General features: G+C 45.7%; 61 protein-coding genes and 1 pseudogene (1 of these 62 running past the window's edge). 12 read left to right on the forward strand and 50 right to left on the reverse strand.

Going from position 1 to position 57671, the window contains the following annotated elements; all coding sequences use genetic code 11:
- The first annotated feature begins 134 nt into the window (after positions 1–134).
- The 6 genes from MUB35_RS23415 to MUB35_RS23440 all read left to right on the forward strand — a co-directional run bounded on the left by MUB35_RS23415 (position 135) and on the right by MUB35_RS23440 (position 4444).
- Positions 135–311 carry a DUF6440 family protein gene (locus MUB35_RS23415; RefSeq protein WP_197064078.1) on the forward strand — a complete coding sequence of 59 codons (177 nt, stop codon included), beginning with the start codon at positions 135–137 and terminating at the stop codon, positions 309–311.
- A gap of 210 nt (positions 312–521) precedes the next feature.
- A complete protein-coding gene (locus tag MUB35_RS23420) occupies positions 522–1346 on the forward strand; it encodes a nitroreductase family protein (RefSeq protein ID WP_033139788.1) in 825 nt (274 codons plus the stop codon).
- 303 nt (positions 1347–1649) lie between these two features.
- A complete protein-coding gene (locus tag MUB35_RS23425; RefSeq protein WP_033139789.1) occupies positions 1650–2144 on the forward strand; it encodes a hypothetical protein in 495 nt (164 codons plus the stop codon).
- Positions 2145–2191: 47 nt separating this feature from the next.
- Positions 2192–2614, forward strand: coding sequence for a class I SAM-dependent methyltransferase (locus MUB35_RS23430; protein WP_081960135.1), 423 nt, complete (start codon positions 2192–2194; stop codon positions 2612–2614).
- An 881-nt stretch (positions 2615–3495) separates the two neighbouring features.
- Positions 3496–3954 (forward strand): YbhB/YbcL family Raf kinase inhibitor-like protein, encoded by a 459-nt coding sequence (locus MUB35_RS23435; RefSeq protein WP_033139790.1) that lies wholly within the window; start codon positions 3496–3498, stop codon positions 3952–3954.
- A 28-nt stretch (positions 3955–3982) separates the two neighbouring features.
- The gene (locus tag MUB35_RS23440) at positions 3983–4444 is read left to right on the forward strand and encodes a hypothetical protein (protein WP_033139791.1); all 462 of its coding nucleotides are present in this window, start codon (positions 3983–3985) and stop codon (positions 4442–4444) included.
- 121 nt (positions 4445–4565) lie between these two features.
- Here the strand turns inward: MUB35_RS23440 and MUB35_RS23445 are convergent, their stop codons facing one another.
- The 12 genes from MUB35_RS23445 to MUB35_RS23500 form a co-directional block, all read right to left on the reverse strand.
- Positions 4566–4787: a hypothetical protein gene (locus tag MUB35_RS23445; protein WP_081960136.1), complete on the reverse strand. Its 222-nt coding sequence runs from the start codon at positions 4785–4787 to the stop codon at positions 4566–4568.
- Positions 4775–5104, reverse strand: coding sequence for a hypothetical protein (locus MUB35_RS23450; RefSeq protein ID WP_033139792.1), 330 nt, complete (start codon positions 5102–5104; stop codon positions 4775–4777). The genes MUB35_RS23445 and MUB35_RS23450 overlap by 13 nt, the downstream gene beginning before the upstream one ends.
- Positions 5101–5691 carry a P-loop NTPase fold protein gene (locus MUB35_RS23455; RefSeq protein WP_242849954.1) on the reverse strand — a complete coding sequence of 197 codons (591 nt, stop codon included), beginning with the start codon at positions 5689–5691 and terminating at the stop codon, positions 5101–5103. Before MUB35_RS23455 ends, MUB35_RS23450 begins: the two co-directional genes overlap by 4 nt.
- A 101-nt stretch (positions 5692–5792) precedes the next feature.
- Positions 5793–6551: a carboxymuconolactone decarboxylase family protein gene (locus MUB35_RS23460; protein WP_033139793.1), complete on the reverse strand. Its 759-nt coding sequence runs from the start codon at positions 6549–6551 to the stop codon at positions 5793–5795.
- Between the two features lie 51 nt (positions 6552–6602).
- The gene (locus MUB35_RS23465) at positions 6603–7232 is read right to left on the reverse strand and encodes a TetR family transcriptional regulator (protein WP_033139794.1); all 630 of its coding nucleotides are present in this window, start codon (positions 7230–7232) and stop codon (positions 6603–6605) included.
- 157 nt (positions 7233–7389) lie between these two features.
- Entirely contained in the window at positions 7390–7599 is a 210-nt protein-coding gene (locus MUB35_RS23470) for a tautomerase family protein (RefSeq protein WP_033139795.1), read from the reverse strand.
- A 28-nt stretch (positions 7600–7627) separates the two neighbouring features.
- A complete protein-coding gene (locus tag MUB35_RS23475; RefSeq protein ID WP_033139796.1) occupies positions 7628–8662 on the reverse strand; it encodes an aldo/keto reductase in 1035 nt (344 codons plus the stop codon).
- A gap of 94 nt (positions 8663–8756) precedes the next feature.
- Positions 8757–9344 (reverse strand): sugar O-acetyltransferase, encoded by a 588-nt coding sequence (locus tag MUB35_RS23480; protein WP_033139797.1) that lies wholly within the window; start codon positions 9342–9344, stop codon positions 8757–8759.
- 182 nt (positions 9345–9526) lie between these two features.
- The gene (locus MUB35_RS23485; RefSeq protein WP_033139798.1) at positions 9527–10411 is read right to left on the reverse strand and encodes a LysR family transcriptional regulator; all 885 of its coding nucleotides are present in this window, start codon (positions 10409–10411) and stop codon (positions 9527–9529) included.
- 149 nt (positions 10412–10560) lie between these two features.
- Complete coding sequence (locus MUB35_RS23490) at positions 10561–11133, reverse strand: DUF305 domain-containing protein (protein WP_244806931.1); 573 nt, start codon at positions 11131–11133, stop codon at positions 10561–10563.
- Positions 11134–11246: 113 nt separating this feature from the next.
- Complete coding sequence (locus MUB35_RS23495; protein ID WP_244806932.1) at positions 11247–12068, reverse strand: GGDEF domain-containing protein; 822 nt, start codon at positions 12066–12068, stop codon at positions 11247–11249.
- Entirely contained in the window at positions 12020–12526 is a 507-nt protein-coding gene (locus MUB35_RS23500) for a PDC sensor domain-containing protein (protein WP_244806933.1), read from the reverse strand. Before MUB35_RS23500 ends, MUB35_RS23495 begins: the two co-directional genes overlap by 49 nt.
- A gap of 29 nt (positions 12527–12555) precedes the next feature.
- On the opposite strand from MUB35_RS23500, the gene MUB35_RS23505 reads away from it, so the two are divergent.
- Positions 12556–13086, forward strand: coding sequence for a hypothetical protein (locus tag MUB35_RS23505; RefSeq protein WP_244806934.1), 531 nt, complete (start codon positions 12556–12558; stop codon positions 13084–13086).
- Between the two features lie 4 nt (positions 13087–13090).
- Here MUB35_RS23505 and MUB35_RS23510 read toward each other — a convergent pair whose 3' ends face one another.
- The 7 genes from MUB35_RS23510 to MUB35_RS23540 form a co-directional block, all read right to left on the reverse strand.
- Positions 13091–13495: an ACT domain-containing protein gene (locus tag MUB35_RS23510; protein WP_033139802.1), complete on the reverse strand. Its 405-nt coding sequence runs from the start codon at positions 13493–13495 to the stop codon at positions 13091–13093.
- Positions 13496–13737: 242 nt separating this feature from the next.
- Positions 13738–14973 (reverse strand): sporulation protein YqfD, encoded by a 1236-nt coding sequence (locus MUB35_RS23515; RefSeq protein WP_227210923.1) that lies wholly within the window; start codon positions 14971–14973, stop codon positions 13738–13740.
- A 20-nt stretch (positions 14974–14993) separates the two neighbouring features.
- Positions 14994–15269 (reverse strand): YabP/YqfC family sporulation protein, encoded by a 276-nt coding sequence (locus MUB35_RS23520; RefSeq protein ID WP_033143400.1) that lies wholly within the window; start codon positions 15267–15269, stop codon positions 14994–14996.
- A 125-nt stretch (positions 15270–15394) separates the two neighbouring features.
- Entirely contained in the window at positions 15395–15931 is a 537-nt protein-coding gene (locus tag MUB35_RS23525; RefSeq protein ID WP_244806935.1) for a DUF2284 domain-containing protein, read from the reverse strand.
- 107 nt (positions 15932–16038) lie between these two features.
- Positions 16039–17694 carry a dihydroxy-acid dehydratase gene (ilvD, locus tag MUB35_RS23530; protein WP_244806936.1) on the reverse strand — a complete coding sequence of 552 codons (1656 nt, stop codon included), beginning with the start codon at positions 17692–17694 and terminating at the stop codon, positions 16039–16041.
- Between the two features lie 140 nt (positions 17695–17834).
- A complete protein-coding gene (locus tag MUB35_RS23535; RefSeq protein ID WP_244806937.1) occupies positions 17835–20546 on the reverse strand; it encodes a hypothetical protein in 2712 nt (903 codons plus the stop codon).
- On the reverse strand, positions 20543–22660 hold the full coding sequence (locus MUB35_RS23540) for an efflux RND transporter permease subunit (protein ID WP_186971210.1): 2118 nt from the start codon (positions 22658–22660) through the stop codon (positions 20543–20545). The genes MUB35_RS23535 and MUB35_RS23540 overlap by 4 nt, the downstream gene beginning before the upstream one ends.
- Positions 22661–22901: 241 nt before the next feature.
- Between MUB35_RS23540 and MUB35_RS23545 the strand changes: the two genes are divergently transcribed.
- Positions 22902–23504, forward strand: a complete 603-nt coding sequence (locus MUB35_RS23545) for a TetR/AcrR family transcriptional regulator (RefSeq protein ID WP_033143403.1) — start codon at positions 22902–22904, stop codon at positions 23502–23504.
- A gap of 67 nt (positions 23505–23571) precedes the next feature.
- Here MUB35_RS23545 and MUB35_RS23550 read toward each other — a convergent pair whose 3' ends face one another.
- The 9 genes from MUB35_RS23550 to MUB35_RS23590 form a co-directional block, all read right to left on the reverse strand.
- Positions 23572–24351 carry a GNAT family N-acetyltransferase gene (locus MUB35_RS23550; RefSeq protein ID WP_244806938.1) on the reverse strand — a complete coding sequence of 260 codons (780 nt, stop codon included), beginning with the start codon at positions 24349–24351 and terminating at the stop codon, positions 23572–23574.
- A 20-nt stretch (positions 24352–24371) separates the two neighbouring features.
- The gene (locus tag MUB35_RS23555; protein WP_033143404.1) at positions 24372–25076 is read right to left on the reverse strand and encodes a 3'-5' exonuclease; all 705 of its coding nucleotides are present in this window, start codon (positions 25074–25076) and stop codon (positions 24372–24374) included.
- A gap of 53 nt (positions 25077–25129) precedes the next feature.
- Complete coding sequence (locus MUB35_RS23560; protein WP_054353632.1) at positions 25130–25600, reverse strand: hypothetical protein; 471 nt, start codon at positions 25598–25600, stop codon at positions 25130–25132.
- Between the two features lie 42 nt (positions 25601–25642).
- Complete coding sequence (locus MUB35_RS23565; protein ID WP_244806939.1) at positions 25643–26239, reverse strand: sce7726 family protein; 597 nt, start codon at positions 26237–26239, stop codon at positions 25643–25645.
- Positions 26240–26241: 2 nt separating this feature from the next.
- The gene (locus MUB35_RS23570) at positions 26242–27231 is read right to left on the reverse strand and encodes a DUF4003 family protein (RefSeq protein ID WP_033143407.1); all 990 of its coding nucleotides are present in this window, start codon (positions 27229–27231) and stop codon (positions 26242–26244) included.
- Entirely contained in the window at positions 27228–28130 is a 903-nt protein-coding gene (locus MUB35_RS23575; protein ID WP_225305326.1) for a damage-control phosphatase ARMT1 family protein, read from the reverse strand. The genes MUB35_RS23570 and MUB35_RS23575 overlap by 4 nt, the downstream gene beginning before the upstream one ends.
- A gap of 379 nt (positions 28131–28509) precedes the next feature.
- The gene (locus MUB35_RS23580; protein WP_244806940.1) at positions 28510–29235 is read right to left on the reverse strand and encodes an alpha/beta fold hydrolase; all 726 of its coding nucleotides are present in this window, start codon (positions 29233–29235) and stop codon (positions 28510–28512) included.
- A gap of 43 nt (positions 29236–29278) precedes the next feature.
- A complete protein-coding gene (locus MUB35_RS23585; protein WP_244806941.1) occupies positions 29279–31291 on the reverse strand; it encodes a M56 family metallopeptidase in 2013 nt (670 codons plus the stop codon).
- Positions 31292–31294: 3 nt separating this feature from the next.
- The gene (locus MUB35_RS23590; protein ID WP_033140284.1) at positions 31295–31684 is read right to left on the reverse strand and encodes a BlaI/MecI/CopY family transcriptional regulator; all 390 of its coding nucleotides are present in this window, start codon (positions 31682–31684) and stop codon (positions 31295–31297) included.
- A gap of 536 nt (positions 31685–32220) precedes the next feature.
- On the opposite strand from MUB35_RS23590, the gene MUB35_RS23595 reads away from it, so the two are divergent.
- Positions 32221–33588, forward strand: a complete 1368-nt coding sequence (locus tag MUB35_RS23595; RefSeq protein ID WP_244806942.1) for an MATE family efflux transporter — start codon at positions 32221–32223, stop codon at positions 33586–33588.
- 145 nt (positions 33589–33733) lie between these two features.
- Here the strand turns inward: MUB35_RS23595 and MUB35_RS23600 are convergent, their stop codons facing one another.
- The 4 genes and pseudogenes from MUB35_RS23600 to MUB35_RS23615 all read right to left on the reverse strand — a co-directional run bounded on the left by MUB35_RS23600 (position 33734) and on the right by MUB35_RS23615 (position 36182).
- Entirely contained in the window at positions 33734–34375 is a 642-nt protein-coding gene (locus MUB35_RS23600) for a diphthine--ammonia ligase (RefSeq protein WP_244806943.1), read from the reverse strand.
- Between the two features lie 331 nt (positions 34376–34706).
- Positions 34707–34907: pseudogene (locus MUB35_RS23605) on the reverse strand (helix-turn-helix domain-containing protein); the annotation flags it as partial.
- An 11-nt stretch (positions 34908–34918) separates the two neighbouring features.
- On the reverse strand, positions 34919–35398 hold the full coding sequence (locus tag MUB35_RS23610; protein ID WP_033140286.1) for a hypothetical protein: 480 nt from the start codon (positions 35396–35398) through the stop codon (positions 34919–34921).
- A 259-nt stretch (positions 35399–35657) separates the two neighbouring features.
- Positions 35658–36182 (reverse strand): DUF3877 family protein, encoded by a 525-nt coding sequence (locus MUB35_RS23615; protein ID WP_033140287.1) that lies wholly within the window; start codon positions 36180–36182, stop codon positions 35658–35660.
- Between the two features lie 331 nt (positions 36183–36513).
- Between MUB35_RS23615 and dapA the strand changes: the two genes are divergently transcribed.
- The 3 genes from dapA (at position 36514) to MUB35_RS23630 (ending at position 39237) form a co-directional block, all read left to right on the forward strand.
- Positions 36514–37476 carry a 4-hydroxy-tetrahydrodipicolinate synthase gene (dapA, locus tag MUB35_RS23620; RefSeq protein WP_054353624.1) on the forward strand — a complete coding sequence of 321 codons (963 nt, stop codon included), beginning with the start codon at positions 36514–36516 and terminating at the stop codon, positions 37474–37476.
- A gap of 29 nt (positions 37477–37505) precedes the next feature.
- Positions 37506–37784 carry a hypothetical protein gene (locus MUB35_RS23625; protein WP_033140289.1) on the forward strand — a complete coding sequence of 93 codons (279 nt, stop codon included), beginning with the start codon at positions 37506–37508 and terminating at the stop codon, positions 37782–37784.
- Between the two features lie 334 nt (positions 37785–38118).
- Positions 38119–39237, forward strand: coding sequence for a winged helix DNA-binding domain-containing protein (locus MUB35_RS23630; protein ID WP_331477620.1), 1119 nt, complete (start codon positions 38119–38121; stop codon positions 39235–39237).
- A 5-nt stretch (positions 39238–39242) separates the two neighbouring features.
- Here the strand turns inward: MUB35_RS23630 and MUB35_RS23635 are convergent, their stop codons facing one another.
- The 18 genes from MUB35_RS23635 to MUB35_RS23720 all read right to left on the reverse strand — a co-directional run.
- Positions 39243–39923 (reverse strand): YjjG family noncanonical pyrimidine nucleotidase, encoded by a 681-nt coding sequence (locus MUB35_RS23635; RefSeq protein ID WP_103732860.1) that lies wholly within the window; start codon positions 39921–39923, stop codon positions 39243–39245.
- Between the two features lie 30 nt (positions 39924–39953).
- On the reverse strand, positions 39954–40832 hold the full coding sequence (locus MUB35_RS23640; RefSeq protein ID WP_244806945.1) for a carbon-nitrogen hydrolase family protein: 879 nt from the start codon (positions 40830–40832) through the stop codon (positions 39954–39956).
- Between the two features lie 33 nt (positions 40833–40865).
- Entirely contained in the window at positions 40866–42197 is a 1332-nt protein-coding gene (locus MUB35_RS23645) for a sensor domain-containing diguanylate cyclase (RefSeq protein ID WP_244806946.1), read from the reverse strand.
- Positions 42164–42727, reverse strand: coding sequence for a GNAT family N-acetyltransferase (locus MUB35_RS23650; protein WP_033140294.1), 564 nt, complete (start codon positions 42725–42727; stop codon positions 42164–42166). Before MUB35_RS23650 ends, MUB35_RS23645 begins: the two co-directional genes overlap by 34 nt.
- A gap of 262 nt (positions 42728–42989) precedes the next feature.
- The gene (rlmH, locus tag MUB35_RS23655) at positions 42990–43469 is read right to left on the reverse strand and encodes a 23S rRNA (pseudouridine(1915)-N(3))-methyltransferase RlmH (protein ID WP_244806947.1); all 480 of its coding nucleotides are present in this window, start codon (positions 43467–43469) and stop codon (positions 42990–42992) included.
- Positions 43466–44182: a DNA alkylation repair protein gene (locus MUB35_RS23660; protein WP_244806948.1), complete on the reverse strand. Its 717-nt coding sequence runs from the start codon at positions 44180–44182 to the stop codon at positions 43466–43468. Before MUB35_RS23660 ends, rlmH begins: the two co-directional genes overlap by 4 nt.
- A gap of 61 nt (positions 44183–44243) precedes the next feature.
- Positions 44244–45638: an NADPH-dependent glutamate synthase gene (gene gltA, locus MUB35_RS23665; RefSeq protein ID WP_033140296.1), complete on the reverse strand. Its 1395-nt coding sequence runs from the start codon at positions 45636–45638 to the stop codon at positions 44244–44246.
- Positions 45638–46525: a sulfide/dihydroorotate dehydrogenase-like FAD/NAD-binding protein gene (locus MUB35_RS23670; protein WP_033140297.1), complete on the reverse strand. Its 888-nt coding sequence runs from the start codon at positions 46523–46525 to the stop codon at positions 45638–45640. Before MUB35_RS23670 ends, gltA begins: the two co-directional genes overlap by 1 nt.
- A gap of 122 nt (positions 46526–46647) precedes the next feature.
- Positions 46648–47775, reverse strand: coding sequence for a chitobiase/beta-hexosaminidase C-terminal domain-containing protein (locus tag MUB35_RS23675; RefSeq protein WP_033140298.1), 1128 nt, complete (start codon positions 47773–47775; stop codon positions 46648–46650).
- 33 nt (positions 47776–47808) lie between these two features.
- A complete protein-coding gene (locus MUB35_RS23680; protein ID WP_244806949.1) occupies positions 47809–50343 on the reverse strand; it encodes an FtsK/SpoIIIE family DNA translocase in 2535 nt (844 codons plus the stop codon).
- A gap of 36 nt (positions 50344–50379) precedes the next feature.
- The gene (locus tag MUB35_RS23685) at positions 50380–51255 is read right to left on the reverse strand and encodes an undecaprenyl-diphosphate phosphatase (protein ID WP_148391460.1); all 876 of its coding nucleotides are present in this window, start codon (positions 51253–51255) and stop codon (positions 50380–50382) included.
- Positions 51256–51402: 147 nt separating this feature from the next.
- Positions 51403–52107, reverse strand: coding sequence for a ClpP family protease (locus MUB35_RS23690; protein ID WP_033140301.1), 705 nt, complete (start codon positions 52105–52107; stop codon positions 51403–51405).
- A gap of 122 nt (positions 52108–52229) precedes the next feature.
- Positions 52230–52808: a hypothetical protein gene (locus MUB35_RS23695; protein WP_244806950.1), complete on the reverse strand. Its 579-nt coding sequence runs from the start codon at positions 52806–52808 to the stop codon at positions 52230–52232.
- Positions 52809–52840: 32 nt separating this feature from the next.
- Positions 52841–53182: a hypothetical protein gene (locus MUB35_RS23700; protein WP_033140303.1), complete on the reverse strand. Its 342-nt coding sequence runs from the start codon at positions 53180–53182 to the stop codon at positions 52841–52843.
- A gap of 153 nt (positions 53183–53335) precedes the next feature.
- Positions 53336–54064 (reverse strand): YebC/PmpR family DNA-binding transcriptional regulator, encoded by a 729-nt coding sequence (locus MUB35_RS23705; protein ID WP_244806951.1) that lies wholly within the window; start codon positions 54062–54064, stop codon positions 53336–53338.
- The gene (locus MUB35_RS23710) at positions 54034–55413 is read right to left on the reverse strand and encodes a hemolysin family protein (RefSeq protein WP_033140305.1); all 1380 of its coding nucleotides are present in this window, start codon (positions 55411–55413) and stop codon (positions 54034–54036) included. The genes MUB35_RS23705 and MUB35_RS23710 overlap by 31 nt, the downstream gene beginning before the upstream one ends.
- 117 nt (positions 55414–55530) lie before the next feature.
- Positions 55531–56763: a hypothetical protein gene (locus tag MUB35_RS23715; RefSeq protein ID WP_033140306.1), complete on the reverse strand. Its 1233-nt coding sequence runs from the start codon at positions 56761–56763 to the stop codon at positions 55531–55533.
- Between the two features lie 100 nt (positions 56764–56863).
- Positions 56864–57671, reverse strand: the 3' portion of a protein-coding gene (locus MUB35_RS23720) for a helix-turn-helix transcriptional regulator (protein ID WP_033140307.1). 410 nt of this gene lie beyond the right edge of the window; only the last 808 of its 1218 coding nucleotides appear in the window; the start codon falls outside the window, past its right edge — the gene reads right to left on this strand; its stop codon occupies positions 56864–56866.

Raw genomic sequence — 57671 nt, forward strand, 5'->3', positions numbered from 1 at the left:
CTAACACATTTATCTCCGGGCGTGGTATCCCAATTAGAAATTCCGTTAGCCAATCACCTTCAGTATAAAAGAAAAGTGAAGGCTGTTAAAACCCTCACTTATATATTACGAATTAGAATTTGGAGGTATATTAAATGAATAAAAGATTTGAGTTTACAGAAAAAGAAGGGGTTTCAGAAGGAACTAAAATCGTTGTTGATAAAGAAACGGGAGTGCAATACTTACTGGCTCATTGGACAAATGTTGGAGGGCTTACTGTACTGGTAGATAAAGACGGAAAACCATTATTAGACCCACGATATGCTAAATGATATAAATCCCGGTTTTTCTGTCTGGAAAATTTAAAATTCGGAGGGATGTATATGTATGAAAGAATGTTAGAGAAATAAAATGAGCCTACCATCGAGGAACCGCGGCACATGCAGGGAGCGGTTTGATGATATTCAAATGCTTTTATCGGTCAAATGTACATAGGCAGGTTTAGGTAACAGAGAGGCTTGGACGGAATGGAAGGAGAAATCATGGAAATATTTGAATCACCAATTTACAAGGATGATATAGGGAGACGAACCTTTCTTGAAATCCCGTTCGATGCAAGGGAGCGGTTTTGTAAACCGAAGGGTACGATCTATGTAAGCGGAACGATCAACGGCACCCCGTACCGAGGCAAATTATTATCCCGTGGCGGCGGAAAATTTCTTATGGTTTTAGATAAGGCGTTACAAAAGTCCCTTGGATTTGAAGGACAGAGCATGAACGCGCATGTCACCATGTCCTCCGAAGAGCTGGAGCCTGCTGGCAGGAAACGGGAAGAGCCTGTTGCTGTCAGCAGCGGTATGGATGTACTGGCGGCGATCAAAACGCGGCAAAGCATACGAAAGTTCGCCTCAAGGCCCGTCGGGGACGATATGGTTACGACAATACTTTGCTGTGGAATGTATGCGCCTACGGCGAAAAATAAGCACCCCTGCCATTTCATCGTTATAAGGAACAAACAGCTTCTGGCAGAACTTGCCTCACAAAACTCACAGGCCGCTATGCTTGAATCTGCCGCTGGTGCCATCGTCATTTGTGGTGATAAGAATATAGAGGGAATGAAAGAGTTTTTGTATGCAGACTGTGCTGCTGCCACGCAGAACATCCTGCTCGGTATTCATGGCCTTGGGCTGGGAGGTGTTTGGTGCGGAGTGGCGTTAAACTCTGATTGGCGGAAGCGGATGATCGCTGCGTTAGAACTTCCCGCTAAACTGGAGCCCGTCGCGGTGATCGCATTCGGCTGGCCCGAAGAGGAGAAGGAATTACGGGACCGCTGGGAACCGGAAAAGATTCATTATGACAAGTGGTAAAGGATCTGCAGGAAACACAGCCCCGGCGGGCCATCACTCAGCTATTTTGATCAATCCCAGCTTGTCGGGAAGAAAAAATCGGAATTTGTGGAGGTAATAATGGTTAAAAAAGATTGTCCGTGTAAAAAGAAAAGTTGTGAACGGCACGGTAATTGTGATGCTTGTAAAGCATATCACGCAGAGTCTAAACGAAAGCGTCCGTGTGAAAGAGAAAAGAAGGCTTTTCTTTCAATTAAGCATAGAACTGATTGAATCAACAACTTTCAGTTGTTTGAGCTGAAAAATTTGAAGAGGAGGGCGACTATGCTTTTAGTAATAGAATGTATGATTTCATGTATAATCTTTGCAGTAATTGTCTTGCCTACACAGTATAAAGACCCAGTTAAATATATTATGTCTTACCCTCCGGAGATCAGAAAAAGAGTGGAGTCCTTACCAGAATATAAAAATTCTATAAAAAGGACTGAAAAAAAGCACATATTAAAGAAACTCATTGCTGTTTTTGTATGTGTTACACTTTTGTCAGCAGTGGCCTATTTTTCAGGAGCTAAAACCTTTCAAGCGGCATTTTTACATGTATTTATCTTATTCCTTGCTATTGATCTCTTTGATGTAATTGTGCTTGATATTGGTGTGTTCTGCCATAGCAAAAAATTAAGAATAGCTGGAACTGAAGATATGGATAAAGAATACAAAAATTATTTATTCCATGTTAAAGGCGGCATAAAGGGAATTATACTGGGAGTTGTGGTTTCTCTTTTATCTGCGTGCATTATATACATTGTATCTATTATATGACTTTCAGCTTGTCGGGTAGAAAATCAGAAAATGTAAGGGAGTATTGCATGGATAGTAAAGAAATAAAAACAAAATATGAAATTAGTAAGAGTATTGAAAATACAAGAAAAGGTTTTGAAGAAGGAACCCTTTATAATAGACAGACACAAGATAAAGCTCATCTTGAACGAATACTGCACTTCCTGAATATAAACGACGGTATGAAAATTCTTGACTTAGGAACAGGGACGGGATACTTGGCATTTCCCATTACTGGACGATATCCAAAAGCAGAAATAATTGGTTTGGATATTGTTCAGCAGGCGTTGGATAAAAATCAAGACAGCGCTTTCATGTTGCTGTTAGACGAAGAAAGCAGATCCCATGTGAAATCTCTGCTGTTCCAGCCATTCCATATCTATTGTGTCAGCTATCCTATACCATGCCCTTCCCGGAATATCGTAGTAAATCTTGCATTTATCGTCGCGTAGATTTGCGTAAATTCTTTTTTGCGGTCTGCTGGCGTTTCTTTCATTACCTTCTCGCGTCAATCTCCAGTTTAAAGTTCCCCACGGTGTCAGATGAGATACCCATCTTCCGGGCACTCCTCTTCTGTCCGCTCGGCTTCCAACTGTTCTCTTGCAACTCCGGTCAGCATGACCGCTTCATCCGGCTGCTAGATATCTTTTGGAAACCGAAAATACCGATGTAATCGTCCTCTTATTGGAATACGCCGTTCCTCTGGCTGAGTTTGATTGCCGCCAGCTCAATGATCCTGCTGCTCAGCGGATTGAATTCGGCAGTCTCCAGGTCATAAAGAAAAACGCCATTAACAAAAGCCGGATAGCGTCAAACTGCTATACATTCAAATTAAAATATTGTATGATTAAACAAACGAAAACTGAGGAGGCAGGAAAACGATAACGGGATACTATTGCACAAATATTTTTTCGGAGAAAGCACAAGAACTTGTTGTATTCTATAGGGATATATTAGAAATACCTTTCATCAGGACTGATGTGGATGATTCAAATGGAGTTTATCTTGGCTTTATAAAAAACGCCCCCACTCTTTGTATATGGGATTGTAAAGCCATTCATGCGCAGCCAACTGGATATCAATCATTTGTTTTTCAAACAGAAAATCTCGATGCCACAATGGTATGTTTAAAGGAAAAAGGAGTCACACTATCTGATCCCATTAGATATGATTAGGGAACTTACGAAGTCCGTTTAAAAGATCCTGATAAAAACGAAGTAGTAATAGTTGAGTTTGCGTTATCAACAAATTGAATTTTGCGGGCTGGTTTCAATCTCCCGGTTAAGGACAACATTGAAAATAAAACGCAGTCTGTTTTAGGAAGGAATAGCAAATGAAAAAGTTAATTGTATCCTCCCCATGCTTTGAAGATGGGGGACTCATTCCTGTTAAATATACTGGACATGGAGAAGATGTATCTCCGGAGTTAGTATTGGACGATTTAAGTGAAATGGCAGAGTCTATCGCAATCATCATGGATGATATGGGGCATCCGATTCCGGCATATAATCATTGGGTAATCTGGAATATACCCGCCATATCTTTGATTCCTGAAAATATTCCGCATGGTGAGCAAGTTGATTCCTTGGGCGCTATACAGGGATGTGGATATGGCAAACATCGATATAGGGGGCCTAAGCCACCATTTAATTGGTCACATATTTATCACTTTAATGTCTTTTCGCTGGATTGTCGTCTTGATTTACCAAGCACTGCCAGAAAAAAAGATTTGCTGGCGGCTATGCAAGGCCATATTTTGCAAAAATCAGTATTGGCCGGTCACTATCGCTGAAGATTATTTATAATTGGAGGAATAAACAATGCAAGATTTTTTTGAAGCATTAACAAGTGAATGTAAAAACACAGCATTACCCGAAGAGTTTAATTATTTCGGAAAACTTATCGGTAATTGGGCGATAGACTATATAGAGAGTAACAATTCCCTTTCAATTAAAGGCGAATGGTATTTCTCATGGGTTCTTGAAGGAATGGCTATTCAAGATGTTATTATTCTGCCTGATTATGAGTACGGAACATCACTGCGTATCTATAATCCCGACACACACGCATGGGATGTCGCTTATGGTTATACCGGAAAAATAATACGACTTGAAGCAAGAGAACAAAATGACATGATAGTGCTTACCTACATCAACGATAAGAAAAGAAAGTGGATTTTCACTAGGATTGAGGATAATCGTTTTCATTGGAAAAATGTTACTGTAAAAGATGATGGTGAATGGAATATAAATGCAGAAATATTTGCTGAACGTATCAAGTAACCACAGTTCACAGTGTTACAACTTTCAGTTTGACGAACTAAAATATGGGAAGTTTGGAGGAAAGTTTATAAGTATATGGCTGCTCTATCCTGAAGTCTTTCTGTTGCCATATTCTAATCTTTTAATATCCGATCTCCCCCAGCCATTCCTGTATTTCCGCCTGAGCGCCGGGAATATCGTCACGGTATACGCCAATCACATTTTCTTCTATCTCACAGTCGTCCGGCAGTTCTGCCGTGATGTCCTGTACGCTGCTTGCCAGTCCTCCAGTTCCGTGGGAACAAAAAAGCACGATCTTCTTCCTGGCTAAATCGTGTTCGTCTATAAAGGTCAACACAGGCATAGGAAGAGAGTACCACCAGTTGGGATAATAAAATGTAGCCTATCCCTCTTATGCCTTGAATTTACTGGCTTTAGCAGAAAGCACAATTGTGTACTGTGCATTATTTCTGTGTACATAAAAAGCAAACTGAATTCTTTTATAGACTCCAGCTTGCTTTTTAATTTTTTCTCTTGTTCGTCTCTGCTTCCATCGCCTATAACTCTAAGAACAAATTGCTTATAAATTTCAATCTGAGGTAAAGTCTTTTCTACAAAATCGCTGTTGCCTTCTATAAATTTTTTCTTCTCATTTGCATCAACAATATCTAATAAAATCATACAAGGCTACTTCTATAAATAAGTTTATCTCTAAGTGATAAATGATAATACATCCCTAGCTCATCTGCAATCTTTGTTAACCAATATGTTTTTTCAGTATTAGTGTTACCACATTCAACAGTACGCTTTGAGTAACTGCTCATTTCTGGTAAATTTACATTTTCATCAAAAAATTTATTCAAATATCTAGTAGCATCAAATCCACTACCATAATAATTGGATATGGTATGTACCAATTGTTCTTTATTTACAGATACTACAAATATAATGCGGTCATCTTCAAAGTAATGTTTTATCCTTTCTAACATTTCTATGGCAAATGTCGGTTTACAGCGATCTAATTCATCAATAAAAATAATTAATTTCTGTGTTCTTTCCACAATGATATTATCAAAAACATCTTTTACCCTCTCTCGAATTTCTTCTTCCGTTTGTACAATCGATAAAATATCTGTACTTTTACCTTTTATTTTTTCAACCATGCCTACCATGTTGATGGACAGTTTCTTCGTATCTTTGATAAACTGATTGATAAAGTGCGGCGCTGCCAAACTTACTGGAACTCTGTCGTGTCCGATGATTCCCACATGGGCCACCAGTGTCCAGGTTGGATGTTCTCCATTCATAGTTCCGATCACGGTTACCGGCATCACTTTTAAAGCAATGCCGGTTTTTAGTAGTCACCAAATCATCTCAATTTTCCATACTGTTCATCATTAACCGCTTCCAGCCATTCATTTGATCCGTTTTCTGCAGGCACTTCTATGGCCAGATGGGCAAACCAGCTGTCCGGCGCCGCACCGTGCCAATGCTTCACTCCTACAGGAATATTGATACAATCACCCGGCTTCATCTCAACAGGTTCTTTCCCCCATTCCTGATAATAGCCTCGTCCGCCTACACAGATGAGGATCTGCCCTCCGCCTTTGTCCGCCTGATGGATATGCCAGTTATTACGGCATCCCGGCTCAAACGTCACATTGTAAATACCTACCTGTTCGGAAGAAACCGGGGCCAGATAACTCTGTCCGGTAAAGTACTGTGCAAACCCATCATTTGGCATTCCTACAGGGAAAAAGATGGTATTCTGGAACTTGTCTTTCTCCGTCTCTTCCTTTTCCGTCTCATTCCATACTTCTTTCGCCAGCTTAAATGCCGCCCATCCTTTTGGCCATCCTACATAAAAGGCAATGTGGGTGAGAACATCTGCGATTTCTTCCTTTGTCACTCCATGTGCTTTTGCATTCTGCAAATGATAGATCAGAGAGGAATCGGTGATCCCTGATGACACCAATGCTACCACAGTAATCATGCATCTTGTTTTCAGATCGATGGACTGGCTGTTCCATTCCTCACCAAATAAGATGTCATCATTGAAATGTGCAAATGACGGAGCAAATTCTCCTAATTGATCTTTTCCTGCAGTCTGTACGATTTTTTCTGACATTGTTATCCTCCTTGCTTGTAATTAAATTTTTCACTCAGTTTATATGTGTTTTTATTTCTTATCCGGAAGCAGCTGCATCAGGCACTGAAAGGTGATCTCATAAATGGATTGATATACATAGTTGACCCCAGCCTGTTCCATGGCCTCCTTTTGCTTTTCCGTCACTCTTGTGTACGGATAAATGCCATAGATAAAAGGGAAAAATTCGTAAATAAAATCCTGCTGCTCTTTTAGTTCCATATCCGGGAAAAACTTGCTCATGCATCTTAACATTGTTCTCATAGATTTTCCGTAAGCCTTCTTAAAATCCACCAGATTTTCCAGGCGGCTGTTTTCTTCCATGTCATACATATTCATGGACATGATTTTTAAGAGCTGCTCCCGATGCTCCAGGCTTTTTGCTATCTGGCCTGCAAAATCTTTCTTTGAAAGTGTCTCATTCCCTTCTATGATCTGCTGAAGTTCATCAATCCATAATTCATATTCCCGTTTCAGTAACTCCAGAAAAATCTCCTCTTTCGTCTGAAAATAATTATAGATTGACGTTCTGGTAAAGGATGTCACTTTTCCAATCTCTTTTAAGTTGATTTCCCGAAAACTCATGGTCTGGTATAGCTGTTCACAGGCCTTTACAATTTCTTCCTTTCTGGCGGAAGTCCGCTCCGGCGATCCTTTTGGCATTTCCTGCTCCCCCTCTCAAGTTGTTCATCTAATTTTCTGACACCGTGTCACTATAATAGTTATAGCATTGTCCTGACATTGTGTCAACATTCAGTTAGAATCTCTCCATTTTCTCCGAGGGCATGCAGATTTCTCCTGATGGCAATCCTGTTTCGTTCTACACACCGGGCTTTACATACATGATATCATCCGTTAACTTTTCCATAGACTGATTCCAGTTTTCTTTCAAAATATCTTCCACTGAAACCGATACATACTTACCATCAATCTGAAGCTCTGCAGTAATGAACTCATGTACCCTCTCCGCTAATTTCTTTTTTTCTTCTGCAGTTCTGCCCGGAATCATTGTGATTGCAATATGCGGCATATTTCTTTTCTCCTCTCTGATTGTGGATTTATATTCTCTGATCTCCTGTGGACCACACTGGTTTCTTCTGCATATTCGCCTGGTTCTGGGCCATAACGCCGGCCAGTTTATGGGGAACGTACGTCTTCTCAAGATACTTCATTTCTTCTTCTGTCAGTTGTATGTCCACAGCATGTGCAGCTCCCTCGATATGTTGAAATTTTGTGGCGCCCACCACCGGAGCCGTTACTTTGGACAGAAGCCAGGCCAATGAGATTTCTGTCATAGACACACCCCTTTTTTGTGCCAGCTCTGCTACCCTGCTTATGATAACTTCGTCCTGTTCCTTTGTCCCGTCATATTTAAGCCTTGCATAGTCATCTTCCTGCAGGCGCTTTGATGTCTCCCCCGCCTGTTTGGAAAGGCGTCCGCCAGCCAGCGCACTGTACGGTGTCAATGCAATATTTTCTTCCCGGCAATAGGGAACCATTTCCCGTTCCTCTTCCCGGAAGATAAGATTATAATGTCCCTGTACAGAGACAAACTTTGCGAATCCTTCCCGCTCCGCTAATGCGTTTGCTTTGGCAAGCTGCCAGGCGAAGCAATTGGAAATACCGATATATCTGGCTTTTCCGGCTTTTACCACACGGTTCAGCCCCTCCATGATCTCATAAAGTGGGGTCTTAAAATCCCACATGTGGTAAATATAAAGATCCACATGATCCATGCCCAGATTTTTAAGGCTCTGATTTATCATACGCTCAACATGCTGTTGTCCGGTAATTCCAGCCTTTATTTCTTCCTCTGTCCGGGGGAGGAATTTTGTGGCGATTACCACCTCATCCCTTTTGGCATAATCCCGCAGTGCTTTTCCTACATATTGTTCACTGGTTCCGCTCTGATAGGCGATGGCTGTATCGTAAAAATTCACCCCCAGCTCCAGGCCCCTTTTTATGATTTCTCTGGAATGCTCTTCATCCAATGTCCATGAATGCTGTCCCCTCTTTGCATCTCCAAATCCCATGCATCCCATACAGATGCGTGATATTTTCAAATCCGAATCACCTAATGTTGTATACTTCATAATTATTTTCCCTTCCTTTCCCGGCACATATATCAAGTTTTTTCAGCCATTTGGCTATCTTTTCCAGCAGCTCGGCGCCGCCGTCCGGTTATCATCAGATATCTGCCTCCCTCCTCTTTTTTACCTTACATGGATTCCCACAGGCTACTGCCCCGGCCGGTATGGACTCTGTTACCACGCTTCCGGCCCCGATCACTGCATGATCTCCGATGGTAACTCCCGGCAGCAGGATCGCGCCTCCGCCGATCCATACCCCATCCCCTATGCGGACAGGCTGTGTCCATGTTTTCACATATACGGCACCGTCATCTTCTTCCCAGAACCGTTCGCTTGTTTCTTTTGCATGTACAGCCGTATAGATTTTTACATCCGGTCCGATCAAAGTGTTTTTTCCTATGGTGATTTTCCCTGTATCCAGCAACGTGCAGTTCAAATTGATAAAGCTGTTGTCCCCGATGAAAATATTGCTTCCGTAATCCACATAAAATGGCTGGTTCACACGGACATTTTTTCCGGCTGCTCCCACAAGCAGATCTAAGACCCGTTTTTTCTCATTTTCGTTTGCCGCAGGAATCCTATTATACTCCCGCATCAGATCTTTAGCCCTGTACTGCAGCGAACGAAGTTCAGAGTCACGGGCATCGTATATTTTGCCGGACTGCTTCTTTTCAAACTCAGTCATCTTCCAATACCTCCTTTAGCTATAGGTCTATTATAAATTCGCAGTCCGCTTTTCGTCCAATGCTTACATTTTATCGTTTATCATACGCTGAGCGTATGATTCCGGGTATAAAATAAGGGTGTACCCAAAGCCATGAAAGACTTGAGGAACACCCTCTGTATTTTAAAAAATCGTATTTATTGTTACTCGCCCCATTTATGAGTGTGCAGCATTTGAATAAACAAGGATGCCGCCGGCTGGAACAGGTGATTCTTTTTCCAAAGCAGGACGCTCCGCGTTGTATGTTCCGGATAGACTGGGCAAAAACAAATATCCGGACTGCAATGAACAGACAATGCGCCGTCCAGACATACCGCGCAGCCGATACCTGCTTCCACCAGAAGTGCCACATTAGAAAGCAGATTGTAATTTACAGGGATGTTCAGATGGCTTTCTTCACACTGCAGCCAGTTCAGCACTTCATTTCTTGCATTTTCCCTTTTTGGCAGAATTAAGGGATATTCTCTTAGATCCTGCACATAAATCTTGTCTTTTTTTGTCAGCAGATGATCTTTGCGAAGCAGTACGCCCCAGCTCTCTTTCTGTGACAGGCGGAGAAATTCATATTTTTTGGTATCAACCGGCTCCAGCAACAGGCCCAGATCCAACAGCCCTTTTTCCAGTTTATCTTTGATATTATCAGCCATCTCGTTATATAAATCGAACCTGACATCCGGATATTTTTCCAGAAACTGCTTCATATATCTTGCCAGGACACGGCTTCCCAATGCCTCTGATGCGCCAAGTGAAATCACTCCGCTGATGGCTTCATTTTTCCCTGTAAAGGTCTGTTCTGCCTTATCCGCCAGTTCTACAATCTCCTCTGCCTGTTGTTTGAACAGCATTCCGTCATCTGTCAGAGTCAGGGAGCGTTTTCCCCTGATGAGCAAGGTAGTGCCCAATTCATTTTCAAGTTCGATGAGCTGCCTGCTGAGTGTAGGCTGCGTCACATGCAGAATATCTGCGGCTCTGGTGATATTTCCCTCATTGACTGCTGTCAGAAAATAACGAAGTACCCTTAATTCCATACGCCTGCCTCCCTCAATGTCTCTTATTGTTATCGTGGAATTTGTCTGTGTCTTAATTCATTGTAACATATTTGATATGCAATCGGCAGGATATTTTCGGGGCGCAGGCGATAAAAGGTGGGGACACTGTCTTACGGTGCCCCCTGAACTTATTTTTGCGTGATCTCCCCTAGAAGCTGCTGCATCTCCTGAACACCCTTTTCCTGGGAATCAATGATCGACTCCAAAATCGGTTTTAATTCCGGACAGATACAAAACTTAAGTGCATTTTTGGACATAAGGACAGCACCCCTGTGGTGGGGAATCATCTCACGCATGAAATTTGCGTCAATGCAGTTGTCGGTGCAGGCCGTGTGCATTTCCCTGAACATATTCCGAAGGATGCACTCATTGCTGCGCTGGTAGTAATTCAACGCCCGGGGTGTATTTCTCCGGCGGCTGCATTCGGAGCAGATGGCCTCCATACTGCAGATACTTTCTTTCTGGGAGCATATGATATTCTGGGCAATGTTCTGAAGCGGTATGCATGTCGTAAAGCGCAGCAGATTTTCCGACATTTTGATGGCTGCCCGGTGGTGCGGGATCATCTGTTTGATAAAGTTTGCGGAAATACTGTCGGTAAGGCAGACAGATGTCATGTTCTCGATCATTGTATCTAGGATGCACCGGTAACGTTTCACATAATCTATAGTGTTATTGCTCAGCTGGCATGTATTTGTCATTTTTATTTCCTCTGTGCGCCTGGTGCGCACTTAAATCAGCTCATTATACATTATGCCGGCTTATGCGTTGCGTGAATTTATCCGAAATGCGCTTCTCCCTTTCCTATCCCGGTTCAAAAGAGTCTCCAGATACCCGTAGTCGCAGAAGTTTTCAAACTGCAGCCGATATTCAGCTTTTCAATACGGTTGGCATTAAGGCGCAGGGCTTCGCTGAATTTATCCTTTGTCTCCTCAAGCAGCTCCTGAAAATAGGAAGGGATAAATAAATGACGGATGGCATCGCCGCTTAAATTGACAAAATATACTCCGTTAAAACCAGGTGCCCAAACAGACAGGAATGTATCCGCATCCTGTTTCTCCAAAAGTATCTGTTCTAACTTCTTGTTTAGAACACGTAACTGACGTTCTTTTCCGTTCATCCTGCGGAAAACTTCCGGCTTATCCTGATTCAGGCAAAAGGCTACGAATTCATCACCGCCAATGCGGTATACATATTCCGGACCAAACACCTGCCGGAGCACCTCTGCCAAATCCTTCAGCATTTGATCTCCTGCTGCATGCTCCATATGATTGTTGATCTCGTGAAGCCCGTTTGCATCCATATAAACACAGGCAAATGTCCGGTAACTTCCGGCTGCAAGCATCTCTGCATCGGAACGAAAGCAGTTTCGGTTTTTAATACCGGTGAGAGGGTCACGGTTTGCACTGATTTCCAGCCTTTCATTTTCTTTCGAGCTCTCTTTCAGACTCAATATGATCCATATAATAATTGCCGCAGTAAGCAGTAAAAATGCCGTGATACACATGCCTAAGAGAGGACCCTTTGAGATCGAGGCATATAACATGGACTGTGTCATCGAATGTATCTCTTCCCGGCGCAGCCCTGTTAACAGCACCCAGCCGGTGGAGGGGATGGTGCATAAAATAAATAGCACAATCCGTCCTCCCAGCAGTAGGTTCCCCGTCCGGATTTTCCATCCAGACCATTTCTCTCCAGTTCTATAATGGACCGTGTAACAGGGTCCTCTTTTTCCTCCAGTATTTTCTCCGCATTATACTGGCTGTCCACCCACTCCACATGTTCTCTTCTGCTGACTGCAATATCAGTGCCTTCCGCGTTGATCATATAGGACTCTCCCGAATCGACAAACTGCAGTCCCTGAATGATAGAACTGAATATGTATCCGTCTTTTTCAATGCAGAGTACCCCTGCAATGCTGCCGTTTTGATATACCGGAGCAGAATAACAGACGATATATTCATTCGCCTCATTAAAATACGGACCATAGACGAAACCCTGTCCGGCAAAAGCAGTCTTAATATCCTGCCTGTCTTTTATATCCCTTTCCCGTCCATCAGAGGCTGTCACAGAATCCGGTGATACATAAACCATCCTCAGAATCTCAGAGCGGGAAGATACATTTGGAAATACCACTTCGCTTCCGGCGGCTCTGTATCGGTTCTATGAAAAAAGGATCACCCTGCCGCCTCCAAAGACGCAGGAATCCTTTCAGTGGAGCAGTTACAAGAAAGTCTCCCAGCGCTGTTATACCCTTTGCCTGGAGATTATGGTGGGCATCAAGCGCGGCATCTACCCGGTGGGCTCCAAACTTCCGGGGCTGCATGCCTTGGCAGGAACAGCGCTGTAATCTGACCGCTTACAGCATTCTTGAACTTATAATACATCTGGCCCCCTATCACGCGGTCAGGAACGTCTATACCTCACTCTTTTATCAGCTTATGTGGGGATACCCTATCCGAAATATGCGGGGAAATCGTGAAACCTTAAGCAGATACTATCTCCCCCGCCTCACTTCCCTGCTGGATTGCCTTAACAAGGAAGATATGGAAGGGTTTGCGGCAGAGCTGAAGACTGTTTTAAGTTCTGATGTTGAATTTTCAGTCAAGAAGCTTATTGATCTGGGACTAGCAGAGGCATCTGTAATCCTTTAAACACTTACAGGACACAGTGTCCTTTGGCCTGCAGGCAGTTTTTCACCTCATTGATGCAGTCCACATGGAGGATCATGATAGGCATTCCCGAACTTCGATTGAAGGAAAGGTATAGATAGTCCACATTGATATTGCTGTCCAAAAGAGAGACCAAAAGCCTGTCCAGGGCACCGGGATTGTCATCCAGCTCCACGCCCAGAACATCCGTGTCGCGGCAGATAAAACCTTCTTTGGAAAGGGCCTCCAGCGCCCGCTGCGGATCAGAGACCACCATTCGGATGATGCCGTATTCGGCACTGTCGTTTGTGACAGAGCCCATAATATTAATATTTTCCCGTGCCAGGATACCGGTGACAGACTGCAGCATCCCTTTCTTATTTTCTGCGAATATGGATATTTGCTTTAACATATATTCCCCTCCTGTAAGTAAAAACGTTAGTAGAATCCAACACAAGTATATGTTCTCTTCCACGGTTCTGTCAATACATTTTCCCCAAGGCAGGGTGCGTGAAAATTGTCCCCGGCAGGTTTTTACATCTGTCGGGGACGGAAGGATTCTAAACGCAGCCTTTTCACAGCTGCACACAGAGCGTCTTCTTTCCTGATTCAGGCTTCCATGACCGTTCCCGCGTTCCACGGGCAGCAGTAATTTTAGTTTTCCTCTGCCTCTTCTGCATTTGGGGCAGGCTGTTCCAGAATCTCCACCGGTTGTTTTTCCGTGGATTTTTCTATGATTGTCAACTGGCCTTTTGCCACGCAGACATTGTTAAGCACCTGTATTTTTACATGGTTCTCTTTTACCTGTACTTCTTTTTCGCGCAGGGTATCAAGCAGAAGTTCAAGCTGTTCCTGCGCTTTTTTCTCAGCGCCTTCCTTTGTGTATTTGAAGGGCTTTGTGACACTCTCATAATCTGTGCTGCTTCCGTAGAAAATGGGAAGGCGGAAGTTTTCTGTCAACCGGACCTGATGCAGCTTGGTTACGGTATCAAACTGGTCAAAATGATTCTTCCCTTTCAGATTGATAAAGTAATCACCTAACTGCAGGACCGGGCCTTTCTTGGCTTCCCCGGTATAGACATTCTTCTGAAAATGTATGTCGAATTCATGGTAATACTGCATCTGGGACTGAATATAGATGTCAGCATCGGATTCTGTGTATTCATACCCCACCACTTCCTTGCTGTCGTTCATAATATCCACCCTGCCGGACACCAGAGTCTCGCCTTTTTCGCAGGTCTCTCCCACTTTTTTGCAGGGCGTGCCTTTTCTGGTGATCATGGAGACAATGGTTCCTGATTTTCCGGCAATTATGCTGCTGGGATTTTCCTCGGTCTGTTTTATTATCTTGTTTGCCGTGGCATTTTCTTTTACTTCCAATATGAGCCGGGTGCCGGATATTTTTGCGGATACCCAGGTGATGTCAGGAAATTCCCTGCGCATCTGTTCCGCTATGTAGGAGCAGTCCACATCTTTTTTTAAGATACCGTGATGGATTTGGATCTCATCCAGATAATTGAGTATGGTCTGCGTGCTGTTGTGGCGGTTTCCCTCCACATGAATGTTCCAGATATGCTGGGACAATACCATGAGCAGAAAAAATCCTGCCAGAATGCCGATAAAAAATGCCTTTCTTTTTTTGTTCCGGTAAAAAAAGAAGGGCAGTCCGTATTTTTTTATGATTTTCACACGGGAACCGGTCTTTCGGCATATGGGTTTCATCTGGTAAAACCCGGAGATACTCACATTCATTTCGTAGAACCCTTCCCGGTTCTGCAGATCCCAGACAGGGATATTATGGTGGGCACACATATTCAGGAAACGTTCCGGGCCGCCGCTTTGCAGACGGATGCGGACATAGCCTTTGCAGTAATAATTCCAAGCCTTCAACTTTGTTACCTCCCATTTTCTTATAGAAAGGAAACACGACAGATGCTTCCTGTGATTTTCATCTCTTCGTTGGTGTAGTAGTCAATGGTGAGGTGGGTTCCCTCTATTTTTATAGCATCGTGTTTGGTGAGGAGAATAATGCAGGTGTCCTCATACTGGCGGATGCATTTGTAATTTTCTATAAAAAGCTCCCTGGAGCCGGTCATGGTGAAGATGGCTTCCCGGTATGCCAGGTCTTTGGGGATTTGAAGGGAGTCGGCGATGCGGCCGGTGATGGGGGTGGATTTTTTGCGCATGGGGGTGCTCCGGGGTGATGTCTTACTATTATGAGTATGCGAAAAGTGGAGAATTGATGACAAAAGGGGGCGGGAGTTCCCGGTATGGGACGGTTCCGCCCTCCTGATCTTTGATACCTTGCAATCTATTCGATAAAAAGAATGCCGAACCAGAGAATCTGGTTTGGAGACAGGGTAAAATCCAGACTATATTTTTCAGCCAGTTCACTGACGATGATGCCGTGGCTCTCCACACAGGGATGCATTTTCTCCGGGAAACGGCAGGGGGCATCCGGATACGTGCATGTTTCACAGATGTCACAGGATTCTGTGGAGAGAGCCATACACCCGGTTCCCTGGGACTTTATGAACTGTTCGATGGCGGCTGTTATGTTTTCATGTTCCCTGCGGGTGGACAGCATCTCCTCAAAATTGATGACATCGGAGACCTCCGCTATGGTGGAGAACAGAAAGCATTCTTTGTAGGCAAGACAGCGGTGCCTGCACTCTTCCACACTTCCCACAGCCGGCGGACAGGCCCAGGTGGACTGGAAACGATCGCACTCTTTTTCGCAGATCCATCTGACGCGGTAGGAAAAATCAATTTCCTCCGGACTGAAGAAGGCATATTGATAAACCGGATACTGACAGATGAACTCTTCTATTTTTTCGTGTGATATCATTGGTAAATCCTCTTCTTTCTCTTTTCTTTCCTCTGCAATATGTCTTTTATTATACAGGAAATGCCGCATTATGGCAATGCGGCATTTCTATGGTGTACGGCAGGGCCTCAGTCCAGGACCGCCCCTCTGCTGCCGGAGGAAACACTTTTGGCATATCTTCTCAGATATCCTTTAAGCGCTTTTTCTTTTGGTTTCCAATCGACCCTTCTGGCCGCCAGTTCCTCGTCGGAGATGAGAATATTGATCCGGCAGTCTAAAATATCAATTTCAATCAGATCTCCATCCTCCACCAGCCCGATATTCCCCCCGTCTGCCGCCTCCGGGGATACATGGCCGATGGCGGCTCCTCTGGTTGCCCCGGAAAACCGTCCGTCAGTGATCAGCGCCACCTTGTCACCGAGGCCGCTTCCCATAATGGCTGAAGTCGGATTGAGCATTTCCCGCATTCCGGGGCCGCCTTTTGGGCCTTCATAGCGGATGACGACTACATCGCCTGCGTGGATCTTTCCTGCATAGATGGCAGACAGGGCCTCTTCCTCTCCGTCAAAGACGCGGGCCCTGCCTGTGTGCCGCATCATTTTCTCGTCCACGGCAGATTTTTTGACCACACAGCCTTCCGGGGCGAGGCTGCCTTTCAGCACAGCGATACCTCCCCCGGCGCTGTAGGGCCGGCTGATTGGACGGATGATGGAGGTGTCTCTTATCCCATGTCCGCTTATATTTTCTTCTACGGTTTTCCCTGTACAGGTAAGCAGCTCTGTATGCAGGAGGTTTCGCTTACTGATTTCATGCATCACGGCAGGGATGCCGCCTGCTTCTTCCAGTTCCTCTATATAGTGGTTTCCTGCGGGAGAAAGGCGGCACAGATTCGGTGTTTTCTTTGAAATTTCATTTGCCAGATCCAGGTCAATCTCTATCTCACACTCATGGGCAATGGCCGGAAGATGAAGCATGCTGTTGGTACTGCAGCCAAGGGCCATATCTATGGTCAGGGCATTTTTAAATGCCTCCCTGACCATAAGATCCCGGGGCTTCACATCCTCTTTGATAAGTTCCAGGATACGCCGCCCGGTCTCTTTTGCAAGACGCAGCCTGGCGCTGTAGACAGCCGGGATGGTTCCATTTCCGGGAAGGGCCATCCCCAGCACCTCTGTCAGGCAGTTCATACTGTTGGCAGTAAACATGCCGGAACAGGAGCCGCAGGTGGGACATGCTTTCTTCTCATAAGTACAGAGCGTTTCCCCGTCTATGCGGTTTGCCTTAAAGGAACTGACCGCCTCGGACACGGTGGAATAGCTGATGCGCTCTTTTTTGGAAATGCCGGCGAGCATAGGCCCTCCGCTCACAAAAATGGAGGGAATGTTCAGGCGCGCGGCTGCCATGAGAAGGCCGGGAACATTCTTGTCACAGTTCGGCACCATGACAAGGCCGTCAAAGGGATGAGCCATAGCCATGGCTTCTGTGGAATCTGCGATCAGCTCTCTTGTTACAAGGGAATACTTCATTCCCTCATGTCCCATGGCAATTCCATCGCACACTGCGATCGCCGGAAATACAACAGGAACGCCGCCTGCCTCAGAGACACCCTGCTTAACCGCTGCAACTATCTTATCCAGATTCATATGCCCCGGCACAATCTCGTTTTGTGAACTTACAATTCCGATCAGCGGCTTCTCCATCTCATAATCTGTCAGTCCAAGTGCATAGAGCAGTGCCCTCTGCGGCGCGGCCTCCACTCCTTTTTTGATTCTGTCACTACGCATTTTTTATACCTCCTGGTTTTTCTGTATTATATCGCAGTAGTTGTATACTGTCAATATAGTTGTATGCTCTATTTACAGATGACAGAATCAAAAAAACGGTACAGCCACAATGTGCTGTACCGCCTGATCAAAGATTTATCTTATTCTTCTGTCTCGATCGCGTCTGTTTCAATGATAAATTTCACGTTGCTGTTCATGTTGTCTGCTTTTCCGCTGAAGGTATCATAAGTGCAGTTTTCAGAATTGAGGGCTTTTAATCGGTCCAGGACATCGCCCAATTCATCTTCTATGGTGTCCTTCATCTTTTTTGTGCCTTTTTCGTCGAATTCCTTCATGCCGTCCTTCAAGGTTTTGGCGCCGTCTTTGAGCTGGGAGATGCCGTCCTGCACCTGGCCGCTGGCATCCTGCAGGGTGTTGCTGCCGGTCAGCAGTTCGCCGGTTCCTGAGGTAAGAACGGAAGCTCCTTCCCGCAGTGTGCCGCTGTTTGCGGAAAGCATGGAGGCTCCGGAAGAAAGCTCTGTGCTTAACGCGTCAAGGCCCTGGCTGAGCTCTGAGGTGCCGCCCTGTAATGTTCCCACACCCTGTACCAGTATGGGAGCCTTTTCTTTCAGCTCGGCTGCGCCGTCCAAAAGCTGCCGGTTCGCGCCTCCCAGGTTCTGGAAACCGTCCAGAAGCGCCTGAATCCCTTTGCCCGCCTCGGGAAGTACGGAGGTCTTCTGATCCAGAAGATTCACACTGCCTGAGAGCTGGCCGATGCCTCCTTTTAACTGCTGCATGCCTGTGTTGAGAGCAGATACACTCTCCTTTAATGTCTGCATGGAAGCTGTGGGAATCTGGTCCTTTACGGCTGTGATGCCTTCCAGCTTCTTCTGGATCGACGGCAGTTCGGTGCCGCAGAGTTCATTTACTGTGGATTCGACTGACTGATAAGAGCCTGCCATCTGTTCCATGGCCCCGATAATTCCGGAGGGATCAAACGCAGGAAGGTTCACCTCCACTGCAGGCGTCTGGATATGCTGCAGTTCCTCTACATTTTCTGCGGACACAGATACATTGCCGAGCTGGCCTTTTGCTGCTTCCAGAGCACTTTTAACTGCCTCATCATCTGATGCGGCGATCTGCGCGTCCAAAGCGTCTCTTGCTGCCTGGAGCTGGGCGTTGGCGGCATCCTCCGCATTTTGTGCTGCGTTTTGTGCTGAAGACTGAAGCTGGGCGTTCTTCTCATCAATACTGCCGTTTACAGAATCCGTTATCATCTGTTCTGCCTGGGCAACGGCTTTTGCCGCCTCTGTCTGGATTGTGGTCAGATAAGACTGCAGAGAGCCGAGACCTGCCTTGAGGTTTTCGCCTGCCGCCATCATTTCACCCACCGGTTTGGCAATCTTTTCCTGCATAACAGAGGAAAGGCCCTCTGCCTCCCCGATCAGTTCCTGTCCGGTGCCTGTCATCTGGTCTATCAATGCCATCATGTCATTGACCTCTGCAGTATCCAGAGTATCCTTTAACTGCTGTGTTCCTGCGGCAAGTGTATCCGCAGCAAGGCGGATGTCATCCTTGGTGCTTCCTTTTCCGTCCAGAACACTGTTCAGTTGTTCAATGGCACCCTTGATCTCCGTCAGGCCCGATACAAGGGGTCTGAGTCCCTCTGCTCCGGCTGCAAGCTGCTTTTCTCCGCCGATATAGGCCGCTGTGCCGTCTGCAAGCTTTACTGCGCCGTCTGCATACTGCTTAACGCCGTTCACCACTGTGCTGACACCATTTACATACTCTGTGACCTTGCCGGTCAGGACACCGCTGCTTCCCAGGTAAGTCTGGATCCCGTCATCCAACTGGTCTACGCCGTCGGTATAACTGCCGATTCCGTCAGCAAGCTGTGCGGCACCGCTGTCCAGTGTTTCGATTCCGCTTTTCAGGGTGTTGACACCATCATCAAATTCTTTGTATTTGTTATCCAGCGTGCCGGCCCCTTTGGAAAGCTCTGCGGAACCGTCTACCAGTTTCAGTGCGGCGTCCTCCAGATCATTTAAGGCATCCTTTAGTTTATCCATATCTGTGATGTCATCGGTTTTCAGTTCCTTCATAACATCTGTCAGCGCTATGGTAAAGGTGGGGTCCATGGAGAAATTCTTTACATCCGCGGACACTTCCAGGTTCTCCGGCAGATTTATACCTTCGCTGTCACTGTCTTTGTTCAGTTTTTTGTCAAGGCCCAGGCTTTCTTTCAGGCCGGGCATGGCAATGCCGAGTACAATGTTTCGGTTGCCGTCTGAGATTACCTTGCCGTTATCGATCACAACATTTGAAAACGTCTCCTCAGGCAGGATCAGACCTGTCAGCATCACAAAGGGACTATAGAGTGTCTCTTCTTTTCCGTCCACCTTTACGGTCTGCTTTGCATGGTTTTCGTATTTGATCCTGATCTGCAGGTGGCCGCTTTTGCCGGCCAGATCCTCCGGGTTCATTTTCTTTCCGTCCAGGTAATACGTGAAGTTCACGGTTACGGGAAGGTCCTTTCCTGTTTTGCCCTGATAATAGATATCCTGCCCTTCGGTATTCCATGTGACAGAATTTCCGCTTTCGGTATAAGTCTCATCGCCCTTTACGTTTTTTATGTCTTTCAGATCCGTCCGGTCCTTTAATGTCTTCTTTGTACCTGCATTTTTCAGCCAGTTAGACACGGTCACGTTCTTTTCTTTCCCTGCAGCATCCGCGTTTACATAGACGGTTTCTTCCTTGGATACTTCTTTCTCATTTTCCCCAGCTGCGTAGACCGGCATGGCACCCATAACAGCAGCCATGCTCACGGCAAGTCCTGTCATCATCTTATTCTTCAGCTTTCTGTTCCTGTTCATTCCAATACTTCCTTTCCTGATGAGCACTGTTTTTTTGTCTTCTTTCCCAGAAATCCTATGGATGTCTTACAAATCACTTTGTCAAATATCATAAACATGGCCGGAAGGACCATGATAACTACTGCCATACTGATAAGAGCGCCTCTTGAAAGCAGTGTACAGATAGAACCGATCATATCCACCTTGGAGTAGCAGGCAACACCGAACGTAGCGGCGAAGAAACTGCATCCGCTGGTGACAATGGAGAGCATGCTGGCCTTATGGGCAATGGATATGGCCTCTTTCTTGCTGTGTCCTCTCTGGCGTTCCTTCTGGTACCGGCTGGTCATCAATATGGCATAATCCACAGTGGCCCCCAATTGAATGGTGCCTATGACAATACTTGCCACAAAGGGAAGGCTGGTTCCCTGATAGAAGGGCACTGCCATATTCACAGCTATGGCAAATTCTATCACCGCCACCAGAATAACAGGGAGGGACAGGGACTTAAATACCAGCATGATGATAATGAAAATAGCAGCAATGGAGATAATATTTACATTGCGCAGGTCCACATCTGTGACATCCTGCAGATCCTTCATCAGCGGCGCCTCACCGATCACCATAGCGGAACTGTCATAGGATTTTACGATCTTATCGATAGCCGCGATCTGCTTATTGACCGTTGGTGTGGCTGACTCATATTCAGAGCAGACAAAAGCCAGCTCGTACTTGTCACTCTGCAGCATCTTTTTGATATCCTTAGGTATCATGGAATCAGGAATGGACGGGCCGAACAGGGAGTTCATGCCGATGGTCCATTTGATGCCGTCCACCCGGTCAACCGCCTCCATCATGTCGCGTTTGTCTTTGCTGTCCATGTCCTTGTTCATAAGGATCATATGCATGGTACTCATATCAAAATCTTCCTGCAGCTTCTCATTTGCCACATTGCCCGGAAGGGATGCCGGCAGAGACTGGGCGATATTGTAATAGACCTTTGTATGGTTGTTTCCGTAGATGGCCGGGAAAAGCAGAACCAGAAAAACGACCAGCCACAATTTATAATGCTTTGTAATGAACCGGGAAGGTTTCTCAACATTTCGTATGAGCGGTCTGTGTCTTGTCTTCTCAATGGCCTTGTCAAAGATAAGGACCATGGACGGAAGCAGGGTGACACAGCATACCACACCGATCACAACACCCTTTGCCATGACAATGCCCAGGTCCCTGCCCAGGGTAAAGGTCATGCAGCAAAGAGCTGCAAATCCGGCAATGGTGGTAACTGAGCTGCCCACAATGGATTTGAAGGTGTTGGAAATCGCATGCCCCATAGCCCTGTTTTTGTCTCCCGGAAAACGAAGTTTATTCTCCTCATAACTGTTCAGAAGGAAAATAGAATAATCCATGGTAACGCCAAGCTGCAGCACAGCGGTCAGTGCCTTGGTAATGTATGAAATCTCCCCCAGGAATATGTTGGTTCCCATATTGTATAAGATAGCGCAGCCGATGCTGAGCAGGAAAAGCACCGGAACCAGGAAGGATTCCGTGGAAAGCTCCAGGACCAGAAATGCCAGACATGTGGCAATGACCACATAGATGGGCAGCTCCTGCAGGGATATGTTCTTAATGTCTGTGACGATCCCTGTCATACCGCTGATAAAGCACTGCTCATCTGCCGCTTTTCTCATCTGGGTCACAGCTTCCATAGCCTCATCGGAGGATGTGGTGTTGTCAAAAAGCGCCAGCATCATGGTGGCATCTCCCCGGAAGAAGGCTTCCCGCAGGTCTTTTGGAATCATTTCCACCGGAAGACTGATATCCGCCACATCATCATACCAGAGCACATCTTTAACATGCGGTATCTCACTGAACTTATCCTCCAGCTTCTGCGCATCCTTCAGGTCCATATTTTCCACAACAACCATGGAAAATGCGCCCATTCCATACTCATCCACCAGAATATCCTGCCCCTTTACGGTTTCCAGGTGTTCCGGCAGATAACTGAGCAAATCGTAGTTAATTCTTGTTTTAGCCATACCTATTACGGATGGAACCAGCAAAAGGATTCCCAGCAGCAATATGAGAACCCGGTGTCTGGCTATCCACTTACCCGTTTTGACCAAAGAAATCATCCCCTATTCTGTTTATTTCTCGTTTTCATTTCAACCTTCATTATATATGAAAATGACCAATAGTCAATATTTAAAAGTCACAAGAATCTACGAAATAACAAAATGAATTTTGGTCATTTTTTAGATATTGACTTTTAGTCATTTATATAGGATAATAAAACTAAAATCGAAATTCAGGTGTGATAAAAGCCGTAACTGCCAGGGTAGTGGACAGTTACCGCATATGAAAGGTGAGAGAGCCATGGGAAAACTGGAGATAAACAAAAAACAGAAAAAGAATGCACTTTTCCAGACAGCATTTGATCTGTTTACGAAAAAGGGTTTTGCCAAAACAACGATCTCTGATATTGTAAACCAGGCCGGTCTGGCAAAAGGAACATTCTATCTGTATTTTAAAGACAAATATGATTTGAGGGATAAGCTGATCGCCTACAAAGCCGGGCAGTTATTCGCAGATGCCCATAAGGCCCTGGCCACCAGGGAAGTTTCAGGCTTTGAAGATCAGATGATGTGGATGATGGACTATATCATTGAACGGTTTCAGAAAGAACATGCCCTTCTTCAGTTCATTGCAAAGAATCTCTCCTGGGGAATCTTCAAAAATGCCTTTGAAAGAACCGTGCCGGAGGAATCACAGAAATTTTACGAATACTATCTGGAAATGATGAAAAAAAGCGCAGTGACCTGTGAGGAACCTGAGCTTATGCTTTTTACTTTTATCGAACTGGTGGGGTCCACCTGTTACAACTGTATTTTATTTGAACAGCCCGTAACCATGGACAAATACCTGCCGTATCTTCACAAAGCCATCCACCAGATTTTTCTTGCCTATACAACAAGCTGATATGACAAAAGGGCCGGCGGCTGTCTGCATCAATGCAGTACATGCCTCCGGCCCTTCTGCCATGTATCTAAAGTGCACCGTCCCATTCTCCGGCCCCGGATTCCGTACAGTACAGAATCCTATCCTGTCCATTCTCCTCCAAGACCCTGAAATGTACCAGACCGGGATATTGTTCTCTCAGCCTTTTCTCGATCTGAACCATACGGGAATCCCAGATCTCTTCATACGGCACCGGCTCAAAGCCTGCAAGCGCCGGATGATTCGTCAGGGTTTTCAGGATTCCGTACCCTATTTGGCTGTCCACCGCATTTTGGGGAACAGGCCGAAATCCAAAATCCAGATAGAGCCTGGCAGCAACCCAGGTATTTGTCTGTGTGGGTATTTTGATGGAGGGATACCCCAGTTCTTTTAAGCGCTGCAGGGTATGGGAGATCAGGGCCTTTGCAATGCCCTTCCCCTGGTATTCCCTTTTTACCGCAACCCAGTGCAGCCATCCGGCACCGGAAAGGTCACGTGGCTCATAGAAGGCTGTGGCTGTGGCAACCTTTTCTCCGTCAGTGGTCTCCACAAAAAACATTCGGTTCTCCAGTTCTTTTTCCTTTCCGGCGTAATATCTCTTCCAGGCAGACTCTCCCTCTTCAGGAAGGATAAATTCTCTGGCGGAGGTCTCTATGGCGATCCAATCCTTTTTATCCCCCTCCCGGTAATACACATAACGGTACCCCTCAGGCAGAGGATAACAGGGAAGCTCAGCAAGACCTCTGCTCTCCAGAATCAGTTCGTAATACTTCAGACGCATATCATGGTTATCGGGTTTTAATGTGATTCGTTCTTCTCTGTTTTCCATACTCACTCCTTGTGCGGGAATCAAATGGCCTGACCGGACAAAATGCTGTCAATCAGCCTGGACGCCTCATTTCTGGTCAGAGTCTCCGGGTCAAACGCCGGCTTTACACCCTTCTGTTTTACCAGACGCATGAGAAAATCCAGCTGCTTTTTCGTGGCAGGCGGGCATTTCTTTGCGGTGCAGACCAGAGGGCACGGCTGAAAGACCTGCGGTTCCTTCTCTTCAAAATAATGTGCCATCGTCTGATACAGTTTGGCAGTAGCCAGCGCGTCATGATAAGCTCTATGGGCCGCCGCATTATTGATCCGGTAATGCTCACACAGTTCTCCCAGACTTTTGGAGGGCAGATCCCTGTGGACCGTTCTGGCAATCTTCAGCGTGTCGATGCCATCCCTTTCAAAGGTATACCCGAGAGATTCCGCACTCCGTTTGACAAAACTGTAATCAAAGAGCACATTGTGCCCGATCAGGATATCCTGTCCGCAAAACTGCAGGAAATCAGGAATCACCTGCTCCCGGCCTCTTGCGTCTTCCACCATGTCATTGGTGATGCCGGTAATGCCGGTGATATTGGCCGGAATCGGCAGTCTGGGCTTTATAAATTCCATAAAGCGCTCCTGTACCTTTCCGTCACGCACCTTTAAGGCGCCTATCTCTATGATCTCATTTTCTTCTGGACTTAGACCGGTGGTTTCAATGTCAAAAGCTATGTACGACTTCAACATATCGCTCTGTGTCTTCCTCGCTTTCTCTTATGTTTTTTCTGTTCACAGTGCTGTCAGGCTCTGAATTTCCAGTCATAGAGGCCTTCCGTACGCACCATGGACTGCAGCATCTCCCGCAGAGACTCACTTTCATTGTAGACGGCGATACTCAGGGTTCCGCCGCTGATGCTTATCATGGAATTTTCCCTGGTCAGGAGAATATCAATCTGTCCCCTTCTTTTCAGAATGGTCTTTTTAATGAGCTTTACTATGGTATCGCAGTGTTTATCCTTCAGCCAGCCCTCTCTTGTACGGATGAGCGGAATATGCTCCTGCACATACATTTCAAAAGGATAGTAGCACAACAGCTTCAGCACTATAGCGATCACCTTGTCACAGAAGATCTGAAGCTGTTTGTCCTGCATATAATACTGTTCTGCTTCTTCAAATAAGGTTCCGGCTTCATCGGGAACCCTTCTGGGCAGAAAATCAATTACCCGGTAATCCTCATTGAAAAGCTGACTCATTTTCTCGTATCTTGTCATGTAACCCCTTGCTCCTTTCAGCTTTGTAATAGTATCTCTCCCCTATAAGTTATGCTTTTTCTGTTTTCTGTACTCCGTTATTTTCTCCTCTATGGTGGTATAGTCCCGCTGGAACAATTCCTCGCTGATCTGCAGCGTCAGAATCTCCTGCGGAACCTTAAGCAGTATTTTGTCTATTACAAATGCCTTGCTTTTTTCCCTGTATTTCGGCATTTGGTTCAGCTCCTGTATATGGGCCAGTTCAGGGCGCCATAACAGGCCGAGTTTTCTTTTCATATCCACTTTCGGATTAGGTCCCGGCTCACGCAGAGTATAAAAATCCACAGCACCGCCCAGCTTCTCAGCCGTGAGAATCCCCCACCAGGCAGGCACATGGTCCTTTATATGGCGCGCGTGCGTGGAACCGACCACCACAAGGTTGGTATCATAATAACGGTTATAATCTCTTACCTGTCTCTGCAGCCTGACATACGTGTCCGCGTCACTTTTTATCTCAATGCCGGCAACGGCGTCCGGCAGAACCATCACGATATCCGCACGGGACTTTCCCATCTGTTTCTCTTCTATGATTCTGATCTTTCCGTACCGCTCTTCCAGAAAATCGAACAGCGGCTCCCGGATATCCCTGTCATATAACATGATCAGGAGCCGGAAGAGGACGCCGCCGCGGCTGCACTTGCTGCTGCCGCAGACGCGCAGATAGCAGCCTGCTGGGCAATGACCAGTGCCACCACACCGTTTAATGCCGCAGTCTGCATGGAATGCAGGTCAGGAACATAGTCACAGGATGCCATCATACCGGCATACATAAGCCTCTGCCTGGAGCCTACACCGAAGGCCCCGAAGCCTTTCTGCCCTTTCAGGAAGGCTTCCGCATCTGTGATATCCTGTATCAGTAAATTCCTGTCCACATCCAGAAGGGTCAGAACACCCAGCGTTGCCAGTTCATAGCCTGTACCGTATTTCAGTCCCCGCGCTTTCAGTGCGTCAAAGATTTCCAGGGCTTTTCTGCACTTCTGTTCCGCGGACCCCTCACCAAGTGCCAGAATATGACTCAGAGACTGCACCGAATTCCCGGAGAAAAAGTAGGGTTTCAATATGGAATAGCACTGCTCCATCTCCCTTTCGATACAGGAGTCATCCAGCTCGGACATGGCAAGAAGAGCGGCAAATGCACTGTCCTCCCCGGAAGTGAGGAAGGGATGGGCAGTTTTCATGCGGTTGTAAATACTGCTTGTTTTGTTTATGATCTCATCATATCCGGAAGGCTCTGCCATCTCCGCAATAGTGGCTGCTGCCACAGTCAGATATTCGGAGCCCCAGAAAAATTCTTTTAACTTCCCGTATAGTTCCAGCATCTGCGCCATCATAAGCCCGGCATCTGCATTAAGAGAAAGCATGGCAATGACAGCCAGCCTGGAAACACCTCTGAAATTGGAGAATACTCCGGTATTGGCCTTTAAAATATCGCGGCACTCCATCAGGCGCTGTGTATCCGCACGGACACCTCTTGCCGTCAGGATTCCGGAACACATGGGATAGACATAGGCGCTCTCCCAGGCAAATGCAGATTTTATAATATCCCTGTTTTCAACAAACAATTCACAGCGTTTTCTCAATTCTTCTCTCATGACCCATCCCTCCCAAGGCTTCTGTCATTGACAAACACACCTTTATACTGCTCCAGACCGAATCTGTTTACGAACCAGGAACATTTGCAGAGAAACATATAGTAAATATTCAGCCCGCTGTTATTCAGAGTCTCAAAATTACCCTGGCCCTTAGAAAGGATCACGTCTGCATGACGAATCAAATCCCGGGCCTCATCCGAAATATCCTTCAGGCTTGTGCCCGCTATTTTCGTGCCGTTGCCCATGACAGGCACAAGATCCGCAAGCCCGGTCATTTCGGCATCCTCTATGGTGGCATCATTGATGACCGGTTCTCCCCGCACGATGACCGTGATATGTATCTGCGGATACTTCTTCATGAGCTGTTCGATCAGAAGCTTGTCAAGGACAATCTCACCACAGTTATCTGTGAGATATACCAGGTTTTCTGCAGTTTTCATCTGCTCTGTGAAGCGGCTGTATTCAACAGGGTCCAGGGTCTCCTCCTCGGCTTTTGCTATCAGTTCCCGCAGTTTTTCATCGCTGACGCTTCCCATGGCTCCAAAATCAATGTAATTTCCCACCCTGGCATACAAAATTGCATGGTACACAGGGTCTTCTGCCTGAATGATCCGGCTGCGTATTCTTTCCTCTGCCTCCAGCATCATTTGGTTGTACTCTTTTTTCAACTGTTCAAAACTGTAGGCATGTCCGAAATATTTCTCATGGAGCACATTGATTTTTGCTATGAGAACCGGTGCAGTATCCTCCGGTCCGGCTGCGCCGATGATCTGAAACACCTCCCTCATGTAAGCGGATTTGATCTCCTCTGAAGCTGTGTCCTTAAGATTTTCCATCTGGCGTGTGATCAGACAGCTCATACACTGGGCGCTTAACTTTACATTTGTAGATATTTTCATAGTATCTCCGTTTCTATCTGCAGGATATAAATCCTTGTTGGTTTTTCATTGATATACGGTAACTATTCAGCCAGCTGAATAGTTACGGGTATTCGCCCATTAAAAATCGCTTCGCGATGGGGCGAATACCTGCCGCCACTACTCTTTTGCACGGTCAGCGCAGTAAATGCGCAGACCTGACTGAACAGTTACGACTACGTTCTTATTATACCCTATTGTATGGCGATTTCCAATAGTAAAAAGAATCCGGTTACGACGCACATGGAAAACAGAGACAAAAAAAGCAGGGCATTTTTATGCAAATGCCTCTGCTTTTTAAGAGGGAAACGGCCGCAGGCGGCTGCGCTTTGGCGGAGAGTCAGGCAGGCCGGACTCTTTGTCATGGCGCATCCGATGCTTCAAAAAATTCCAGAATATAAGAAGCAGTTGTATCCCACTGTTCCTCCCTTGAAATCTCTGCCGTGTTATCTTTTTTCTGCTCCCCGTAATTGCCGAAGCCTGCGTGATTAGCTCCCTGTATCATGATCTCACTGCAGATTTCCGCGTTTTTGATGGAGTCCTTATACTTCTTCCGGTTCAGAACTCCGTCCATGCTGCCGTAGATGGACAGGACCGGCAGTGCGGACAGGGTATCTGTGGGATAAGCAGCCAGCAGAACCAGCCCTTTTAAAGAATCCTCATGCTTCTGTGCATAGGAGGAAGCCATGGCACCGCCCAGAGAATGTCCGCCGATATACCAGCGTTCCATATCCGGAAAATCCCGGATCACCCTGTCTGCTGCGCCAGAATCAAAAACTGCCAGGTGAAAAGGCATCTTTACCAGAACACAGCAGACGTCTTTCTGCGCAATTCTGTCAAGCAGCGGCGCATAGCTTTCGGCCTCCACCAGTCCGCCGGGATAAAAGATAAAACCTGTGCTGCTGTTTTTATCTCCGTATACAATGTAATCTTCTGAATCGGCAGATACTGCCTCTGCCTGATACGCCTTCGCATGGTAATAATCAGAAACATAGACAAAAAAGCATAGGACCATGAGCAGCACTGCAGTCAACAGACTGAGAAGTATTTTTTTCCATAATGGCCGGGGCCTTTTTTTATGCTGCATTTTCACTCTCCGATTTCAAAATATTTTTGTTGATACGCAGGACTCAGAACGTCCAGAAGGTATTGCCCAATGCAGTGGCATCATCAAATCCTGACAGAACTATAAGTCCGCTTTGAGAACAGTCAAAGGTCAGCGTGTACTGCTGCCCGCGGAATACTGCAGTTGCGGAATCTGTCTCCTCAAAGACTGCTATATTGTCCATGAAGATCTGCTGCTCCCCTTCCCCTTCTGTGTATCTGTAAATGGAAAAATAAAAACTGTAGTCATTAATCCCGGTGATTTTTATGGTGGAATATTCCCCGTCGTTGGAATTTCTGTAATCTCCGTCAGCAGGCATGTATTGGGTCGTGACAGGCGCGAAGTCGCCCTGCGGCCAGTTCATCCAGAACCACGAACTTATACTATCCCCTGCTATATAAAAACCTACGATTATACTTTCCGAATCAGAAATGTACTCTTTATAGTCCGGATTGCTGTCACCTAAGTTTCGGTAACCACTCTGCAGCAGACTGGTCTCTGCTTCTTTGTACGGCTGTCCGCAGTAAAATCCATCCATACTGATGCTGTTGTTATTCTCACATCTTATGGTAACAAGCGTACGGCCCTCAATTCCCTCCGTATCAGGATTCCACTCTATCTGAATGCCGTTTCCTTCATACCGCTGCCCTTTATCACCAAATAAAAGACCTTCTGTTTTCTGAAGCCCCAGGTTTTGAGCCATGGAAGGCAGAGAATCCCGATTCATAAATCCAATCAGTTCCGTGCGTTCCTCCTTTGTGGAAGCCGGATCTGCCGCCGGTGTTTCAGTGGATCCTTCTTCCTGTTCGGGTTCGACAGGCATATCTGCCTTTTCCTTTGTATCTGTAACGGGATTGATCGTATTGCCTCCCTTGACCACCTTCTCTTTTTTGTCTTTTTCCTCATTGCCGGCGGGTGTATCCTCATCCTTGTCAGCGCCGCTGTCAGTGGTGGCTTCCGTATCCGCATCTTTCTTTTTTTCACCGGAGTCTTTTAAGGAACAGCCGGTAAATACATTCGATGTAACTAAAATGATGGTAAAGCAGATAACAGGAAGGATTCCCCGTTTCATTTTTCCTGCCTTCATAATATTTACCATCCTTTTTTTGAATGTGAGAAGGCCGTCATTCAGACTGGTGGACAACTCATAGGAAGGTCTGCCCAGTGCTGCTGTCTTCAGAAGCAATTGGTTATACCGAAGCTTATCCTCACGGTTCCTGCCTTTCATGACTTTCTCATCACATATAAACTCTATATCACGCTCCGCCTCTTTTTTCATAAAGTAAACTGCCGGATTGAACCAATAAACCGTTGTTATGCATATCATGAGCAGTTTATACCACAGATCCCGGCTGCGGTAGTGGCATAGCTCATGCCGGAAGATCATTTCACATTCCTCTTTTGAATACTCCCGTACAGGGAGATAGAGAAAGGTATTCCTGATCCCTGCCAAAAGCGGCCCGGACAGCCTGCTGTTTGCCACAAGCTTCGGTGCTTTTTTCAGATGCATTTCTTTACACAGTTTATCATATTCAGCGATCCTCTCACGGTTCGTAAAAGGAATCCTCCAGCGGCGCAGGTACTGTCTTCCTGCTCTCAAAACAAACACTTTATATACCGCTGCTGCGCAAATACCCGCTCCCCAGATAATTGCCATGATCCATGCCACGGTATCCATAGTTATATTCTCCTGTCCCGTACTGCCCTGCAGGTCTGCATTTTTGTTTGTATCCTTCTGCAGATCACTGCTGCTGTTCGCGGTGTCTGCAGGAGACTGCAGATTCTCCGCGCCGGACGTATTCGTACTCCTGCTTGCTTCTGCCCGGACAATTTGTTTTGGTACTTCTATATTCAGTCCTGCGGCAGGAGATGGAAACCTGACCGGAATGAGAAGAAATACGGAAACAAACAGCCAGATAAGATATTTCCACCTGGAGGAATATTTCCTATCCAGCAGTCTTGATACTGCCAGCACAATAAAAATGATGAAAGCTGACAAAACATTCACTTTAATTATGTGCAGCATAAACTCTGCCATAGACTATTCCCCCTTCCGCTCCAGTTCCTTCAGGAACTCCTCCAGTTCCTGTATATCTTCCTCGTGAATCTGTTTTCCCTGATAAAGAGACGCCACAAAGTTCTTCAGCGAATTTCCATACAATTTTTCCAGCACGCTTTTCCCTTCCTGCTGCTGGTATTCGCTCTGCGTCACAACCGCGCTGTAGAGATTTGTCTTCCCTTCCCTTTTTACAGAGACAAACTTCTTACTTTCAAGCCGGGTGAGCATGGACAGGATCGTGGTGGGTGCCAGTTCTTTTTTCTGGTTTACAAAAGCCTCCACCTCCAGCCGGGTCATATCCGGATGACCGTTCCACAAAGCAAGCATCACATCCAGCTCCGAATCAGGCAGTTTCTGAATACGTTTTTTCATCTTATCACCTCCTGTACTGTCTGCAGATACCGGATCATTATATTCCGGTCAGGTTACAGAGTTTTTCTACAATTGTAGTACCTGATTTTATTTTACATTAGTAGTAGATAAATGTCAATCATCTTTTGGGGGATTCATATCCCGTGCGACAGAATATTGACAGTATAACCCTGACTGTTTATAATGAGGTAAAAGGATGAACAGAAAGGGTGGGCACAATGAAGTTATATGGGAAATTCTGTATTGACAACAGCTCCGAACAATTGTATATAACAAAACATTGTGCGGAGCCTGATAGAGTATTTATGATATTATAAAAGGCAGATTCCAAAACAGATTCATGATTTGGGATTTGTTTTTGTATGCGATTTGGGCAGGAGGCAATGTTTTGTCTGCTGCCTTTTGTATTTGAACTGTTATTGTTATACAAGCAGAGGGAGCACATTACCGTGGCTGCCCTCTGTTTTTTTATTATGCATGTTCCGGTGCCGGGAAAAGGCATGCCGGACTTATCTATGAAAGGAAGAAATGATTTGATGAGAAAAGAACAAGATCTGACAACGGGAAATGTCTCAAAAAAACTGATAAAGTTTGCTGTCCCCCTGCTGCTTGCCAATTTACTGCAGTCCTTTTACAGTATTGTGGATATGCTTGTTGTGGGAAGGTTTGTGGGGGAAACAGGACTTGCCGCGATCAGCAATGCGTCTATGATAAGTTTTATCATTAATTCCATATGTATCGGCGTTACAATGGGAGGTACTGTGCTGGTTGCCCAATACAAAGGGGCCGATGATGAAGAGGGACAGCGTGAAACTGTCGGGACATTATTTTCCCTCTCCTTCTTTGCCTCATTACTAGTCACAGTGTCAGGGCTGCTTGTTTACCGGCCGTTTTTTCAGATACTGCGTGTTCCTGCCGGGTCCATGCAGGACGCCTGCGATTATATGAGAATTATCTGCTGCGGCACAGTGTTCGTGTTTGGCTATAATGCTGTCTGCTCTGTTATGAAAGGATTGGGAGATTCCATAAGTTCACTTTACTTTATCGCAGCCGCGGCAGTCGTTAATATCCTGCTGGACCTTCTTTTAGTGGGACCTTTCGGTATGGGGATTGCAGGCGCAGCTTATGCCACCGTTTTCTCACAGGGTATCTCCCTTGCAATATCCATATGCTGTCTGAGAAGGAAAACTTTTATCTTTCCGTTCAGGCTGAAAAATTTTGCTGTTCAGACTGAAAAAATGGCTGCTGTCTTAAAAGTCGGACTGCCCACAGCGGTTCAAATGGCAGTTGTGAATATCTCTTATCTTATGATCACAGGCATGTTGAATCAATTCGGGGTGTCTGTTGCTGCAGCATCTGGGGTGGGACTGAAAGTCAATACCTTTGCAGGAATGCCCTGCTGGGCAGTCGGCCAGGCTGTAACCGCCATGGCCGGACAGAACATGGGCGCAGGCAGAACAGACCGGGTCAAAAAGACAACGGAAACCGGGCTGCGCTTAAACCTTTTGATCACGCTAATGGCAGTGGTTCTTGTACAACTATTTGCAGGACAAATCATCATGCTGTTTGAACCCCAAAATAAAGAGGTGATTGCAGACGGCATCCTTTATTTGAGGATCTGCTGCGGCATAAACAGTCTGGTTTACGCTGCATTGTATACCTTCGATTCCTTTGCTATCGGCATAGGCGCCGCAAACATTGCCATGGTAAATGCACTTTTGGATGCGGCTGTTGTCCGGCTGCCCGTAAGCTGGCTGTTGGCATTTACGGCAGGTATGGGATTCCCCGGTGTATATGTGGGACAGGCCCTGTCCCCTCTCCTGCCCTTCCTCGTCGGCTGGCTTTATTTTAAAAACAAGGGCTGGGAAAGCAAACGGCTAATACAGCCCGCGGATCATACATAAACGAAAAATCATGAATCAACCAAACAAGCCGGTGTGAATTTCCGGCTTAAAAAGGGAGCGCTGCAGATGAAAGAATAGGTGCTGTCAGTGAATGCTGACAGCACCCTTTTTTAATTCTTCAGATTACATTTTTAAATTTGCCAATTCATCTGAGATCAATCACTGACCGCTCACCGAAATCAAGAATACTGCCTGTCTGTATTTCCAGCTTATGCCTGAAAATCGGCCCGTCCACTGCGATGGTATGGTATTCTCCGTTTTCTCCGCAGATATCAATGCCCCTTGCCGCCATTATCTCCAATGTTTCCGAATCTAACTGTTTTCCCAGGAGTTCTTTTGGCAGAAGCTGATTGTTTATGGATTTGACGATACAGCAATAGCCTTCTGAAATAATCTCCTGCACTATCTTCTCACGTCCCTGCTGCCACAGCGGGAATGCAGCTTTCAGGCCTGCCGCGCGGCACCGCTCTTCGCACCACCTGCGGTTATTTTCAATATCAATATCGCCGAAACCAGCCATCTCTGCCCCAAGCTCCATGGCTCTTTTCAGGCCTTTTTCAAATTCCAGATGATACTCGTCACCTCCGGAGGGACAGAGAAGCAAGGGAATCTCCAGTGCCTTTGAAAACTTTTCCAGCAGCCTGTGATCCGCACCGTGAAACCAGGAACGGTCCATATCTTTATTGACCATAACCAGCAGGCCCACCGGCTCATGTCCGGCTTTTATCAGTTTGTGAAGTGCAAGGGTACTGTCCTTGCCGCAGCTGTAAGACATAACAAATTTCATCTCTATACCTCTCTTTTTTTGATCGGCTCTTTCTTTTTTGCGCCGTTTTCTATATAATGATCTTGTACCCGGTGTATTTACTTTATGTTATACAGGAGTATTCTTATGGAAAAACAAACAAAAGACGATGAACATACATATACAATAGTGAGCCACGCAACATGTCCGAAGGACAGCAGTAAGGCTGCACATACTGTAACATATAAAAAGGCTACCTGCACACGTGTTGATGACATTATTTTGAATTTTTGCTGCAGTCGGGATGTGCAGTGTCAGGAATGTCAGCGGGATTATCTGTAATATTTTTTGCCCGGTACTCCGCCCCGGAAGTTCTGCGGTATTCTATAATATCTCCCGGCTGACAGTCCAGTACATCACAGATTGCTTCCAGCGTGGAAAAACGGATTGCCTTCACTTTTCCTGTCTTCAGGTTGGATAAATTGACATTTGATATCCCTACTTTTTCCGATAATTCATTCAGGGACATTTTGCGGTCAGCCATGACCCGGTCTAATCTTAATATAATCGCCATATGCTATGCTCCTAAAGGATTTTATCCATTTCTTTCTGCATTTCCAATCCTTCTTTTATCAGGCTGCTGAAAACCAGAAACAAGATGCCCAGAGTCAGCATTCTTCCATCTGCCAGTATAAAACTTCCGTACTGCATGATTGAAAAACCACTTGAATGATAAGTGGAAAAATGTGTGATGATAAACGCTCCGCATATAATCATCCATCCCATGATCAAAATGTTTTTTTGCAGGGATTGAATAAAAAATTGTTTTCTGGCGTAGATTCGGATCAGTGAAATGAAGATCATGCAGTCAAACAAATATGAAATAAGACTGTAGGCTGTAATTGTAATATTCTCTTCTTCCTGCAGCATTACCATTACACTGTAAAACCCGCAGACAGCAATCATACCTGTCAGGAAAATCGCAAGTATCAAAAGAAATTTTAATTTTTTTGAAAACTTCTTTTCCGTCACATTGACATCTGTTGTAAAATCGCTTTCACCCATATCTGCACCCTCCCATTTTCAAACTTTTCCCTCTTCTATTTCTAATTCCGTTATATCACACAGGATAGCTTCCGTCAATGTATTTTAATGTTTATCATTAAATAATATTCAATATTCATTATAAAGTTAATAAAAAAGCACCTCTGCATTCATAGTATATCAGCAGAGGTATTTTGTCTTTGTTTGAAATGCTTCCGCAAATCGGTGCATTTCCTGCGCCGGAAAATCCCATCGCCAAAGACGATTCTGCATGGACAGATCAATGACTATCCTTTAACGCATCATAGGCCTGCCTTGTAAACCGATGATACTGCAGACCGAACGCATCCTGCTCCAGATAATACACGTAAGGATCTATTTCCGGATTTTGAAAAGAGATTCCCCATTCCTGTTCGTCAACCTTTTCTATAATAATATCCTGAGAGAAGGATTGGAATATCTTTATCATATCCTCCACAGTATTACCGGGTTTAAATATTTCCGCCAAAAAGGCTTTTAAAAATGGGCTGTCCTCCAGATTTTCATGGACATATTTTACCCCTGCGGATGGGACATGAATACAATACCGGCCTTTTTCCTCTGTCTCTTTTATGGTCAGTTTTCCAAGCTCCGGTTCTGCGGTCCTGCAAAATGCAGCAAGCGCCTCGGACAGATTTTCTTTTTCGGCAGGAAGCAGTTCCAGTAAGGATGCCTGCGGATAATACAGGTTCATATCTTCCTCCCGATAGCCGATCTTTATCTCACATTCTTTGATATTATCACAGATGTTTTTCTTTAAATCCATAATATTATGCTCCTGTTCTTTGATTTTCAGCGCGCTGCCGGAAGAAACGAAGGCCTTTTCCGGTTTCTGCGCAAACCTTCCGGGATTCTACAGACTGTCCACCACTTCCGCCGGATGTTATTGCAGACAATTCGTCTGTTCCCAACGGTTTTATACCGCTCACAGGCTTATTATATATGATATTGAAATGTATGACAATCGATATATTACCACAGCCGATTCTTACATTTATTGAAACTTAATGCCTCTGCCCGGAACTTCACTCCCATTTAATAACCAAACTGCTATAATTTCCATAATCTAAATTACAAAGGTTTGGGAGGATTCAAATTTGAAAAAGATAGTATTTAAAGGTGTGGGAACTGCTGTTGTCACTCCGATGAAGGAGGATTATTCGATTAACTATTCTGTCTTTGACGAGCTGCTGGATATGCAGATCGCAGGCAGCGCAGATGCGATCGTAGTTGCAGGTACAACAGGAGAAGGCTCCACCCTGACAGATGATGAGCATATAGAACTGGTACGCCGCGCAGTCAAACATGTCCGTGGGCGCGTTCCGGTCATAGCCGGGGCAGGAAGCAACAATACCGCACATGCCGTATACCTTTCAAAAGAATGCGAAAAAGCCGGGGCCGACGCGCTTCTCCATGTAACACCGTATTATAACAAGGCATCACAGCAGGGCTTGTTTCTGCATTTTAACGAATGTGCCAGGTCTACCCGTCTGCCGGTCATATTATATAATGTACCGTCTCGCACCGGGGTGAACATTTACCCGGCCACTTATAAACGGCTCAGCGAAACAGAAAATATAGTGGCTGTAAAAGAGGCAAGCGGCAACTTTTCCCAGATGGCCAAAATAGCCAGTCTGTGCAAAGAGGATTTGGCCATTTATTCCGGCAATGACGATCAGATCACATCTTCTCTGGCTCTTGGAGGAAAGGGTGTGATATCTGTTCTGTCCAATCTTGTTCCAAACGAGACCCATGCCATCTGCACTTCCTATTTCCGTGGAAACAGCGAAGAAAGCGATAATCTGCAGTTAAAATACCTGGAGCTCATTGAAGCGCTGTTTTTAGATGTAAATCCGATACCCGTAAAACAGGCGATGCGCGCCATGGGTTATGATGTAGGCCCCTGCAGGCTGCCGCTTTGTGATATGGACCGCACCATGGCAGAAAAACTGTACGCTGTACTGGAAAAATATGACCTGACGGAATCATCAAAACGCCAGGGTTCTGTCACGGTTCACATGCCGGGCAACACCGGTACGGTTCTAAAACATAATGTATGATTTTTTAAAATACCGAAAGGAGATTCCATATGAAGGACGCATATATTATTTTCAGAAGCCAGCATCCACAAACAAAGGAAGAAATCACAGATCTGATCAAAGAATTCTGTCAGAAACATGATTTAAAATATTGGGGGACGATTCTTACAGAGACTATGACAGTAAACATTGAGGGAGAGAGTTATACTGTGGATGTAAGGGAAGAGAAAGAAGATTCGGGAGATGTCTACTGGATCATTTATTGCCTGCGGAAAAAACATCTGTACCTGTTCCGAAATATTCTGGAGTCGAATCAGACAGTGGTTTAAAACGCCGGCTTGGTATTCTCTCTTGCGATTCACCTATTTTCAAAGATTCAAAAATTTATAGCCGTTCAGAAATGGACGGCTTTTTAGCTTCCGGACACAAAGTTATCTCTGACGGTGTTGCAGTCTATAAAGAAAAAGAGGTATAATATCCCTATCAGCTCCCCAGTATACTGCTTACACAAACTGGGCAGATTTATCGAAACTATACTGTCTGTATTTTCATAATTACACATAAATCGAAGGGAACTACTACATGGCCGAAATAAGCATTGAGCAAATAAGAAATTTCAGACTGGGTGCTCACCATCTGGATAAGGAGTATAAAAAAACGGATATGGAAAAGCTGACGGGTGCGTGCGGAATGCAGAATACACCTCCGGGCGCCTGGGAAACTGCTCTTTTTAACCGGATTCCTGACTGCAGTTTGACAGAAATGGAATATTTGCTGTATAAAGAGAAAACGCTTCTGCAGACCTGGAGCCTGCGGGGTATCCCTGTTGTATTTCCTGCTCTGGAAAGTGATGTATTTTTATCTGCGCTTATACCGCAGGAGGATGAGCCATGGATCTATACTGCCGGAATTACTCTGGCACTTGATTTTCTGCAGATGGGTTTCCATGAATTATTTGAAATATTACAGCAGGTAATTCCACAGCTTGATCACTGTACCGTAATCAGCAAAACTTCCTTGGATCAGAACCTGGCAGAATGGATGCTGCCGCTGCTCCCGGAGAAAAAGCGCGCGCTATGGACACAGCCCTCCATGTATGGAAGTCCTGATAAACAGACCGTCGGCGGTGCCGTAGTGTCTTTTCTTCTGCGGCCCTGCGCCTTAAAAGGTCTGGTCGTTTTCGGCGGACGGCAGGGAACCAGCCCGGTTTTTACCTCTTACAAAAACTGGACCGGCTATTCGTTTACGCCAAACAAGGATGCCTGTAAAAAGTTAATGCGGAAATACCTGCACTGTTACGGCCCGGCAACACCGAATCATTTTGCAGCCTGGCTCGGATGTTCCGGTAAACAGGCACGGCGTATGTGGAAAACGGTTTCGGAAGAGACAGAACCTGTCATGGTTTTTGGCAAAAAAACCTATATCCTGTCCTCCGACAAGGAACGTCTTCTGTCTCCGGATTCACTGCAAAGAGAACTGCTGCTGCTCGGCGGACATGACCCCTTTCTCGACCAGAGAGACCGGGCGGTTCTGCAGCCCGACAAAACACTGCAGAAACAAATATGGAGATTTGTAAGCAACCCCGGTGCTGTCCTGTACCGCGGTGAGATCATTGGCATCTGGACAGGGAAAAAGAAAAATAAAGGGATGGAAATTAAGATCACCTTATGGAATACCGTTCCCGAAAAACAGAAGCTTCAAAATCTGGCAGAGGAATACACTGCCTTCCGGAATACGAACTTATCCGGCTTTGATATTATCCTTACTCCCGGCTCCATGTAAGATTCTCACAGAAATTCAACCTCATTCAGATCATGTATCAGGTAATCAATCTTTACATTTGTATTATTTTCCTTGTCCTCCGGATTATACCAGCAGCAGCGGATACCTGCATTATTTCCGCCCTGCATATCGCTGGTCAGGGAATCCCCTACAATGAGAACGTCATCTTTCTCATAAACACCTGTCTGTTTCCAAATGTGATCAAAAAACCGGATGTCCGGTTTTTCATATCCTATCTGGTCGGAAATAAAAATACCGTCAAACAGAACGTCAAGTCCTGAATTTTCAAGCTTGCGTTTCTGTGCCACATAAGTGCCATTTGTGACTGCGTACTGCTTTGCTTTTCCTTTCAGCCTTTCCAGAAGAGACTTGCTGTCATCATTAAAAAATATTTTATCGCCCAAACGCACCTGGTATTCATCGTTGAACTCTTTGATCTTGTCACAGCGGATATGTTCCTTTTGGAAAAATTCCGAAAATCTCTCCAGAAGTACCTGTTCTTTTGTGATCTCCCCGGCCTCCAGGCGTTTCCAATAACGTTTGTTTATTTCCGCATATCTGGAGATCATGGCATCCGTACATTCCTTCAGGTCAAATTTTGCAAAACACTGCCGCAGGGCATATTTCTCTGCTTTGTCAAAATTGAGCAGTGTTCCATCCACATCCCATAATATTACTTTAAACATATTAATTACTCCATTCCTATAACTTTTTCTCTATTTTCGATAACATTCTCTGATAAACGGTTCCTCAATTCCTTCTGAGACGAGCAGACCGTATTTACCGGGATGGCGAAATGCGTTTCCGTGGACTTCCGTTCTTCGATAGACTCTGATTTCATCTAAGGGAAAATCAGCTATATAGATTCCTTCCCGTTCGCCTGCCTCTATGATCAAAGTGTCCCTGGAACCCGGCTCACCTTCCCTGTATGCAATCCCGTCAAAGGCAGTTGAATGTCCATTGCAGTCAGGCTTTCCAAAGGGATAATTGACAGTAGCAATACCTGTCATATTTTCATACGCCCTTGCGCGAAGCTGGGAAATACGATTGATTTCCATGGGACAGGCATTTGGGACCAGAATGATCTCAGCACCTTTCAGCATGAGGATTCTTGCGCTTTCCGGAAATTCCCTGTCATAACAGATCATGGCGCCAATCTTTACCATTCCCTGTTCTGTATCCAGCTCTGCAGTATAAAAATCATCTCCCGCCGTCAGTCTGCACTCATCACCAAAGTCACAGGTATGAACCTTGGCATAGGTCAGAACTCTGCTGCCAAAACGGTCAAAAAGACAGAGTGTGTTGCGCGGCAGCGGTTCAAACGCTTCAAGGAACGTGATACCGATCGCCATACCCAATTTTTTGGCAAGCTCGCCGAAAGAACAGACAAAATCACTGTCAGAGGATACCGCATCTGTTTTTAATTCCTCTATATCTTCCGAAATTTTATATCCGCTGCTCCACATTTCCGGAAACAGGGCAATATCAGCACCCATTTTCTTTGCTTTTTTACAGGCATCTGCTCCCTTGGCTAAATTTTCTTCTAAAGAATTCCCCGGCATTAGCTGGAGTAATGCAATTTTAAGATTTTTCATATCCTTCTCCGTTTTATAATGAATCTGTTGACATTAATGATGAATCTGTCTCTTCTCCTCATACATACGCTGGTCTGCCTGGCGAATCAGCGCCTCCGCATTTTCCTGTTCCTCAGGGTAGCGCGCATACCCGATACTCACATGGGGATGCAGGGTACATTCGGGCAGTATATATGGACGGCCAATCTCCTCTTTCAGTCGTTCTTTTAGTTTTTCATAGAATTCGTCGCCTTTTCCACCGGCAGCCAGTACCGTAAATTCATCTCCGCCGGTACGAAATGCCAAATCCTCTTCAGAGAGGCATTTTTGCATACGGGCTGCAGACTCTTTTAAAAACTTATCGCCGATATCGTGTCCAAAACGGTCATTGATCTGTTTAAACCTGTCCATATCCAGATAGTATAATACACAGGGACGATTCTGCAGGACGAATTCTTTTAAGCAGTTCATAAAATATCTGCCGTTATGCAGGCCCGTCAGCGGGTCCGTATTTACCAGCTTTGCCAGCTCCTTTTTTTGCTCTGCGCTGGTCAGTATGCCGTTGATGACCATGACTGCCAGAACGAGTATGAGACTGCAGACAATGGATTCTATCCATATGTATTCCATGGGAACCCATCCTTTTTTGGGAATTATGCTCAAATGCCATGTACCGTTTGGAACCTGAATCACATCCTCCACGGCATCCGTCACAGAAAAGTCCGCGTTCTGTATGATATTCTGCACCTTGCCTGTATCCGGATGGATCCGCCATATTTTATATTTGTATCCCTGTCCATTCAATGCCTTTAAATTTATCTCGTCAAATATCTCAGGCACATTGAGCACAACAATGCTGAATCCCCAGAATGTTTTCTGCCCATTCTCATCTGTCAGATATATGGGATTTCTCGCCACAATCCCCATGCCGCCCTGTGAAAGTTCATATGGGCCTGCCAAGGTCATTTTTCCTGTGTCCCTGGCATACTCTGCCTCTGTTTTCCTGTCAGGATCACTGAACAGGTCGCCGAAGGCTTCCTCGTTTCCCTCCAGGGGATATACATAGGTCACATTTCCATCCGGTGCCAGCTGCAGGCTTCTGATAGAGGCATCCTTTTCGTAAAGACTTTCAGCCGCCTTATCAAAATTTACCACCTCGCCATGGTTGCTGGTGACGATCACTTCCAGTGCTTTTGTGGTAAACAATTGGGAATCAATGGCATACTGCAGTTTACTGATTTCTCCCCTCAAAACATATCTGGCATTGCGCATGCTGCTGTTCTTCTGATACATGTACAGACATACCACCATGCAGACAGAAGCAAGCGCCAGAGTAACGGATATTCCTGTAATCATCCATCGTTTTTTCTTACTGTGTTTTTCCATCTTTTTCCCTTCTTCAAGGTGACGTCCGGATCTGTTTCGTAAATATTACTTGTATTGTTCCATACGCCTGTTAAGACAGCTCCGTTTTTTTCAAATATCTTATTGGACGCCGCATTATCCATATGTACAAAAGATTTCACTTTGGTATAACCGAGGGACTTACATTTTTCTAAAATATTGACAAACAATATATTGCCATACCCCTTCCCTCTATACTGTTTTGCGATTCCATAACCAAAGTTTCCTACACCCTGTTTTTCTAAAATCTCACTGGAATGATGACGTATCCTGGCGATTCCTACCGGTTTTTCCTCCACATAGAGAAAATATGTGGACTGAGGTATATAGTTTTCCGGCAGATTTCGCGATTTGGAGTAATCATCCTGCTGTATGAGCCAATTTCTGTACTCGCCATAAGAGATACCATAAACTTCATTTGGAAAACCGTTTTCATTGCTTCCTAAATCCTGAAGCATTTCATATTCGGCCATGCCGTTTAAAGGGGAAAGCTGTTTTAATTCAATTTTCATTTTCACTCTCCTATTCATGAACTGTTGCCGTTTACTAATTATTTTCCAGTTCAGCAAGGATCTCCTCAACCGTATAGTACGCACCGGTTTCATATCCCTGTTTTTCATCTCTTAGTCCATATTATACCCATAATCTGTATCGGAAACAACTACCATTTCTCGTATCATATAACTATCGTCCGGCAAAAAAAGTATCCAAATCTGAGAAAAGGAATAACAGACCGCTTAGTCTGCCATTCCTTATATGCTGACCGTTCAAAATTCATTTGTGATAAGGCTGCCCACTCATGATCCGGTAACTCCTGTAAATCTGTTCCAGCAATATTACCCGCATCAACTGATGCGGAAATGTCATTTTGGAAAAGCTGAGCGCAAAATCCGAGCGTTTCAGCACCTCTTTTCCAAGTCCGATGGAACCGCCTATGACAAAAATGATATGGCTCTTCCCCTGTATTCCAAGACTCTCTATCTTTTGGGAGAGTTCAACAGAGTCCAGCATTTTTCCATTGATCTCCAGTGTAATGACGTAGGCATCTTCCCTGATGCATTTTAGAATGCGCTCGCCTTCTTTCTGGCGGATATTCTCCTCCACAGTCTCGCTGGCGGCATCCGGTGTTTTTTCGTCTGCCACTTCCAGGATTTCCAGCTTGCAGTATTTGCTCAGACGCTTTGTATATTCGGCAATGGCGTCACGATAGAATTTTTCTTTGATTTTTCCAACAGTAAGTATGGTGATCTTCATTTTCCTGCATCCTCCCGCTTCCATTTCAAAAGTCTGTCCTTTTCCTCTTTTGACACCCGGTAGGATTCCCTGATCTTCTGAATGGATTTATTGTGTGTAAAGGTATCCATGGTATCTGTCTGCAGAAATGCGGCGGTCTTCTCCGGAAACTTCACATAGCAGACAGAGACTGCCCAGGCTGCCGCCATCTGCACATAATAGGCATCACTGTCTAAATGGTTGCATATATCCAGCAGACGGTCAATATAATCCTCTGTCACAAAATGGTCAAGCATAGATACCAGAGCAAAACGAATCTCATATTCTCTTTCTGAGCTGAGATATCGCTCCAAAAAGGCGAACCAGTAAGCAGAATCCTTTCTCATAAACTTATAAGTAATACAACTGCAGTCACAAATGGCCCAATTATTGATTTTGGGCACAAAACGCGCCAGTGCCTGCGTCTGCTCCTCCCGCTCCATTTTCGCATATCCGATCACAATACCCTGGAGCATCAGTTCTTCATAACAGCTATCATCCGCTTTCTCTAAAAAACCGGCATAGTCCTCCCCTGCGATCTTCTTTGCCATTTTCCGGAGCTTTGGCAGCCGGACCCCCATCATGGTCGTCAGGCCCGGTATCAGGGATTCCTGAAATTTTTTGTAGTCCTTATCAGCCGACTCTCTCAGTTCCTCTCTTATTGCTTCTATCATGATTTCCCTTGTGTTCTCCATTTTCCTCCATACAACTGAAAAAAGAGCCGCCACGTCCGGTGACGGCTCTTTGTATGTTTAATTAATTATTTTTTCCTTTGATGAATTCGTCGATTCCCTGTGCAGCGGATTTTCCTGCGCCCATGGCCAGGATAACCGTTGCGGCACCTGTCACGGCATCACCGCCGGCGTAAACACCGTCTTTGGTTGTCTTGCCGTTTTCCTCATCAGCGATGATACATTTTCTCTTGTTTGTATCAAGGCCGATTGTGGTGGAAGAAATCAGCGGGTTCGGGGAAGTTCCCAGGGACATGATAACTGTATCCAGTTCCATCTCAAACTCAGAACCCGGAATCTCTACAGGACGTCTTCTTCCTGACGCATCCGGCTCGCCCAGTTCCATACGAACACACTTCATGCCTCTTACCCAGCCGTTTTCATCTGCCAGGATCTCTGTAGGATTGCACAGAAGGTCAAAGATAATTCCTTCTTCTTTTGCGTGATGTACTTCTTCCGCTCTTGCAGGAAGCTCTGCTTCACTTCTTCTGTATACAATATGTACCTCAGCGCCGAGACGAAGAGCTGTTCTTGCAGCATCCATTGCCACATTGCCGCCGCCTACAACGGCTACTTTCTTGCCCATTTTAATAGGTGTGTCATGGTCGTCGCGGAAAGCTTTCATCAGGTTGCTTCTTGTCAGGTACTCATTGGCAGAGAATACACCGTTGCTTATCTCACCCGGAATGCCCATGAACATGGGAAGTCCTGCACCGGAACCGATGAATACAGCTTCAAAGCCTTCTTTTTCCATGAGCTCGTCGATCGTGGTGGATTTACCGATAATCACGTTCGTCTCAATCTTAACACCTAACGCTTTTACATTTTCAACTTCCATTTTAACTACTTTGTCTTTCGGAAGACGGAATTCAGGAATACCGTATACCAGTACACCGCCCGGCTGATGAAGTGCTTCAAAGATCGTTACATCGTAACCCATCTTAGCCAGATCTCCGGCGCAGGTAAGACCTGCAGGTCCGGCACCAATCACTGCAACCTTATGTCCGTTTTTCTCCTTCGGAGGTTCCGGCTTGATTCCGTTTTCTTTTGCCCAGTCAGCAACAAAACGCTCCAGCTTACCGATAGAAACCGGTTCGCCTTTGATACCGCGGATACACAGACCTTCACACTGTGTTTCCTGGGGGCAGACACGTCCGCAGACTGCCGGAAGGGCGCTGGACTTGCCGATCACTTTGAATGCTTCTTCAAAGTTACCCTCTTTTACTTCTTTGATAAATCCGGGAATGTCAATGTTTACAGGACATCCCTTGACACATTTTGCATTTTTACAGGTTAAGCAGCGGGCTGCCTCTTCCATTGCTTCTTCTTTGTTATATCCATAGCAAACTTCTTCAAAGTTTGTTGCTCTCACCTTCGGGTCCTGTTCTCTTACAGGAACTTTCTTTAATACGTCACCCATTATTCGTCACCTCCGCAGTTTCCGCATCCGCCGTGATGGGTATCCCCCTCACGAAGTTTTAATAATGCTCTTCCTTCTTCTGTCTTGTACATCTGCTGTCTCTTCATTGCCAGATCCCAGTCAATCAGATGACCGTCAAATTCAGGACCGTCCACGCATGCGAATTTCACTTCACCGCCGACGATAACACGGCAGGCTCCGCACATACCGGTTCCGTCAACCATGACCGGATTCATGGAAACGATAGTGGGCAGATTCAGTTTCTTAGTTGTCAGGCAGCAGAATTTCATCATGATCATGGGGCCGATCGCAACACATTTTGTATAGGTCTTGCCTTCAGCAGTCAGGTCTTCAATTACTTTTGTTACCATTCCGTGACGTCCATATGTACCATCATCTGTGGTGATGTATAAATTTCCTGCTACTTCTTCCATTTCCTTTTCCAGGATGATCAGGTCTTTGGTCTTGGCACCTACAATGACATCAGCGTCAATGCCGTGCTCGTGCAGCCATTTTACCTGCGGATATACCGGTGCGGTTCCAACGCCGCCGGCTACAAATAAAAGTTTTTCTTTCTTTAACTCTTCCAGATCTTCATTTACAAATTCAGATGGACATCCTAACGGACCTACGAAATCTTCAAAGAAATCTCCTGTCTGCATTTTAGCGAATTTTTCGGTGGAAGCACCTACCGGCTGGAATACGATCGTAACAGTTCCTGCCTCTCTGTCATAATCACAGATGGTAAGCGGAATTCTCTCCCCTGCATCGTCTTTTTTCACGATGACGAACTGTCCGGGTTCACAGTGTTTTGCAACCCTTGGTGCGTCAACAACCATGAGATATACTATCTCATTGAGCTTTTCTGCTTTCAGAATCTTGTACATAATGTCCTCCTCACAACTCCAAATATGGTAATTCTATTGCTATAGTCGCTCTTTTTAGTATAGAGCAAAAGTAACAAAAATTCAATCCGAATTTTAGAAAAATTTCCAATTTACTTTATAAATCATTGATAAATGACATAAGTTGCACTTGCCGGACTGCTTATTTTTCCGTTTTCATCCACTAAGATGGCGGAAAATATATTCTCTCCCACAGGCATGGCAACCGGGCCTGTATATTCTGTGCTTTCGGTGGTAGGTGTTTCATTAAATTCATAATATGCGGTACATCCCTTCGGCACATATACTTTAATTGTCATGGAGTCCTCATACTGACCGGAGGCGGGTGTAATCCTGGGAGCGTCCGGCGCCTTGAATTCTATGGTGTAGGTCATAAGGCCGATGTCACTGGGAATGCCTTTGGCGTTATACGCCACATATTTCAGGGTATACTCTCCCTCCTCCTCCAACATGATCCCGCTGGCGGAGTCATACAGTTTGCTGGTGGTATCCGGGTCTTTGCCGTCCAGAGTATAATATATTTTGGTTCCGTCTTCAATCGCGCTGAAATCCACTTCCTCTTTGCTGTCATAGGTTCCGCCGTCCAGTGAGATAACCGGAAGGGTACTGATATAGGAAGAATAGCGTTCCTTTACCTCTGTGCTCTCACAGTCATCCATCAGCTCCTTGATCTTTTTGACCTCCCCCTGTTTCTCGTACAGGCGGAGCAGTTCCCCATAGGCACTGACACTGTCGGGAGCCTTGGCGATGGTGGCAATGAGAATTGCCAGCGCTTTCTCCTCCTCCTCATTTTTCAGATATATCTTTGCCTGCAGAATGTTGGCTTCTGTGCTGTCAGGCTGCAGATTCAGGGCACGTTCCAGGTATTTCAGAGCTGAGTCATAGTCCTTGTTGCTGAACTCAGACTCAGCCTGGGCCATCTGGAAATCAAAAGAATTGTACTGCTTCTGATAGAAGATCACACCTGCGCCCACAGCCAGCACACATACGCCGGCCACAGTAAAGCCCACAGCCATACGCCTTTTCTTTCTGCGCTTCATCTCCTGTTCCTGGCGTCTCTTTTCCCGGAGCGCATGCTCCTCTTTTTTCTTCTTCTCTTTTTCCTGTATCTCTCGCTGCTGGATAATCGTCTCCAGCGTATTATATTCCGGCACCCATTGAACTTCTTTGCCGCATACGGGGCAGAACAATATGCCATCTTCAAATTCTGTACCGCAGTTCGCACACTTCATGTAAATACCTCATTTCTCATCTATATCAATATTTTACAAATACTCTTCTATATACTGTTCAAATTCTTCCTGGGACATCAGGACTTTTCTGGGTTTGGTACCTTCCTCCTCGCCCACTACGCCGGCTTCACAGAGCTGGTCCATGATTCTTGCTGCCCGGTTAAAACCAATCTTAAATACACGCTGGAGCATACCGATGGAGGCCTTGTCCTTCTCAATGATGAACTTGCCGGCGTCGGTAAAGTAGGCATCCCGGTCATTTCCACCGGATGCAGCTCCTGCCTGATTGGCGGAAGCATCTTTGGCTGCTTCAATTTTGTCCTGAATCTCCTGGCTGTAGACATGGGCAGGATTCTGCTCCGCTAAGAATTTCACTACAGCCCCCACTTCCTGGTCACTGACAAAAGCGCCCTGTACACGGGCCGGCTTCTGGTAACCCTGCGGGTAAAATAACATGTCGCCTTTGCCCAGCAGTTTTTCCGCGCCGTTCATATCAATAATGGTCCGGGAATCCACACCGGAGGATACGGAGAACGCGATTCTGGAAGGCATGTTTGCCTTGATCAGGCCGGTGATGACATTGACGGAAGGCCGCTGTGTAGCGATGATCAGATGGATTCCCGCTGCACGGGCAAGCTGTGCCAGGCGGCAGATCGCATCCTCCACCTCACCGGGCGCTACCATCATAAGATCTGCCAGCTCGTCCACGATAATAACGATCTGCGGCATCTTTTCCGGCTTTCCTTCCTCTTCAATATCCTTAATTTTGTCAACTTTTGCATTGTATCCTTTTAAATCCCTGACATTGTACTCTGCAAATTTATTATAACGGTCTGTCATCTCCGCAACTGCCCAGTTCAGGGCACCTGCCGCTTTCTTGGGGTCAGTGACCACAGGGATCAGCAGATGGGGAATCCCGTTATACACACTCAGCTCCACAACCTTGGGATCTATCATGATCAGCCGTACCTCTTCCGGGGTGGCTTTGTAAAGGATACTCATAATCAATGTATTGATACATACGGATTTACCGGAGCCTGTGGCGCCTGCGATCAGCAGATGGGGCATCTTGGCAATATCGGCAATGACCGGCTGTCCTGCAATATCTTTTCCCGCCGCAAATGCCAGCTTGGATTTGCACGTGGAAAAAGCCTCGGACTGTATCAGTTCACGAAGCATAACTGCACTGTTTGTGGCATTGGGGACTTCGATTCCGACGGCGGCTTTGCCGGGAATGGGTGCCTCAATACGGATATCCGTTGCTGCCAGATTCAGTTTGATATCATCGGTCAGGCTGACAATTTTGCTGACTTTAACGCCCTGTTCCGGCTGCAGCTCATAACGCGTAACGGTCGGACCGCAGCTCACATTGGTCACTGTCACATTGACCCCGAAATTGTGCAGTGTCTCCTGCAGTTTTTTGGCTGTGCTGCGAAGATGCGTGTCAGAATCACCTTTTCCGCCGGTTCCCTTTTTCAGCAGTGAGACGGGAGGAATTTCGTATTCCTTTTTTGTCTCCTGTTCCTTGTCCGCGATTTCACCCTTTATGTTTTCAATACCATCCTCGATCTCATCTTTTGAGGAACGCGTTTTTTTCGCGGAACCTGCTTTGCGGGGCTTTTCCTCCACAACAGGTTCTGCCGGTATATCTTCCACAATCTCTTCCACCTCTGCCGGCGCTGTGTCGGAACGGCGGATAGGGAAAGCATTTTCTGGTTTCAGAAGGATATCATCTGCAGGAATCTCCTCTGCCGGTTCCGTCAAAGCTGCCTCAGCCGCTGCTGCTTCCTTCCGGATAACACTTATATTTTCAGCAGCCGGATTGGCTGCAATGCTGTCTTCGTTCTTGTTTCTTCTTGTTTTCAATTTTAAAGGTTCGGATTCTTCGTTTTTCTCTCCGTGTTTTGCTCTTCTTCCTGTGACAGGTCTGTCTTTCTGCTCTGCCGCGTACTGTTTTCTGCGGGCATGTCCTGCCTTCGCACTGCCGTACACGTGGGTGCTGCCCTTCTTAAGAAGCGCGAACATGGATTTTTGTGTGATCAGTATCAGAGCAATGATCATTGCAATGATAACGATCACATAAGTTCCGACCGTGCCAAACGCTTTTCCGAAGATATTGCAAAGAAGTCCTCCCAGAATACCTCCGCCGGTTTGGTACGTGGACGAAATTTTATAATAATCCATAATGGAAGTTCCGCCAAAATAGCCGTCCGTTAAAAGCTGCATCAATGCGCAGGCAGAAATGAACAGCAAAAGAAAGCCTGCCATTTTCCGGTAAGCTTTCGGATTTCTGTTATTTGATATGACAAAGGATACGGCAAGGAATAAAAAGATAGGGAATATGTAGGCCACCAGGCCGAACAGTCCGAAGAAGACTCCGCTGACTGTCTTTCCTACCAGGCCTCCCATGCCGAAATTGCTCAGTAACAGCAGGATGGAGCCTGCCAGTGTGATCCATAATATTATCTCAGTATACAGGCCGATGCCCTCGTCCTGTTTTTTCTTATTTCTGCTTCCAGAGCGGGTGCCCGTCTTTTTTCTTGTGTTGTTTTTTTTCGTCGCTGCCATTTTCCTGACTCCCCTTATAGTTCCTGCGGTTTGCACCTACAGGACAAAATTACACGTTACAGCAACAATTCCGATGATAAAACAGTAAATACTGAAATACCGGAATTTTTTGCGCTGTATCAGCCGCAGCATTGTTTTGATGCAGAAGTACCCCGCTGTTCCTGCAAGAACGGCTGCCGCCAGATATTCCCCAAACACGGGAAGTGTGACTCCCGAGCCGGGTATGTCCTTCAATTCCAGGACTGCTGCCCCCAACACAGCCGGAATGGACATGATAAATGAATATTTTACTGCAAATTTTCTGTTGAGACCGCAGAGCAGACAGGCTGCTATGGTCATACCGGACCTGGAGATTCCCGGAAATACGGCGATTCCCTGAAAAAAGCCGATAGCCAGCGCGATCCAAAAGGATACATCTTTCGGTATTTTGTCACCTGCCGGGAAGAAGTCCACCACCAAAAGCAGGATGCCGGTGATAAAAAGCCCAACCCCGGGTGCCAGCAGATTGCTGCCGGCTGTTTCCACAACATTCTGCAGAAGCAGTCCCACAATCGCAGTGGGAATTGTAGAAACCGTAATAAGCAGGATAAATTTACGATAATTGGAGGACACGATCTTCCTATAACGCCTGGCATCGTGTTCTCTTCTGTTGTGTGACCATATTTTAATATTCTGAATGATATCATAGATCATTCCGCAGCCGTCCAGGATCAGCTTCTTAATGTCCTTCCAGAACGCGATAAAAATAGCTGTCAGCGTTCCCAAATGTAAAATCACATCGAACAACACGCCTGTATCGGTATTGATGTTTAATAGATTCTGCATAATAGCCAGATGCCCGGAACTGCTCACCGGAAGGAATTCTGTGATTCCCTGCACCAGTCCAAGCAGAAGTGCCTGTAATAATGACATGTGGTCAACCTCTTCATATGTATTTTCTCCATCTGATTCCTGTGTACAGCGCACAGATGGAGTGATAAACTTTATCAAATGTTTATTTTATCATAAAATTGCATTTCACACAACTTAAAAGTCTTTACAAAATTTAAGAATTTTCGATCAGGCGTCTTTTTTCTTATTTTCTTCTATGAGTTCATACAGTTTTTCCAGAGACTGGGAAATACCGCCCACTTCATCTATGAGACCTTCTTTTACGGCCTCTTCGCCCTCCAGCATAGTGCCCACATCCTTGACAAGCTGGGTGGGATCCAGCATCAATTCTTCGATACGCTCCTGGGTCATTTTGGAATGGGAAGAGACAAAGCCTGTGATACGGTCCTGTATCTTTTCTATGTTTTTATAAGACTGCATCACACCGATAAACATTCCGTTGCTCCGGACCGGATGGATCACCATGGTGGCAGAGGGCACAATAAAAGAGTAATCCGCAGATACAGCCATAGGCACACCGATGGAGTGACCGCCTCCAAGCACCAGGGAAACGGTCGGTTTGCTCAGGGACGCGATCATCTCCGCAATTGCCAGCCCTGCCTCCACATCTCCGCCTACCGTGTTCAGCAGGATCAGCAGGCCGTCCACATCCTTGCTGTCTTCAATGACAGCGAGCTTTGGAAGGACATGTTCGTATTTTGTTGTCTTACTGTTGTTCGGCAGGGATTCGTGGCCTTCCACCTCGCCTATGATGGACAGAAGATGGATGTGATACTGTTTTTCATTATCCGATAAATCAAGCTGCCCCATATCTTCTATCTGTTCATTCTGCTTTTCTGTTTTCTCCAGTTCATTTTTCTTTTCTTCAGACATAAAAGTACCTCCAAGATTTTATTCCTGGAGGTAGGATATGTAATTTGGTGATTATTATGCATAGCCCGGGTCAGAGCAATGTGCTGCATTTTATTCTGTTGATATTGCAGGCTGTGGCAAAATTATTTCTTCTTTTTTCTCTTATCACGGGCCGGATCAAACCATAATCTGGAAGGATATCTTTTTAGATAGCGGTTAATACTGGGTTGGAAATTCATGATGATACAGCAGATATATGCCATTATAATAAAAAATGCTGTAAGCCATGTTGAAATCTGCATATTCGGATATAACAGTATATATTCCTTTGTGATCCAAAGCGAAAAGGCACCACCCAATGTGGTAAAAACAGTACCCCCGATTTTACTCAGTCCGCCAATATATTCACCCATAATCACAGCAACCGGTATAATTATAGGCGTGAGAATATGTCTGTCTCTTCCAAAACGAATTGAATGATTGGTTAGGGGATAATGCATATACAGTTCAACAATACTGATTATAAAGCTGATAAGCCAGGCTATAAGAAGTATGTTCTGAAATACATTAAATCCTGAAATGATCTTACAGGTTTTCCCTGAATGCAGGTCTTCAAATTCTATCTGCTTCTGTCTGTTGTACTCCTCCACCATCCGCTTGACTTCTTCCGGCTCATAGGCCAGTCTGTCTTTTAAATCCTCGGATTCCTTTTTATCCTGCATATGCTCACCTCCGTTCAACCTTTTACAAAGTTCTACCACCCCTGGCGAAGATGTTCCAGACATTTTTCATACACGTCTTTTGAATACTCAAATTCTACATAAGAGAATATGGAATCCACAAAGCAAAATATAACCAAAAGGGTTGCTATCAGTAATTCCCTGTCCTCCCAAATGGACTTTTTCTTTTTCCGCAATAGGATTATTTCTATAATATAAAAAATACTCAGACTGCCATAGAGGAAAAATACCACGTAATAGTACAATTTCCGGTTCCATAGCTGCCCGGTTTTCAAATAATAAAGAAGAATTGTCGGAGGAATGAAGAAAAGCAGCCCTACAATCCTTTTAAATATTTTTTTCTGTTTTGCTTCCATAGACTTCACCTGTCCAAAATGCCATTTACTGATTCGCCTATTCCTATATTGATATCATACCATTTCCGCACAATAAAGTCCAACAGATGTAAATACAAAAATACCCCTCTGCACAGTTCCCTGCACAAAGAGGTATTTTATATTCAGCGATTTTTACTCGTCCCAGTTATGCCATACATACTGTACGTCATCGTCATCCTCAAGCAGATCCAGTGTTCTCTGCAGGTTCTTCACATCCTGCTCATCGGAGAGTTCCACATAGGTCTGAGGGATCATGGCAACATCGGCTTCTGCCATGGGGATGCCCTCTTTTTCCAGGGTTTCACGGACAGCACTGAAATCATCCGGAGCTGTGAGGACCTCAAAGCTGTCCTCCTCCTCGGAAAAGTCTTCTGCGCCTGCGTCCAAAGCGATCATCATCAGGTCGTCTGCGTCCATCTCACACTCTTCTTTGTCGATGATGATCTGGCCTTTTTTATCGAACATAAAGGATACGCATCCCGGTGTTCCGATATTGCCGTTTCCTTTTGTGAAGGCACTTCTCACATTGCTGGCTGTACGGTTCTTGTTGTCTGTCAGGGTCTCCACAATGACAGCCACACCGCTTGGGCCGTAGCCTTCGTAGGTGATGTATTCGTAGTTATCTGCATTGGCATCGCCTGCTGCTTTCTTGATGCCGCGGTCAATGGTGTCGTTTGGCATGTTGTTAGCTTTTGCCTTTGCGATCACATCGCGGAGTTTACTGTTGTTTGCAGGGTCCGGGCCGCCCTCTTTTACGGCTACCACGATTTCCCTGCCGATCACGGTAAAGATTTTACCTTTTTTTGCATCGTTTTTCTCTTTTTTATGTTTTATGTTTGCGAATTTTGAATGTCCTGACATTTCTCTTCTCCTTCTTTTTTGGGCAGTTTTTCTACCCTTACTTTTTGTATTGTATTATTTTCCACCCCAAGGATGGTAAATAAATATCCATTTGCCCTGACTTCCTTGTCCTCCTGCATATTCGGTATATGCCCGAGTAAAGAGGTCAGATATCCATTTAATGTCTCATAGTCTTCATCCTCAAAATCAATGTCCAGCACCTCTCCCACCTCTTCCAGCGGAGTAAGTCCTTTCATCAGATAGGAGTCATCAAGCTGCTCCACAATAAAATGATCGTCTTCGTCATATTCGTCCAGGATATTGCCCACGATCTCTTCCAGAATATCCTCCATGGTCACAATGCCTGAAGTCTGTCCGTATTCATCCACCACCACAGCCATGTGAATCTTCTTGGCCTGCATCCGTTTGAACAGATCATTGATGCTTCTGGTTTCCGGAATATAGGAGGCCTCCCGGATCAGATCCGGTATCTGGCCCACGGGCACATCCCCTTTGTTCTCAAAGGTCATTTGTTTCATGGCATCCTTCAGATGCAGAATGCCGATAATGTCGTCAATATCCTCCCTGTATACCGGATATCTGGAATTGCTTCCGTTCAGCATATAGGAAAGCGCTTCTGCCAGAGGAGTATTTACCTCTATGGCGCTGACATTTTTCCGGTGAGTCATAATATCCTGGGCTTCCTTGTCGGAAAACTCCATGATATTCTGAATCATTTCCGCTTCATTTTCTTCAATCACACCCTGTTCATGGGCATCATCCACCATTGAAATGATCTCTTCTTCTGTCACATCTTCTTCGTTATGATGGGGATCCACACCCAGCAGGCGCACCAGTCCGTTGGACAGCTTCATAATCAAAAACGTAATCGGATAAAACAGCTTCACGATCAGCCGTACCAGTCCGGCTGTGCGGTAAACCCATTGATGAGGATTACAGGTAAACAGTTTCTTGGCGGAAATCACGCCCACAGCCACCAGCAGGATCAGCACCAGCAGCACCACGATCACAACACAAATGCCGCGCAGTAAAGCGTCCGGTATGTAGGAAAATGCAGATACCCCGTTCAGTGCCGTATACATGTATGGAACAATCTCACGGATTCCCACATACCCGGCCAGGATACTGAGAAGCGTACCGACCGTAAGGATGGTATTGACCACCATAACCGGGTTGTTCACCACATCCAGGAGCCAGCGGGATTTTTTGTCACCCTCCTGCTGCCTTTTCTCCACTTCACTTTCGCTTACTTTCTGTATGGCAGAGCCAAATCCATATAAAATTCCGTTAATGATGATGAATAATAGAAAAACCATTACCGCCCATAAAGGACTACTCCCGTCATCCATATGATTAAAAAATTCCTTCTTTCTTCCCTCATATTTGCCCTTTTTGCAGGGCTGTCCTATATTAAGATACCATTTTCGTGCACAGCAGTCAAGAAAAAAAGAATCCCCCGAAGAGGTTCACATCATGAACTCTCCGGGCAATTCTTTTTCAACAAAGGCCGCGATCGCGGCTATATCCGCCCCGCTGGCTCCCTTTTCCATGTAAAGCGTATCCTCCCGGTTCACAGAAGGGCCTGCTGCGTCCAGATGGATCCAGCGCACGCCTTTTCTCAATATATTCCGCTGAAATGCAAGCGCTACGCTGAGATGCTTTTTCCGGCATTCCGGCCACGGCAGTTCATGGTAGATATGGTCCAGCGGCAGTGCGAATGCCGGCTCTCCCAATCCCTGGGCAGTAAAACGGAACCGTTCCCCCGTCTCCTTGTCATTGCTGAAAATACCTGTGACAAAATCCCCATATTCCGCTCTGCAGGCATAGGTAAGGGAGGACAGGTCGATCAGCCACACAGCGCCCATATTCTGGGCCCGAACCATGGCGTCAGCCAGCATGATCCGGCTTTTTCTCCGCGCGGCGCAGAGTTTATTTTGACGTCTGTCCCATACCCCCTCATCGGAGGCAGTTTCCGTAAAACTCAAAACCGCGATGATGTTTTTTCCTGTCTTGCTTCCGGCCAGGATCTCAAAAACAGACAGCATGTCCGCAGCTCCGCACAGGTCAAAACAGATATCCTCCTGGGCGTCGTGATAGGCATGGTACAGCTCCTCTTCTATTCCGTAAAAAATGCTTCTTCCGATCAAAGCCACAGCCCCCATACATGAGCCGCAGTTATAATGCAGGGTAACGGTACGCACCCCTGCCTCTTTGACCGAATCGCAGGGCACGCCAAGGGATTCGGCCAGCTCCTCTGCATATCGGGCCATCTTCTCAACATTGATATGCCGGAAAGGAAGGTTGCCCAGGGTTCTGGCATGACCGATACAGACAGCCTCCCTCTTTCCCTCTGTGACGGCGGACAGTAAATTTTCTGATGAAATAATATAAAAGATACCATCACCATAGTCACACAGCCTGTCCCTGCACTGATATACCGTAGCCGTTTCCAATTCTTCCAGCGCATTTTCGCAAAAATGGTAGGCGCCCTGATACAGACATCGTATGATCACCTTCACCAGCTCCCGCTTTCTCTGAAAGCTCAGACCGCCGGTATCCATAAATATGCAGTGGCAGCCCCTGCGCTTTCTTCCGAGCTGTTTAAACTGCCTGCACAGCGCCGGGATGCTGGCATATCTGGGAATGACAAAATCTTCCCAGACCGCACTTTCAGATCGCTCCATATACGTGATTTCCATCTCTTATCTCCCCGTGACTCATCCATAACCAAATATAACTCATTATATTTTCTAAACGCTTTGCAGGCAATGGACAAATCCCACATATCCGGTGGATTATTTACACAGTATGGGACTGCCGGTACTGCATGGGTGTCATTCCTGTGATTTTTTTGAACACACGGAAAAAGTAATGACAGTCTTCATACCCCACTCTCTCTGATATTTCCCTTATATGCAGATGCGTTTCCTTTAAATACTCCTTTGCCTTCTCCACACGCAGCCTGGTAATGTAATCCACCGGGGAATGGTGCATTTCCTTTTTAAAGATCGCGGAGAAATAATTGGGATTCATACCGTAGCGCTCTGACAGCAGATTGATGGATATCTCTTCACAGTAATGCTTTTTTATGTACTCCTCTGCCAAAAGGACCTTGTCTCTGGCCCTGGAATCCGAACGCCTGCGGCCGTTCTGGAATTCTGCGGCTATGTTCCAGATATAGTCAAATATCTCATCCATGGTGTACATTTTATCCAGCACATAATAGCTCTTCAGAAGCATATCCGCATCAATGGCGCCCCGGATCTCCGGTTCATAATACTGCATGAGAATGCTCAGGGTCCTTACCCATAGAATCCTGATATAGGACATGCCGTACTTCTTGACCATATCCTCGGAAAAAAGGGTGTGCAGCATTTTCCTGCTTTTCTCTGACTGCCCCTGCTCCAGATATTTCTCCAACATGTGAAACCTGACAGCGGGCAGCTTCTTTGTCCGGAAAATGTACTCATCCTCGTAAAAATATAAGTTGGAGCACCCATATGCGATTCTGCGCTCCAAAGCAATTCTGGCCTCCTCCAGATTCTGCAGGCAGACCCTGTCGGTCAGACTGCTGACACCTACAGTCAGATATACACCTTTCTGTTCT

The organism is Blautia sp. NSJ-175 (genome assembly GCF_022867815.1).
Taxonomy (GTDB): domain Bacteria; phylum Bacillota; class Clostridia; order Lachnospirales; family Lachnospiraceae; genus Blautia; species Blautia celeris.

Bases quoted from the DNA above. Each gene is read 5' to 3' on its own strand.
- MUB35_RS23435 (WP_033139790.1), top strand. From the start codon at position 3,496: ATGAAAAAGTTAATTGTATCCTCCCCATGCTTTGAAGATGGGGGACTC.
- MUB35_RS23690 (WP_033140301.1), bottom strand. From the start codon at position 52,107: ATGTCTGAAGAAAAGAAAAATGAACTGGAGAAAACAGAAAAGCAGAAT.
- MUB35_RS23635 (WP_103732860.1), bottom strand. From the start codon at position 39,923: ATGTTTAAAGTAATATTATGGGATGTGGATGGAACACTGCTCAATTTT.
- MUB35_RS23510 (WP_033139802.1), bottom strand. From the start codon at position 13,495: ATGTTAAAGCAAATATCCATATTCGCAGAAAATAAGAAAGGGATGCTG.
- gltA (WP_033140296.1), bottom strand. From the start codon at position 45,638: ATGGGTGACGTATTAAAGAAAGTTCCTGTAAGAGAACAGGACCCGAAG.
- MUB35_RS23560 (WP_054353632.1), bottom strand. From the start codon at position 25,600: ATGACAAGATACGAGAAAATGAGTCAGCTTTTCAATGAGGATTACCGG.
- MUB35_RS23490 (WP_244806931.1), bottom strand. From the start codon at position 11,133: ATGACAAATACATGCCAGCTGAGCAATAACACTATAGATTATGTGAAA.
- MUB35_RS23565 (WP_244806939.1), bottom strand. From the start codon at position 26,239: ATGTTATATGACAGGGATATCCGGGAGCCGCTGTTCGATTTTCTGGAA.
- MUB35_RS23610 (WP_033140286.1), bottom strand. From the start codon at position 35,398: ATGGGTGAAAGCGATTTTACAACAGATGTCAATGTGACGGAAAAGAAG.
- MUB35_RS23415 (WP_197064078.1), top strand. From the start codon at position 135: ATGAATAAAAGATTTGAGTTTACAGAAAAAGAAGGGGTTTCAGAAGGA.
- MUB35_RS23545 (WP_033143403.1), top strand. From the start codon at position 22,902: ATGGGAAAACTGGAGATAAACAAAAAACAGAAAAAGAATGCACTTTTC.
- MUB35_RS23630 (WP_331477620.1), top strand. From the start codon at position 38,119: ATGGAAAAGCTGACGGGTGCGTGCGGAATGCAGAATACACCTCCGGGC.
- rlmH (WP_244806947.1), bottom strand. From the start codon at position 43,469: ATGAAGATCACCATACTTACTGTTGGAAAAATCAAAGAAAAATTCTAT.
- MUB35_RS23475 (WP_033139796.1), bottom strand. From the start codon at position 8,662: ATGAAGTATACAACATTAGGTGATTCGGATTTGAAAATATCACGCATC.
- MUB35_RS23675 (WP_033140298.1), bottom strand. From the start codon at position 47,775: ATGAAGTGTGCGAACTGCGGTACAGAATTTGAAGATGGCATATTGTTC.
- MUB35_RS23710 (WP_033140305.1), bottom strand. From the start codon at position 55,413: ATGGATGACGGGAGTAGTCCTTTATGGGCGGTAATGGTTTTTCTATTA.
- MUB35_RS23470 (WP_033139795.1), bottom strand. From the start codon at position 7,599: ATGCCGCATATTGCAATCACAATGATTCCGGGCAGAACTGCAGAAGAA.
- MUB35_RS23425 (WP_033139789.1), top strand. From the start codon at position 1,650: ATGCTTTTAGTAATAGAATGTATGATTTCATGTATAATCTTTGCAGTA.
- MUB35_RS23700 (WP_033140303.1), bottom strand. From the start codon at position 53,182: ATGGAAGCAAAACAGAAAAAAATATTTAAAAGGATTGTAGGGCTGCTT.
- MUB35_RS23555 (WP_033143404.1), bottom strand. From the start codon at position 25,076: ATGTTGAAGTCGTACATAGCTTTTGACATTGAAACCACCGGTCTAAGT.
- MUB35_RS23550 (WP_244806938.1), bottom strand. From the start codon at position 24,351: ATGGAAAACAGAGAAGAACGAATCACATTAAAACCCGATAACCATGAT.
- MUB35_RS23450 (WP_033139792.1), bottom strand. From the start codon at position 5,104: ATGATTTTATTAGATATTGTTGATGCAAATGAGAAGAAAAAATTTATA.
- MUB35_RS23585 (WP_244806941.1), bottom strand. From the start codon at position 31,291: ATGGCAGAGTTTATGCTGCACATAATTAAAGTGAATGTTTTGTCAGCT.
- MUB35_RS23535 (WP_244806937.1), bottom strand. From the start codon at position 20,546: ATGAACAGGAACAGAAAGCTGAAGAATAAGATGATGACAGGACTTGCC.
- MUB35_RS23525 (WP_244806935.1), bottom strand. From the start codon at position 15,931: ATGATATCACACGAAAAAATAGAAGAGTTCATCTGTCAGTATCCGGTT.
- MUB35_RS23445 (WP_081960136.1), bottom strand. From the start codon at position 4,787: ATGCCTGTGTTGACCTTTATAGACGAACACGATTTAGCCAGGAAGAAG.
- MUB35_RS23485 (WP_033139798.1), bottom strand. From the start codon at position 10,411: ATGGAATTAAGGGTACTTCGTTATTTTCTGACAGCAGTCAATGAGGGA.
- MUB35_RS23600 (WP_244806943.1), bottom strand. From the start codon at position 34,375: ATGAAATTTGTTATGTCTTACAGCTGCGGCAAGGACAGTACCCTTGCA.
- MUB35_RS23680 (WP_244806949.1), bottom strand. From the start codon at position 50,343: ATGGCAGCGACGAAAAAAAACAACACAAGAAAAAAGACGGGCACCCGC.
- MUB35_RS23440 (WP_033139791.1), top strand. From the start codon at position 3,983: ATGCAAGATTTTTTTGAAGCATTAACAAGTGAATGTAAAAACACAGCA.
- MUB35_RS23590 (WP_033140284.1), bottom strand. From the start codon at position 31,684: ATGAAAAAACGTATTCAGAAACTGCCTGATTCGGAGCTGGATGTGATG.
- MUB35_RS23705 (WP_244806951.1), bottom strand. From the start codon at position 54,064: ATGTCAGGACATTCAAAATTCGCAAACATAAAACATAAAAAAGAGAAA.
- MUB35_RS23645 (WP_244806946.1), bottom strand. From the start codon at position 42,197: ATGGAAAAACACAGTAAGAAAAAACGATGGATGATTACAGGAATATCC.
- ilvD (WP_244806936.1), bottom strand. From the start codon at position 17,694: ATGCGTAGTGACAGAATCAAAAAAGGAGTGGAGGCCGCGCCGCAGAGG.
- MUB35_RS23570 (WP_033143407.1), bottom strand. From the start codon at position 27,231: ATGAGAGAAGAATTGAGAAAACGCTGTGAATTGTTTGTTGAAAACAGG.
- MUB35_RS23575 (WP_225305326.1), bottom strand. From the start codon at position 28,130: ATGAAAATATCTACAAATGTAAAGTTAAGCGCCCAGTGTATGAGCTGT.
- MUB35_RS23420 (WP_033139788.1), top strand. From the start codon at position 522: ATGGAAATATTTGAATCACCAATTTACAAGGATGATATAGGGAGACGA.
- MUB35_RS23500 (WP_244806933.1), bottom strand. From the start codon at position 12,526: ATGGTTTATGTATCACCGGATTCTGTGACAGCCTCTGATGGACGGGAA.
- MUB35_RS23480 (WP_033139797.1), bottom strand. From the start codon at position 9,344: ATGACTGAGTTTGAAAAGAAGCAGTCCGGCAAAATATACGATGCCCGT.
- MUB35_RS23595 (WP_244806942.1), top strand. From the start codon at position 32,221: ATGAGAAAAGAACAAGATCTGACAACGGGAAATGTCTCAAAAAAACTG.
- MUB35_RS23460 (WP_033139793.1), bottom strand. From the start codon at position 6,551: ATGTCAGAAAAAATCGTACAGACTGCAGGAAAAGATCAATTAGGAGAA.
- MUB35_RS23640 (WP_244806945.1), bottom strand. From the start codon at position 40,832: ATGAAAAATCTTAAAATTGCATTACTCCAGCTAATGCCGGGGAATTCT.
- MUB35_RS23715 (WP_033140306.1), bottom strand. From the start codon at position 56,763: ATGGAAATCACGTATATGGAGCGATCTGAAAGTGCGGTCTGGGAAGAT.
- MUB35_RS23615 (WP_033140287.1), bottom strand. From the start codon at position 36,182: ATGGATTTAAAGAAAAACATCTGTGATAATATCAAAGAATGTGAGATA.
- MUB35_RS23670 (WP_033140297.1), bottom strand. From the start codon at position 46,525: ATGTACAAGATTCTGAAAGCAGAAAAGCTCAATGAGATAGTATATCTC.
- MUB35_RS23465 (WP_033139794.1), bottom strand. From the start codon at position 7,232: ATGCCAAAAGGATCGCCGGAGCGGACTTCCGCCAGAAAGGAAGAAATT.
- MUB35_RS23625 (WP_033140289.1), top strand. From the start codon at position 37,506: ATGAAGGACGCATATATTATTTTCAGAAGCCAGCATCCACAAACAAAG.
- MUB35_RS23430 (WP_081960135.1), top strand. From the start codon at position 2,192: ATGGATAGTAAAGAAATAAAAACAAAATATGAAATTAGTAAGAGTATT.
- MUB35_RS23540 (WP_186971210.1), bottom strand. From the start codon at position 22,660: ATGATTTCTTTGGTCAAAACGGGTAAGTGGATAGCCAGACACCGGGTT.
- MUB35_RS23520 (WP_033143400.1), bottom strand. From the start codon at position 15,269: ATGCGCAAAAAATCCACCCCCATCACCGGCCGCATCGCCGACTCCCTT.
- MUB35_RS23650 (WP_033140294.1), bottom strand. From the start codon at position 42,727: ATGAAAATTGAATTAAAACAGCTTTCCCCTTTAAACGGCATGGCCGAA.
- MUB35_RS23660 (WP_244806948.1), bottom strand. From the start codon at position 44,182: ATGGAGAACACAAGGGAAATCATGATAGAAGCAATAAGAGAGGAACTG.
- MUB35_RS23695 (WP_244806950.1), bottom strand. From the start codon at position 52,808: ATGCAGGATAAAAAGGAATCCGAGGATTTAAAAGACAGACTGGCCTAT.
- MUB35_RS23580 (WP_244806940.1), bottom strand. From the start codon at position 29,235: ATGCAGCATAAAAAAAGGCCCCGGCCATTATGGAAAAAAATACTTCTC.
- MUB35_RS23685 (WP_148391460.1), bottom strand. From the start codon at position 51,255: ATGTCATTATTACAGGCACTTCTGCTTGGACTGGTGCAGGGAATCACA.